A 57,671-nucleotide genomic window follows, 5' to 3' on the forward strand; every position below is an offset into this window, starting at 1 on the left:
ACTGGGACCGCCTCCAGGCGAGCCATCCCGACCACCTGGCCTGCGGCGAGATCGTCACCCGCGCGGTCTACCCGGCCGCCGAGAATCCTTTTGCCTATCCGGAACTCGCGGAGCAGGGGCTGGAAGCGTACAAGGTGCCCTGGCTCTGGTTTTACGGTGCGCCGCGCGGACGGGAAAACACCGCCGTGGACGTCAGCTCCACTGTGGACGTCAAACTTGCCGCCATCCGTGTGCACGCGAGCCAACACCCGGACCTCGAGGGCATGGACGCCTCGGTCCGCCGGTTCCTACAGGAAAACGCCCGCCGCCACGGACTGCCGGCGGGCACCAGCGCCGAAACGTTCCACGCGGTGGGCGTGAACACGCCGGAGACCATCGCCGGGTTCTAGGAACCGTTCGCGGCCACCGCCGGCCGGCTGCAGCCGTGTGCGGCGCTAGGGGCGGACGGCGGTGGCGATCAGCGTGTCGGCATTGAGTTCGAAGTCATCGCCCAGCTCTGCAAGGAATGCCGTGCGGACCCGCTCCACGGCTGCCGGATCCTCGGGCAGCAGCATCCGGTAGCCGCCGCCGAGCACCAGGGCCCAGGCGAGGGACGGACTGAGCTGCACCCGTCCCGGGGTGGGGACCACCGTGGTTTCCGTGAGGCCGAGGGACTCGAGCCAGGACGTGAGCTGCTCCGGTGTCTGAAGCCGCCGCGCGTTGTCTGCTCCCGATGAGGGGAGGGACTCGAGCTCGGGCCGTTCCTGCAGGCAGGCTTTCCACAGCAGCTCCCGGAACGGCTCCCAGGACCCTTCGGCCCACGTGCTGAGGGCGAAGCGGCCGCCGCTGCGAAGCAGGGAGACCAGGTGGGCGGCGCCGGCATCCATATCCGGAAGGAAGAACAGGGAGTACGCGCAGACCACCGCGTCATACGGGGCATCTGTCTGCCACGAGGTGAGATCGGCCTGCGCAAGGTAGACATTGTTCAGTGAGAGCGTGTCTGCCTTGGCCTGGGTCAGGGCCAGCATCTCTGCGCTGAGGTCCACCCCGTCGACCACACCGTCGGGGCCGGTGAACTGCGCAGCCGGAATGGTGGTGGCACCGGTGCCGCAGCCGGCGTCCAGGACCCGGTCGCCGAGCGTGATGTCCGCTGCTGCCACGAGGGCGTTTCCCATGGGATTCCAGAGCGAAGGGGCGAGCCGCTCGAAGTCGGCGGCGCCGTCGTCGAACGCGTTGCCGATGTGGAGTTCTGGCATGGGATGTGTCCTTCGCTAGAGCTGGGCACCGGCGAAACCGTGCTGGCGCCAGGCTTCGTAAACGGCTATGGAGGCGGAATTTGCAAGGTTCAGGGAGCGCAGGGTCGGCAGCATGGGCAGCCGTACCCGGGCGGTGACATGCGGGTCCTTCTTCACCTCGTCCGAAAGCCCGACCGACTCGCGGCCGAACATCAGGACGTCTCCGGCACGATACTCGATATCCGTGTAGGACGTGTCACCGTCCGAGGTGAAGGCGTAGACGCGTTCGGGTTTCAGGGCGTCCCAGGCGTCCTGCAGGTTCGCATGGACATGCAGGACGGCGAGGTCGTGGTAGTCCAGGCCGGCGCGCTTCAGCTTGGAATCCTCCAGGCTGAAGCCCAGGGGCTCGACCAGGTGGAGCTCGGCTCCCGTGATGGCGGCAAGGCGAATGGCGTTTCCGGTGTTGCCGGGGATTTCAGGGGAATGGAAGAGGATACGGAACACAGCTCCATCCTATGCCCGGTGCCGGAGACCCCACGCACCGGTCACCGGGCGGAGGCGTCGATCAACGGCGCCAGCACCGGCAGCTGGACGGTGCTCGGAGAGGGGCCTTCGGCAAAGAACCGGCGCAGCTCCCGCAAGAGGCCGCCCGGGTTGGCGACGTGCAGCGTCGCCGGTGCCGAGCGGCTCAGCCTCGGCGGGTAATCGACGATGGGCTCGAAGGGATTGCCGTTGGGGCTGTTCAGGACGAGCCACCCCGAGACGTTGCATTCCGGAAAACGGGCCTGGAGGGTGCGCACCGCGTCCGCAAGGCGCAGGGTGGAAACGTCCCGGCCGCGGTGCAGGAGATGCTGCCCGTCCCACCGGTAGTTGCCCGGCGAGGCCATCAGCGAACCCAGGACCGCCATCCGGTAGCCGCCGAGCAGCACATGGCCGATCTCGAGGTTGCCGCCGCGGGGTCCCGCATCCGGAATGTGCAGGCCGTTGACCAGGCGTGCGGCCGGGTATTCATCCAGCAGCTCACGTTCCAGCAGGCGGATGGTCCGGTTCTCCGCGTCGAAGCGTGCCGCGGCGTTGGAGCCGATCCGGGCAAGGAACCCCGGGCGGCGCGGTTCGCCGTGGACCTGCTGTCCGGCCAGGGCCAGGGGAATGAGGGGAAGATTCTTCGGGGAAAAGTCCGGGACGAAGGCCGGCGGACGGTTCAGGTCCGCAGCGGCCCCTTCCGGGGCAGGCCGGGGCCCGGAGGCCCGGCGGGCCGCCGAGCCGGAAGTGCTGCCGGGGCTGCCTGCGTTCGTGCCCCGGCCGAGCCGGAGATCGTACTCTGCCCTTTGCCGCGGATCCGAAAGCACCCGGTACGCTTCCGTGACCCGGTGGAAGCTCTCGCTCGTGCCGCCCTGGTCCGGATGGGCGTTCCGGGCCGCCTTCCGGTAGGCGGCTTTGACCTCCGCTGCCGATGCTGAGCGGGTCAGCCCCAGGACGTCGTAGAGCGTCGGGTCTGACGGGCTCAAAGTGGTTCCTCTCGCCGCGGGCGGGCCGTACATCGGTGCCTGTTCCGGCGGAGCCGCCGGGCCAAGTGCGCCAATTCTACCGACCGATCCTTCAGGCCCGCCGTGAGCTGCTTCGGAGGTCCGGACGGTTACCCGTGGTTCCGATAGCCGGCCTCGCTGCCGTTGATAACCCGCAGCGTGTCTGCCCGGCTGTTGTCCAGCACCAGATCCGCCCGCGCCGCCGGATCAGCAGCTGTGAAATAGAGCCGCTGTCCGCCGACATACCGCTTCCGGTGCGCGTTTGTCTCGGCAGGGCCGCACTCCCGGGGCCCCGGCCCGGTGCCGTCCCTGGCTGCCATACGTGCCGCCGCCGTCGCCGCGGAGAACGCACGCCAGATCGTCGGCAAAAGTCGTTTTGCCGGCGCCGTCGACGCCGTCGACCGCCACCAGGAGCCGCGAACCAGGACTCAGGGGGAGTAGAACGGCGGCCAGCCCGGCAAGAAAAGCGCCGCGCGCGAAAGGTTCCCCCGGGCTAAGGCGCGGAGGGAAGGCCCGGTAATCCGCCGGTTGAAGCACCATCGCGGCCATTCTGCCACGACCGCCCGGCGCGGGGAGGCAAACGCTGCGCCGTGAAACGGCACGCTCCGCCGGGAACGTTCGGAAAGTCCCAGCCGCCGGAATCGGCAGCAGGCGCTCCGGCGGCTAGAATTGGCTGGTGCCCGTGTATCTAGATCACGCGGCGACCACGCCGATTTCGGCTTCGGCCCTCGCCGCACTCACCACAGAACTCAGCCGCAGCGGCAATCCGTCGTCCCTGCACGGCTCGGGCCGCCGCGCCCGGATGGTCGTGGAGGACTCCCGGGAAATCCTCGCCGCCGCCGCCGGCTGCCATCCCTCGGAGATTATTTTCACCTCCGGCGGCACGGAAGCCGACAACCTGGCCGTCAAGGGCCTTTTCTGGGCCCGGCGGGATGCCGAGCCGGTGCGTGACCGCATCCTGGTCTCCGGTATTGAACACCATGCCGTGCTGGATGCCGTCGAGTGGCTGGAGAAGCACGAAGGCGCGGTGCCGGTGTGGATCCCGGTGGACCGCGACGGCGTGATTTCCCTCGAAGCCATCCGCCGGGAACTGGAGGCCAACGCTGACAGCACGGCCCTGCTCACCGCGATGTGGGCGAACAACGAGGTCGGCACCGTGCAGGACATCGCAGCCATCACCGCCCTGGCCCACGAATACGGCGTGCCCGTCCATTCGGACGCCGTCCAGGCCTTCGGTGCCCTCCCCGTGGGCTTCCGTGCCGCGGGGCTGGACACCATGGCCATCAGTGCCCACAAGATCGGCGGTCCGGTGGGTGTGGGCGCGCTGGTGGTAGGCCGTTCGGTCAAGCTCACGCCCGTGCAGCACGGCGGTGGGCAGGAACGGGACATCCGCTCCGGCACCCTGGACACCGCCGGAATCGCAGCCTTCGCCGCAGCCGCACAGGATGCAGCCGAGCACCTGCAGGACGAATCCGAACGCCTGCGCACGCTCCGGGACTACCTCATCACCGGCGTCGAGCGCGCCATTCCGGATGCCGTCCTGCGGGGCGCGCGGGACGACGACGGCGCCGGGCGCCGGCTGCCGGGCAACGCCCACTTCACCTTCCCCGGCTGTGAAGGGGACTCCCTGCTTTTCCTCCTGGATTTGGCGGGAGTGGAGTCCTCCACCGGCTCTGCCTGCACCGCCGGCGTGCCGCGCCCCTCGCACGTGCTCCTGGCGATGGGACTGACCGAAACGGAGGCGCGCGGAGCGCAGCGGTTCAGCCTCGGGCATACAACCACCGCCGAAGACGTTGACACTTTGTTGCAGGCCCTTCCCGAAGCATATGAGCGGGCGAAGAAAGCCGGCATGGCCGGACACGTAAGCAGCATCCAGACAGCAGGAACAGGTTTTACTTCATGAAGGTTTTGGCAGCAATGAGTGGCGGAGTGGACTCCGCCGTGGCCGCGGCACGGGCAGTGGAGGCAGGGCACGACGTCGTCGGCGTCCACCTTGCGCTGTCCCGGATGCCGGGCACCCTGCGTACCGGCAGCCGCGGCTGCTGCACCATCGAAGATTCCCGTGACGCGTGGCGCGCCTGCGACATCCTGGGCATTCCGTACTACGTCTGGGACTTCTCCGAGCGGTTCAAGGAAGACGTGGTGGACGACTTCGTCGCTGAGTACGCCGCCGGCCGCACCCCCAACCCCTGCATGCGCTGCAACGAGCGGATCAAGTTCGCCGCCCTGCTGGAAAAGGCGCTGGCGCTGGGCTTCGACGCCGTCTGCACCGGCCACTACGCCAAGGTCCTCACCAACGCCGAGGGCAACCCGGAGCTGCACCGCGCGGCGGACTGGGCGAAAGACCAGTCCTACGTGCTGGGCGTGCTCACGGAGGAGCAGCTGCGGCACTGCATGTTCCCGCTGGCCGAAACCCCGTCCAAGGCCGAGGTCCGCGCCGAAGCCGAACGCCGCGGGCTGTCCGTGGCCAACAAGCCCGACAGCCACGACATCTGCTTCATTCCCGACGGCGACACCCGCGGCTGGCTCGAAGAGCGCATCAACATGACCGAGGGCGACATCGTGGACGAGACGGGGGAGAAGCTGGGCACCCATCCCGGTGCCAACGCGTTCACCGTGGGCCAGCGCCGCGGCCTGAAGCTCGGCACGCCCGCCGCGGACGGCAAGCCCCGCTTCGTCCTGGAGATCCGACCCAAGGAAAACAAGGTCGTGGTCGGCCCCGAGCAGCTGCTGAACATCGACCAGATGCGCGGCATCAAGATTTCCTGGGCCGGACGCCCGATCCCCGAGATCGCCGCCCGGACCCGGTTCGACTGCATGGTCCAGGTGCGGGCACACGGCGACCCCGTGGCCGCCACCGGCTGGATGGAAGAAGCGGCGGACGAATCGACCGGTGAATCCCGCGAAGAGCTTGTGGTCCGGCTGGTTGAGCCCCTGCGCGGAGTCGCCCCCGGCCAGTCCATGGTGCTCTACCAGGGCACCCGTGTACTGGGCCAGGCAACCATCGACTCGGCACGATCCCTGGAGTGGAACCCGGCAGCCGTTTCGTAGCTTTCGCTGCAGTTTCCCGGCACCGGACCAGCCGTCAGGCAGAAGCCGGGCGTAACCTGCTCCTGGCCGGGAGCCGCTCCACCTAAACTGGACCAATGAGCCAGACAGGACCAATGAGCGAATCACCGGACCAAGAGTTCAATCCGCGGGCAAGTTCCCTCTCCGGGAAGGTCGCCGAGGACGTCATGGAAGAGCTGCTAGCCGTGCGCAGCAGCATCGACAACATTGACGCCACCCTTGTGTACCTGCTTGCCGAGCGCTTCAAGGCCACCCAGCGCGTGGGCCACCTGAAGGCGGAACACCACTTGCCGGCGGCCGACCCCGGACGGGAAGTTGCGCAGATTGCACGCCTGCGCCGGCTTGCCGCTGACGCCCACCTGGACCCGGCCTTCGCCGAGAAGTTCCTGAACTTCATCATCAGCGAAGTGATCCGCCACCACCAGGCGATCTCCCAGACCCGCAACGGCGGAACAGATGCCCCTTCGGCCTGAGGACGGGCGCCGCGAGTCGGCGCCTGCGGAACAGCCCGTCCGCCCCGAAGCCCGCAACGGCGTGGTCACGGCGACGGCGCCGGGCAGCTGGCCGGGGACCGACCCGGTCGAATCGACCCGGGTGGTCCGGGGCGAGCTCGGGGACCCGCACCTGCCCTTCCTGGTGGAACTGCCGCAGCGCGGGCCCGGTGCGGACGCGATAGGCCGGAGCGCTGCACTGCTCGTGGACCTTTTCGTGGATATCCAGCCGCACGGCTGGCGTTTGGTGGAGCGCCCGGGCAAGGACCACCGCCGCGCGGCCTCCCTGCTGACCCAGGACCTGAACGCACTCGCCGACGTCGTCGGAGTCGAGGAACGCACGGGGGAGGCGTTGAAAATCTCCATGCGTGGCCCGCTCTCCCTCGCCGCGAACCTGTACCTGCATAACGGCGAGCGGGCGTTGTCCGACGCCGGCGCCCGCCGGGACATTCTCCAGTCCTTCACCGCCGGCGTGGGGGACTACGTGGCCCGCGCGTCGTCGTCGGCACCGGGTGCACGGATCACCGTGCAGGTGGACGAGCCCGACGCCGCCGCCGTCCTGGCCGGGGGCATCCCCACCGCCAGCGGCTACCGCACGCTGCGGTCCGTTCCGTCCGCCGAGGTGTCCGGTGCCTGGCAGCAGGTCCGCGAGGCGGTCGAGGCCGTGGGTGCGGACGTAGTCTTCACCCTGCCCCGGGCCGGGGGAGCGGGCCCGCTGCGGCCCGGCACGCAGTCACCGTTTGAGCTCGCGGTCGGCGCCGGCGCCCACGGTGCAGCACTCGTTGCCGACGGGCTGGATGCCCGCGACTGGGAAGGCATTGCCGAAGCCGTTGAAGGCGGACGGCGGATCTGGCTGGGCATCCTTCCGGTTCCTGCCGACCCGTCGGCGCTGCCCCAGGTCACCGAGCTGGTGGACCGGGTGCTGCGGCCCTGGCGGAAACTGGGACTCGCGGTTCAGGACCTGCCGGCGCTTCGGCTGACACCTGCCGCAGGGCTCGCCGATCTGTCCCCCGAGGCGGCGAGGAAGGTCCTGGCCCGCCTCACGCAGACGGCGTCTGCACTGGACCAGGTGGTGGCCGAGGGATAAACCCCTCGGGCAACAGGGTCCACGGCGGCTCAGGTCCGGCGCTCCCAGCGTGCCGGTTCGACGTCGGCAGGCAGGACACCGTCCCACTCCCGGTAGGCGTAGGTGAACGCGCCGTCATACTCGAAAACCGTGCCGACCTGCCGCTGGACGACTTTGGTGCGGATCCGGAACCGGTCCTGCCCGTCGTCCCACCACTGTTCCACCTGCGCGTCGGCACCGGCGACCTCCGGCAGTGGCAGCCGCAGCGGACCGAGGAACAACCGGCTTCCCGGGGAGTTCATGTGCAGGTGGCCGTCGTCCGAAACCCGCAGCTGCAGGTCCGTGGCCAGGTTGCGGCGGCGGCCCAGATAATCCGTCAGGACCCCGGGACCGGTCAGCACCGTGGTGTCCTCGAAGGTCCGCTGCCGGCCCGGAAAATCAAACCGGCGCACCGCCGTCAGCGCCGGCCGGCCACATGGGTCCCGGTGCGGATAGTTGCGGATGGTGAAGGGGACCGACGTTCCGTAGTCCGGGAAGAACGCGTTGGACACCGGAACCAGCGGCAGCAGCGGGCGCAGCCATGGCCGGGGACAGCCGGCCCGGAGGAAGATGCCGGTGCCTTCCCCGAACCGTCCGGAGTCCGGGCCGAGGCTGAAATACTGCTGCAGTTCCGGCTGGAGGCGGAGTAACTCCCGCCCCAGTACCTGCCGGTAGACGGAGTCCACTGCTACAGCCTTCCGGTGGCCTTGAGCCGCAGGTACATGTCTGCCAGTTTCGGGGCCAGCTCCTGCGGCGGCTCGTCCACCACTTCGGCGCCCATTGACCGCAGCTGTGCACTGACCGCTGCCCGGTCCAGGAGGGCCCGCTCGGCGGCAGCGGCACGGAAGACCGCCGGGGTTGTTCCTCCGCCGCTGCGCAGCTCGTCCAGGCCCGGGTCCCGTACGGAGGCAACCACCACTACATGCTTTTGGAGCAGCCGCGGCAGGACCTGCACCAATCCCTCTTCCACTGCTCCGGAATCCAGGGCGGAGATGATGACCACCAGGGAGCGGTGCGAGGTGACGGCGTGCACCGCCCCGGGCAGCAGCGAGAAGTCGGCTTCGATCAGCTCCGGTTCCAGCGGAGCCGCGGCCGTGACCAGCCGGCTGAGCAGGTTCTCCCGGCCGCCGGAGTCAACCCGTGCCCGGATCCGCCGGTCGAAGGCCAGGAAATCCACCCGGTCTCCGCCGCTGCGGGCAAGCACCGCCAGGAGGAGGGTGGCTTCGATCCCGGTGTCCAGGCGGGGTTCGTCCTGGATCCGGGCGGCGGATGTCCGGGAGGTATCCAGGGCAATGACCACCCGGCGGTCGCGCTCCGGCCGCCACGTCCGGACCACGGTGTCCTGCCGTCTGGCGGTGGCCCGCCAGTCGATGGAACGGACATCGTCTCCGCGGACGTATTCACGCAGGGAATCGAACTCGGTTCCGGCACCGCGGAGCTGCACCGACGTGTTCCCGTCCAGCTCCCTCAACCTGCGCAGCTTGGACGGCAGATGGCGTTTGGAATGGAACGGAGGCAGCACCCGGATTTCCCCCGGCACGGCATGCGTCCGTTGGCGTGCCGCAAGCCCCAGGGGTCCGTAACTGCGCACCGCCGCATGTCCGCTTTTCAGGATGCCGCGCCGTGCCGGTTCCAGCACCACGTGAATGGTGCGGGCCTCCCCGGGCGGGACGGTCAGGTGCTGCTGCGGATTCCGGGCACCGGCGGAAGGCTGCCACCCGTCGCGGACCACGGCCTGCAGCCGGCGGCCTGCGTCATTGCGGATAACCAGGGTTCCCGCTGCGGTTTCGCCCAGCCGTATGTTCTCCGGCAGGCGGCGCTCCACCCGCAGCCGCCGCGGAGAGGCAGCCAAAACCAGGTCCAGGGCCGCGGCAGCTGCGATGAACCCCAGCCACAGCAGGATCGACACCGTGCCGGGATACAGGACCACGGCCACGGAACCCAGGAGCGCCAGCAGGACCAAGCGGCCCGAGACAGCCATCAGCGCTACCGGGGGACCGGCACAGTGGCGAGAATGCTTCCCAGCACATCGTCCACGTTGACGCCGTCCATCTGCGCCTCGGGGCGCAGTGCCACCCGGTGCCGCAGGGCGGGGAGGGTCAGCGCCTTGACATCGTCGGGGGTAACGAAGGCACGTCCCGAGAGCCAGGCCCAGGCCCGGGCAGTATTCAGGAGGGCGGTGGCACCGCGGGGTGAGACTCCCAGCTGGAACGACGGCGCCGCACGCGTCGCGCGCACCAGGTCCACGATGTAGGCGAGGACCTCGGGGGCAACGGCCACCCGGGCCACGGCTTCGCGCGCCAGCTCCAGGTCCTGGGCAGAGGCCACGGCACTGACGCCGGCTGCGGCGAGGTTCCGGGGATCAAAGCCGCTGCTGTGCCGGCGGATCACTTCGATTTCGTCCTCCCGGCCGGGAAGGTCAAGGGTCATTTTCAGCAGGAAGCGGTCCAACTGTGCCTCGGGGAGCGGGTAGGTGCCTTCGTACTCCACCGGGTTCTGCGTCGCCGCGACAATGAACGGTTCGGGCAGGGGGCGCGTGACGCCGTCCACGGTCACCTGCCGTTCTTCCATGGCTTCGAGCAGCGACGCCTGGGTCTTGGGCGGGGTGCGGTTGATTTCGTCCGCGAGCATGATGTTGGTGAACACCGGCCCCTCCCGGAACGAGAACTCGGAGGACCTGTTGTCATAGATCAGGGAACCGGTGACATCGCCGGGCATGAGGTCCGGCGTGAACTGGACACGCTTGGTGTCAAGATCCAACGCCGCGGACAGGCTCCGGACGAGCAGCGTCTTAGCCACGCCGGGCACGCCTTCCAGCAGTACGTGTCCCCTGGCCAGCAGGGCAATGATCAACCCGGTCACGGCCGCATCCTGCCCCACGACGGCCTTCGCCACTTCCCGGCGCACCTGGGCAAGGGCTGCACGGACGGGGTCATCTTCCGGCGGAAGCGGGGGCGCCGGCGCGGTGCCGTTGCCGGCACCGGGGGTCGCGGGTGCATAGGGCTCGTACTGCTGGCTCATGATGAAGTGGCCTCTTCCTCTAGGTCTTTCACGTCCTGTGCCCAGCGCACGAGCTCCGCGCCGGTCCCGGGCAGTCGGTGGTTGAGCAGGTAATCGGTTGCGGGATAACTTCGTCCGGAGGCGCTCGCCGCCGCGCGGGTGACGTCGTCGGAACCGGCTCCCGGCCCCAGGCGCAGGTGCGCCGCCAGCCGGGTCATGGCCGCGGCCCGCAGGGTCGCCGCTGCATGGCCGACAGCCTGGCTGTCCTGGTACAGGCGGGCCCTGCCCTCGGCGGTTTCCGCGGCGTGGACGATCACGGGCAGGGGCTCCTCGACCAGCGGACCCAGTCTGCGGCCGCGCCAGAACGCGGCCAGGGCTGCGACCAGCAGGAGCCAGAAGAGCAGCGGATTCACCCACGGCGGCAACAGTGCGAAAGGATCGGCGGGGGCTTCGGACGGGGGAATGTCGAGGGGACCGGCCTGGTACCACACCAGTGTTTCGTCCACGCCGAGGGTGCGAAGGGCCAGCGCTGCGTTGCCCTCGAGGGCAAGGTTTTCGTTGGAGAGCAGACCGGTGCTGCCCAGCACCACTGCGGACCCGTCCCGGGTGGCCGCGTACGAACCTGCTGCATCGGCACCCTCGCTGCCGGGGGCGGGGAAGCAGGTCACCGGACCCCGGTAGGTCTTCCCGCCGGCCTCGATGGTGCCGGCGGCCTCCGCGTCGGCGTTGCTGCACCCGGCCTCGATCCGGTGGCGGGCGGGTTCCTCGGGGAGGACCCCGGCGGAGAGGATCTGCGAGGCAAAGTCGGTCAGCTGATCCAGGGAGGGTTCCACCAGCACCACCCTGCCGGCGGCGCCGGCCAGGTCCTGCCGTTGTTCTCCGGTGAGGAACCCGGCCGGGTCACGGAACAGCAGGGTGGCGCCGGGGTGCTCCTCCAGAGCCGCCTGCGCCTCGGCCAGCTGCTCGTGGTACTGCACGTCCACGCCGCGGTCCCGCAGGATTTCGGCGGTGGCCATGGCACCGTCCGGGGCGGGATTGGCGGGCGAAAGCGCGCCCTTGTCCTGGTCCGTGCGTCCCCAGGCCGAAGCAAGGGCCACCGCGCACAGGAGTACGAGAAGCAGGAGCAGCACCCGGTGCCGGCGAAGCCACCCCGTCACCCGGCTGCGGGACGCCGGGGCACGCAGTTCGTCCCCGTCCGTCCCGTTCGCTCCTTCGCGGGTTCTTTCCTTTGCCCCGACAGGCACGGTCATCTCGGCACCGCCAGCAGGGTCTCGTCTGGTTCGGACGTCGACGGGAGGGCTGCTTCCAGCGCGGCGTCAAGGCTCTGCGCGCGCCGGTAATCGGCTTCCTCGGCAATCCCCTTGCCGTAGAGCACTTCGTCGAAGACCCGCCGGAGGTCCATGATCTCCGGACGGTGTGCCGGGAAGGCCGCAGCAAGGCGGGCGGCGGCTTCGGCTGCGGTCCGGGCGGGACGGGGCTCAAAGATGACGCGTTCCTCGGCCGAACGGACCATGGCCCGGAAACTCTCCGCCACGGCGTCGTTCCAGCGCCGCCCGGCGGCGGCCCGTTCCGCGCGTGCACGGTGGTCGGAAGCCTGTTCGACGACGTCCGCCAGGAAAACCTGGCTCCGCTTCTTCGCTGAGGCATTGAGCCGGGGCCGGATGATGAGAACGGCAACTGCGAGGAGGACGACGGCGGCGAGGACCAGTATCAGGACTCCTGGCCCGGCGCCGAGGCCGTCCGCGTTCTCGAGCAGATCGTTCAGCCAGGCGCTCACGCGTTCCCAGAGACGGTCAAGCAGTCCGGGTTTCGCGTCTTCATAGACCCGCTTCGCCAGTTCGTCCCGGGCCCATTCCCGTGCCTGGTCTGCGTCCGGTTCCACAGGGGCATCCATGGACTGCACGCCTACTGCGTGCCTGCAGCAGGGCCGTACGGCCCGTATGCCGGCGGCATGGCTTTCCGGCCGGGCAGGAAGCCCGGATCGGAGGCCTGCGGGTTCTCCTGCTCCTTCATCAGGGCCAGATCGAAACCTTCGCGGCGGATCCGGAGATCGATATACAGCAGCGCAGTGACGGCACTCTGGAAGGCGACGGCGACGGCCGCCAGCAGCAGCGACACTGCGAAGAGCAGGATCACGCTGACCACGGTGAAGGCGGCGTTGTCCACCAGGGTCAGCATGCTGATGCCGAAGGTGAGCGGGATGGAAAGGATCTGCGTCAGGAAGTTGACGATCAGGCTGGTGAGCGCCAGGATCCCGAAGGTCCGCCACCAGTTCCGTCCCGTCAGCTGCCAGGACCGCCTGACGGCGGCGAAAACACCGATTCGTTCCAGCACCAGCGCGGCCGGCGCCAGGGACAGCTTCACCGAGACCCAGGCGGCGGCGGCGATCACGGCAAACAGGGCCGGGATCACGACGATAAGTCCCAGGCCGCCGAAGGAGTCGATAATCAGGTACCCGAGCAGGAAAAGGACCGTGATGCCCACGGCGGCACCGGCGAGCATCAGCAGTGCAAGGCCCGCCAACGGAGCGAGGGTGCCTCGGGCCAGCTGCCAGACCTGGCCGAAGCCGGTTTTGAGGTTCAGGGTGGACCGCACCACGGGCAGCACCAGCAGGCCCTGCACAAGCAGGACCCCGGCCAGGGACAGCCCACCCAGAGTCGAAACGGATCCTGCCACCACTCCGACCAGCGAGCCGGTGACTTCTCCGCTGAAGGCATCGCTCTGCAGCCAGCCGTCAATCGAGGCGACCAGGCCGGCACCCAGCGCGATCAGCAGCAGGGTCATCACGGCCTGGACGACAAACGCATTGCCGAAGGCAGCAAGCGCATTCCGGCGGCATGCCTGGAAAGCGCCGTCCATGATTTCGCCCAGTCCCAGAGGTCGCAGCGGAATGATGCCCGGCTTGGGCGGCGGTGTGTAGCCCTGCCCGGGGAAGCCGCCGCCCGGAGAAGGATTCGGCTGGCCCCAGCCGGTTCCCTGCCCCGCGGAGTGCTGTCCCCAGGGGTTGCCCTGCGCGGCCCAGGGGTTGGCAGGCGGGGGCGGTGCCCCGGGCGCGGGCGGGGCGGAATGCTGCCCTCCCCATTGGGCGGCGGGCAGCGGCGTTCCGGGCGCGGGCGGACCCGCGCCGTCGTCCCGGCCGGTGAGTTCCCGGTCCCTGTGTTCTTCCTCGCTCATCTTCACCCGTTTCCCCCGCAGGCACTAGCGTTCGTTACCTCGACTATAGTGACGGTCCGCGCAAACGCCACCCGGCGAGCCGTGGCGGCATCTGAGTCCCTTAGGATGATAGTGATTAACTTAGGCGGCATTGGTACGCCGTGGGGGAGCGGCAGCCGCCAGGTCTGCTGCGGCACGCGCGCAACGGCGGGTGTGGAAACAGGCAGCGGAACAGGGAGCTATGAAGGCACGCATACTGGTCGTAGACGACGACGAAGCACTCGCCGAGATGATTGGCATCGTGCTGCGTAACGACGGGTTTGACCCCGTGTTCTGTGCTGACGGTTCCTCCGCGCTCGAAGTCTTCCGCAGCAGCAAGCCGGACCTCGTCCTGCTTGACCTGATGCTCCCCGGCATCGACGGCATTGAAGTGTGCCGGCAGATCCGCGGCGAGTCCGACACCCCCATTGTGATGCTCACCGCCAAGTCGGATACCTCCGACGTCGTGCGCGGTCTGGAATCCGGCGCGGACGACTACGTACCCAAGCCCTTCAAGCCCGCAGAACTGGTGGCGCGGGTCCGTGCGAGGCTGCGGCCGGGCGACCAGAAGTCGCCGGAGACCCTCCGGATCGGCGAAGTATCCATCGACGTTGCAGGCCACTCCGTGGCGCGGGGCGGGGACAGCATTTCGCTGACGCCGCTGGAATTCGACCTCCTTGTAGCCCTTGCCCGCAAGCCTTGGCAGGTTTTCACCCGCGAGATGCTGCTGGAGCAGGTCTGGGGATACCGCCACGCCGCGGACACGCGGCTGGTAAATGTGCATGTGCAGAGGCTCCGCTCCAAGATTGAACGAGACCCCGAGGCACCCGAGATTGTACTGACGGTGCGCGGTGTCGGATACAAAGCCGGCCAGAGTTAAGGTGCCGGGATTCCTGGCCGGGATGGCCGGGAACCCGAAGGTATCCTCGTCGCTGCAGGCCCTGGTGCGCCTGCGCGACGCTTTGCGGCGTGCCACTTTCCACCGCATAGCCCGCCAGTGGCGGCGGTCCCTGCAGTTCAAGACGGTTGTTTCGACCCTGCTCCTTGTGGCCTTGGCCGGCGCCGGTATCGGTGCTTTCCTTTCGCACCAGATTGCCGGTTCGCTGTATGAAGAGCGGCTGGCCCAGTTCCGGACCGAAGCGACGGCGGGTCTGTCCAACGTCAAGGACAACTTCCGGAACACCGCCGCCAGTGACCGGGAAAGTACCGACCGGCTGGTCATGGACACCCTTCCGCTCCTGGAAGGACAGGGAGCGGACGCGCAGCGCACATATCTGCTCACCCCGCTGCCCACGGAAGAACCCCTGTACATCACGTCCTCCGTAAACAGCGGCAACATCACGGCAAACGGCATCCCGGTGGCCCTCAGCGATGCCGTTATCGCCAGTGAAGCCTCGGAGTCTGAAACGGATTACGTGTTCTGGTCTCCGCTCGAACTCGCCAACGGTGAACCGGGCATCGCGTTTGGAACCAAGGTGACGCTGCCCCCGGACAGCTCCGAATATGCCCTCTACCTGATCTACGACCTGCAGTCGATGCAGGAAACCCTCGACGATATCCACCGCACGCTCTGGATTGCCGGTTTCCTCCTCCTCGCCATCAGCGGCACCATCGCATGGATCGTGGCCAAGGCCGGCCTGGGCGCAGTCAGCGACGCGGCGTCCGTGTCGGAGAAGCTGGCCGCCGGCGAACTGCAGGAACGCATGGAAGTCAAGGGTGAGGACGAAGTGGCGCGGCTTGCCGCCTCGTTCAACCACATGGCGGGTACCCTGCAGGACCAGATCACGCAGCTGGCAACCCTTTCACGGATGCAGCAGGTCTTTGTCTCCGACGTTTCCCACGAGCTTCGGACGCCGCTTACCACGGTGCGGATGGCCGCGGAAGTGCTGTACGACGCGCGGGACACCTTCGATCCGATGTACCGGCGCTCCACCGAACTGCTCTACCACCAGGTGGAGCGGTTCCAGGCGCTCCTGGCCGACCTCCTGGAAATCTCCCGGTTCGACGCCGGTGCGGCGGCCCTCGACCTGGAACCCACCGATGTTTTCCATATTGTCCGCGACGTGATCGACGCGACCGAACCGCTCGCCAACAACTGCGGGTCCGAGGTGGTTGTGGTGTCGAAGGAATCCAGCTGCGTAGTGGACGCTGATCCGCGCCGGATCGAACGGATCCTGCGTAACCTGTTGGTGAATGCGCTGGAACACGGTGAAGGGGAACCCATCGAAATTGCCATCGCCGCCTCCGAGGACGCCGTAGGCATAGCGGTCCGCGACCACGGTATCGGAATGACGGAGGAGGCCGCCGGCCACGTCTTCGACCGGTTCTGGAGGGCGGATCCGGCGCGGGCGCGGACCACGGGCGGCAGCGGACTGGGCCTGTCGATCGCCACCGAAGACACGCGCCTTCACAGTGGATGGCTCGAAGCCTGGGGCGAGCCGGGCAACGGCTCGTGCTTCCGCCTGACGCTTCCGCGCCGCCACGGTGTGCCGTTTGAGACATCTCCGGTGCCGCTGTCACCCCGCGACGGCGGCAGCGTGCCCCGTGCGATTGCCGCTGCGGCACCGGTCGGGGGAGAGGAACCTGATGCCTAGAGGGAACATGCTGTCCGGGCCACGGCAGGGACTCCGGCGGACGCTGGTTGTGCTGCTCGGCGCTGTCCTTGTCCTGAGCGGGTGCTCATCGATACCCACTGTCGGGCCGGTCGGCACGGCTTCGGCTGAACAGAACGGCGAGACCGGGGAAGACGCGGTGTTTTCCCCGGAAGGTCCGGCCGAGGATGCTTCGCCGCAGGACATCATCCGCGGCTTCATGGACGCGGGCAAGGGGGCGGCGGATGACTACAGCGTGGCCCGGCAGTTCCTGGCCCCGGAGCTGGCGAATACCTGGTCGCCAACGGAACGGGTAACCATTTACCGGTCCTCACGCATTGTGGCCATGCCGGAACCGGACCAGTTCCAGATCCAGCTGGAAGTCCATGGAAGCGTGGATTCCCGGGGGATCCGGACCGATGCTCCGGACGGCAGCACCGAAACATTCCCCGTGCAGCTCGTACAGGTAGAGGGACAGTGGAGGCTTTCCGCCGTCCCTGACGGAATCATCGTGTCCCTGGCGAGTTTCCCCGCGCTCTTCATTGCCCACAACCTGTACTTCTATTCGGGTGACTACCAGTACTGGGTGCCGGATACCCGTTGGTTCATTCAGCGGGCCGGCATTGCGGCCAATATCGTCAAGGAACTCCTCGTCGGCCCCGCCCCGTACCTGCAGGGCGCCGTCGTGAGCGCTTTTCCCGCCGGAACCGCGCTGGCCCGGGACGCCGTGCCTGTCGCCTCCGGGGAGGCTGTCGTGGATTTCGCTGCCGAGTCGCTGCGGGATTCAAGCGACCTGAACCGTCAGCAGATGGTGAAGCAGCTTGAACAGAACCTCCGCGGCCTGAACAACGTGACGTCCGTCAGCATGACGGTGGACCAGCGGGACGTGGATCTCGGCAAGGGCAGCGGAGAGCTGCAGTCCGCCGTGGAGGACCCTTCAGCCGGTGCCACCCAGATTGTGGTCGACCAGGGCGAACTGGCGTACTACGCCGACGGACCCGAACCCATCGGGAATGTTCCTTCGGTCGCGGAGTACGGCCCCCGGGACCCGGCCATGTCTGCGGACGGATCGGTGATTGCGTTCCTGGACAGCGAGGCGGACACCCTGCTGGTCACGGGGGACGGGCAGGACGTCAGGGTGGCGGCCGACGGCGGAAAGTTCACCCCGCCAAGCGTGGATCCACTGCGGTGGGTCTGGACCGCCAGGCCTTCGGGCACCGGTTCACAGGTCGTTGCCGTACCGCCCGGAGGGGACCGTAGCTCTGCCGCGGTGCTCACGGCACCTTGGCTGGACGGGTTGACGGTGACCGAGCTGCGGATTTCCCGTGACGGCACCCGGGCGCTCGTCGTGGTGAACGGAAGCGGAGGCAGCGAGGTGAGGATCGCCGGCGTCGTCCGGTCGCCTGAAGGTGCACCGATGTCACTCACGGTACCGATGACCCTCCAGGTTCCTTCCAAGGCCGGGGCAGTGAACCGCGCGAAGTGGGCTTCTGAAGATACGGTGGTTGCCGTGCAGGCAGGGGCGGAGGAAGCAGCCCCGGTAATCCTGGGCACCGCCCGTGAATCCGAGCTCTTGTCCCCGAAGGAGGGCATTGCGGGACTGAGCGCCGGAAACGGCGTGGAGGACATCTTTATCCAGACGGACGAAGGCATCTTCAACAAAGTCGGGAGCAGCTGGTCCCTGCGGACCGAGGGAACACGGGACCCGGCGTTCCCGGGCTGATGCCGGAGGTCCTCCTTTCCTCCACAGGGTGATCCGCAGCCGTTCCAGCAGCCAACGGCCCCGCCGGAAGGCCCGCGGCCGACCGCCCGGGTCCACTATGGGCGGATGGACAGGCCACTCGCCCAGCTGGACCGGCTGGTGTATTCCCGTACCGGACAACGGATCGCGGCGGCGGCGGCCGGGCTGGCCGCTGTGCTGGCCCCGGTCTTGTGCGTGGGGTGCGGAGCCCCGGATCATTCGCTGTGCGCCGCATGTGCTGCACGGATCCGCCGCAGCACGCTGCATCCGTACTCCGCACAGGAGGGGGCGGGTGCGCTTCCTGCCGCGGAGCCGGTGTTGCTCCTGCCGGCAGGGAACCCGGCAGTATCGCCCCGGGGGCAGGCTCCGCCCGGTCCGGAAGCCGCCGCCACGGAGACCGAATCCTTTAGTCCGCTCCCGGTGACGGCCGCCGGAGCATATGCAGGGGTGCTTGCGCGTGCGCTGCTGGCCTTCAAGAACCGGGGCCACACCGATCTGGCCGCCGTCCTGGCTCCGGTGCTGGCCGGTGCCGTGCAGGCGGCGGTGCTTCAGGCACGGGTCAGGGGCGGGGTCCACTTCCTGGTCCTGGTTCCCGTTCCGGGCACCGGAGCCTCTCGCCGGAAACGCGGCTATGTGCCGTTGGTCCTGCTGCTGAAGTGGATCCGGCGACGGCGGCTGCTGCCTGCCGGCTGCACGGTGCGGCCGCTGGTCTCGGCAAAAGCACACGGTCCGGAGGCGCTCCTGCGGCGGCTGGGGTCCGGGGCACGGCTCCCGGGGCCGCAGAAGGGCCTCGGCCGCCGTGCCCGGCGGAACGTACAAGGCACCATGACGGCTGGCCCGCCCGGGGGACTTGCCGGGGTCCACTGCCTGGTCCTGGACGACGTGCTGACCACGGGAGCCACCATCGCGGAGGCCGTGCGGGCACTGCGCGCGGCCGGGGCGGAGGTCCTCGGCGCGGCCGTCATTGCAGCAACACCAGCACCGTCACGTAACACTGGCCCCGCAATCGCTGCCGTTCCGGGGGCGCTTCGTGCAGGTGCCGTAAACGGAATCGCGGGACGTGAATAAAGCCCGGCGGTGATCTAACGTGTTGAGTATGGATAGCTTCAAGTAGCGGGGCTATCCTGCGGCAACGGCCGCGAAGGAAACTGGCAGCGGCCGTTGTTGTGTCACCGAAATCTATTGGAGGGCACCATGGAATTCATGATCAGCGGACGTAACGTTGCAGTGTCAGACCGGTTCCGCGAGTACGCCGAAGAGAAGATCGGCAAAGTGGAGGCGCTCGGCGACAAGGTCCAGCGGGTGGAGGCCAGGGTCACGAAGCAGGGTAACGTCCGGGACGCAGACAGCGCCCTCACCGTGGAAATCACGGTCACCGGACGCGGCCCCGTGGTCCGTGCAGAGGCAACATCCTCGGACAAGTTCGCGGCGTTCGACCTCGCGTACGGGAAGCTGCTGGAACGGCTGCGTCGGGCCAGTGACAGGCGCAAGGTGCACCACGGCCGCCACGCACCCACGCCCGTCCGGGTTGCCACTGCTGATCTTGGTCCCGTGAGTACCTCCGAGCCGCTCTACGCACAGGTGGCAGCCGCGGCCGAAGAACAGGACAACGATGCCGAGGACGCGGCAGCAGAGGAAGCCACGGGCGAGTGCCCCGTAGTGATCCGGCGCAAGGTTTTCCCGGGTGCCCCCATGAGCCTTGACGACGCCGTGGACAATATGGAGCTGGTCGGCCACGACTTCTACCTCTTTGTGGATTCCGCCACCGGTGCGCCCTCGGTGGTGTACCGCCGCCGCGGCTGGACTTACGGAGTCATCACCCTGGACTCCAAGTGCGCCGAAGGCGCAGAAGATCCACGGGAGGAAATCCGCGGTTACCGGGTGGCGGAAAGCCCCGCGGACGGCCGCGCCACCGCCTGAGCACACAGCGTCCGGCCCCTAGGATAAGGGGATGACAACTCGGCTCTCGCTCCGCCAGGCCCGCCGTACGGCGCTGGCGGCTCAGGGACTGGCCCGGGTACGGCCCGCCGGCCTTGTTAACGCAAGGCAGGTGGGCCGTACCTTTGAGCGGCTCGCCCTGCTGCAGATTGACTCCGTCAACGTCCTTGCCCGCAGTCATTACCTGCCGCTGTTCTCCCGGTTGGGGCCCTACGACCGGGCACACCTGGAGCGGCTGGGGACCCGGCGGCCGCGCCGCATGGTCGAATACTGGGCGCACGAGGCAAGTTTCATCCGCCCGGAATTGTTCGCCGATCTGCGTGCCGTCCAGCGGCGCACCTGGATGACTGCCGACTCCCTGCCGCCGGCGGTTGCCGGGGACCTTCGGCAACGCATCCTCGAACTCCTGGAGGCCGCCGGCAAACCCCTGACCTCGCGCCAGGTCATCGAGCACCTGGGCCACAGCACGGTACGGGACACCTCGCACTGGGGCTGGAACTGGAATGCCGGTAAGCGGGTGCTGGAGGATCTGTTCGCCTCCGGGCACATCGCTTCCGCCGGGCGCACGCAGCAGTTCGAGCGGCTGTACGCACCTACCCCGGCGGTCCATCCCGCAGGGGCCGCAGCCCTGGAACCATCAGATCCCGGGCAGGCCGTGCTGCGTCTGACCGAGGTTGCAGCGCGGGCCCACGGCATCGCGACGGTCCGCGGACTGGCCGACTATTTCCGCCTGCAGCAGCGCGAGACGGCCGCCGCCGCCGAGGTACTTGCCGCAAAGGGCATCCTCGAACGGGTCGATGTGGCCGGCTGGATCCAGCCGGCCTATCTGCATGCGGAAGCCACGGTGCCGAGGTCCGTGTCCGGCCAGGCGCTGCTGAGCCCGTTCGATTCCCTCATCTTCGAGCGGCGGCGGCTCGAAGAGCTGTTCAACTTCCATTACCGCATCGAAATCTATACGCCGCCGGCGGCCCGCAGGTTCGGCTACTACGTGCTGCCCTTCCTGCTGGGAGAGGAACTGGTGGCCAGGGTGGACCTCAAAGCGGACCGCGCCGCGGGTATGCTCCTTGTGCAGGCCGCCTTTGCGGAACCGGAAGCACCGCCGCAGACGGCGCGCCAACTCGCCGCGGAGCTGCGGCTCATGGCACAGTGGCTGGGGCTCGGACAGATAATGGTGAAGCCTGCGGGGGACCTGGCTCCCGCCCTGAAGCTGGCAGTATGCAGGGAATAAAGGTTAGTGGGGAACCACGGACCTTCACCGTACGTCTCTCACGTAGACTGAGGACGCCAGATTTCGGCAACTAGATTGGGAGCAAATCAGTGGCATCACTACTCGAACGAGTTCTTCGTACCGGCGACAAGAAGACGCTGAAGACACTGCGTAACTACGCCGACGCGATCAACGTGCTCGAGGATGAGTTCAAGGGCATGACCGATGCCGAGCTCAGGGGTGAAACGGATCGCCTCAAGGAGCGTTACAACGGCGGTGAGTCCCTGGATGACCTCCTTCCCGAAGCGTTTGCCGCTGTCCGTGAGGCTGCCGGACGTACGCTCGGCATGCGGCACTTCGACGTCCAGCTGATGGGCGGCGCCGCCCTGCACCTGGGCAACATTGCCGAAATGAAAACCGGTGAAGGCAAGACCCTGGTGGCAACCGCCCCGGCCTACCTGAATGCGCTGACCGGCCGCGGCGTCCATATCGTGACCGTCAATGACTACCTGGCGGAATATCAGTCGGACCTGATGGGGCGTGTTTTCCGCTTCCTCGGGATGACCAGCGGCTGCATCCTTTCCAACCAGGACCCCGCGACCCGGCGCGAGCAGTACGCCGCCGATATCACCTACGGAACGAACAACGAGTTCGGTTTCGACTACCTCCGCGACAACATGGCCTGGAGCGCGGCCGAGCTGGTGCAGCGCGGCCACCACTTTGCCATTGTCGACGAAGTGGACTCCATCCTCATTGACGAGGCCCGTACTCCGCTGATTATTTCCGGTGCCGCGAGCGGCGACGTGAACCGGTGGTACACCGAGTTCTCCAAGGTGGTCCAGCGGCTGACGCTGGACACCGACTATGAGGTGGACGAGAAGAAGCGGACCGTCGGCATCCTCGAGCCGGGCATCGAGAAGGTCGAGGACTACCTCGGCATCTCCAACCTCTACGAGGCGGCAAACACCCCCCTGATCGGCTTCCTGAACAACGCGATCAAGGCCAAGGAACTGTTCAAGCGGGACAAGGACTACGTGGTCCTGAACGGCGAAGTCATGATCGTTGACGAGCACACGGGCCGCATCCTGGCCGGACGCCGGTACAACGAGGGCATGCACCAGGCGATCGAGGCGAAGGAAGGGGTGGTCATCAAGGCCGAGAACCAGACCCTCGCCACGGTGACCCTGCAGAATTACTTCCGCCTCTACGAAAAGCTCGCGGGAATGACCGGCACGGCGGAAACCGAGGCCGCGGAGTTCATGAGCACCTACAAGCTCGGCGTGGTGCCCATCCCGACAAACAAGCCCATGGCCCGCATTGACCAGTCCGACCTGATCTACAAGAACGAAGTGGCGAAGTTCGACGCCGTGGTGAAGGACATTGCCGAGCGGCACGCTTCCGGCCAGCCCGTGCTCGTGGGCACCACGAGCGTGGAAAAGAGCGAGTACCTTTCCAAGCAGCTTGCCAAGGCCGGCATCCGGCACGAGGTGCTGAACGCGAAGAACCACGCACGTGAAGCCGCTATTGTTGCCCAGGCCGGCCGCAAGGGGGCCGTCACGGTGGCGACGAACATGGCAGGCCGCGGCACTGACATCATGCTCGGCGGAAACGCCGAGTTCAACGCTATTGCCGAACTTGAGCGGCGGGGGCTGGACCCGAACGAAAATCCCGAGGATTACGAAGCAGCCTGGCCGGACGCCCTCGAAAAGGCGCGCCAGGCCGTCGCCGCCGAGCAGCAGGAAGTGGTCGAACTCGGCGGACTCTACGTACTGGGCACCGAGCGCCACGAATCCCGACGCATCGATAACCAGCTCCGCGGGCGGTCCGGACGCCAGGGTGACCCGGGCGAATCGCGGTTCTACCTCTCGCTGACCGATGACCTGATGCGTCTGTTCAATTCCGGTGCCGCCGAACGGATCATGAACAGCTCGTCCATGCCTGACGACGTCGCGCTGGAATCCAAGCTGGTGTCGAAGGCGATCCAGAACGCACAGGGCCAGGTCGAAGGACGCAACGCCGAACAGCGCAAGAACGTCCTGAAATACGACGATGTCCTGAACCGCCAGCGTGAAGCCATTTACGGAGACCGCCGCCGGATCCTGGAAGGCGACGACCTGCAGGAGAAGATCAGCTTCTTCCTGGAGGATGTGGTCACTGCGGTTCTCAACGAAGCGACAGCGGAGGGCCATGGCGACGACTGGGATCTCGAGCAGCTGTGGACCAACCTCAAGACGCTGTACCCGATCAGCCTGACCATCGACGAGGTGGTGGAGGAAGCGGGCGGCCGGTCCAAACTCTCCCGCGAGTTCCTGCACAACGAAATCCTGTCCGACGCGAAACTGGCCTACCAGGCCCGCGAGGAAGCCCTTGGTTCGGCGACCATGCGGGAGCTGGAGCGCCGCGTCGTGCTCTCGGTCATCGGGCGCAAGTGGCAGGAACACCTTTACGAGATGGACTACCTCAAGGAAGGCATCGGGCTGCGGGCCATGGCCCAGCGCGATCCCCTGGTGGAGTACCAGCGCGAAGGATTCGTCATGTTCCAGACAATGATGGAGTCCATCCGCGAGGAAAGCGTCGGATACCTCTTCAATGCCGACGTGCAGGTCAGCGAACCGGCGGCCCCGGCAGCAACCGGACTCTCCGGCGTCAAGGACGCCCGCGGCATCGTCGGCACCCCGGTCATCAAGGCAGCAGGGCTGGAAGCCCCGAGGCAGCCGGCCAGCCTGCAGTTCACCGCCCCGGACAGCCAGGGCGGAGTGGAAACCAGGGTGGAACGCACGGCTTCCCGCGGCACCACAGCGGGTCCGTCCGCTCCCGCCGCAGGAAAGGCTTCCCAGGCCGGCAAGAAGCCGCCGGCCAAGAAGGCCAAACGACGCAAGTAACCGGATAAGCCCGGCCGAACCGGCCGGGCCTATCCGATCTCCAGGGCGGTAACTTTCCAGAGCCCGCGCCGCAGCTGCACCCTCAGTGCGACGGCGCGGGCTCTTTCGTGTTCCAGGGCCACGACCGTGGCCTCGTAGATCCCCTCCGCAACCGGGCAGAGCCGGCAGGAACGGATGCGTACACCCCTGTGCAGCAGCTGCGGATCAGGTGCCGTTCCGGACCGCGCACGGGGGTCCTGCTGCCGCCCGCGGACGAGGTTGGCACGCATCTGCAGCCGTTCATAGTTCTCCGGGTCCAGCCAGCGGGCCATCTGCTGCAGCGGACGGACACCGCCCAGCACTTCAAGTGCCGCAAGCGCCACCGATTGGCAGATGGCTTTCACCCGGGCGTCGTCCTCCGGCGCCGACGTCCAGTTGGCAGCTTCGGGACCCGGAGACGGATCCGCTGTGCGGCTGTGCCGCTCCCGCGGGGCAGCCGGAACGGGAGCGGGAAGCACCTCGCTGGAGGGTGCCAGATAGACCGCGATGGGCGCTGCGGTTCCGTCAGCGGGGTCGCCCGGCGGCGCAGGCGGGGCATCGGGAGCGGGGAGGAATATCACGCTGGTCATGGTGCATCCTTTCCAATCGCGGATGTGCTGTGTTCCGGTGCTGCAGGCGGCGTGCTGACGGGGAGGGGCCGCTGCGTTCACGGGGGTGGAACCGCCAGGACCTGGCCCGGATGAATCAGGCCCGGGTCCGGACCGATCACATCCCTGTTCAGTTCGTACCAGCGGGGCCATTGCGCGGCGGTCTCTGCATCCGTGGCCTGCGGCCCGAGGCGGGATGCGGCCAGCGACCAGAGCGTGTCTCCCGCCGCAACCACAACCTCCCGTTCATCGCTTCGCGGAACACCGGTCAGCAGGCTGCCGTCAGCAGGCGGAGGTGCAGGACGCCACAGGGGAGAAACATCTTCTCCGGGCCCCTGGTGCTCCGGAGGATCGGCAGCCGCGGACCCCGCCTGTCCGCCGGTCGGCAGGGCGGCTGCCATGGCTCCAAGTGCGGACCCCGCAGGAGCGGGCCCCGCTCCGGGGCCGGGCGTACCGGCCTCCGACGTCCGTGAGACGACCGCGGCGGATGCAGCTGCCCCGGGTACGGCTCCCAGCGTGCCCCCGGCAACCAGGGAAAGTCCCAGCGCAGCCGATGCCAGCCGGCGAAGCGGCCCGGGCGCCAGGGCCAGCATCCGCCTGGCTCCGGCCCGGAAGCCGAAACGGTGGAGAATGCAGCCTGTCAGTGCGCAGGCGAATCCCGCAACCCACCACGCGGTCAGCAGGACGCCTGCAGCAGCAGCGGCCAGCCCTGCCACCTGTGCCAGCGAGGCCTGGGAAAACACCGCCCCGGACAGCGGGTCGGGGGACAGCAGCGTCGCACCGGCGGCTTCTGCCGCCGGCAGCATCAGCGTCCCGCACCACAGCAGGATCAGGCCGACGGCCGCTATGAGCACCGTGGCGAGTGCATCTGCCGCCAGCCCGCGGGACGTGTCTCCGGTCATGGCATTCTCCGAGAAGTAGGCATTGAATCTGTCATTTAGGTCCGTTTGGTGGACCTTGGCATCGATTGATGCCCTTAGGTGGGTTTCCGTGTCTTTGGTGCTGGATAGCCCATCTGGTGCCCGTGTCTACACTTCGCCTCGGTCAGTGTCCAGAGTGGTCGGCGGCCTACGTGGACGCTAGCCTTGGGCGATGCGATGGGACGCCCTGTTCAGGGACATGGAGGCACAGCTTGCCGCAGCTGCCGGGGCGGCAGCGGACAGCGAGATTTCCGACCGCGTGCGGACGGAACTGCAGGGGATCAGCCTTCAGGACAGGCTGCGCAGCCAGAGCGGCCGGCAGCTCGCGTTCGATCTCGGTAAGGCAGGGATGGCGCGGGGAATCCTGCGGCACGTAGGAGAGGGATGGGTGGCGCTGGAACAGGACCGGGGTGCAGCCTTGGCAGTGTTGTCCCACGTGGTTGCCATCCGGGGCATGGATCGTTTCGCGAGCCGGCCGGCGGGAAAAGTGCGGTTGGGAGTGGCATCTGCGCTGCGCAGCATCGCCAGGGACCGCAGCGCCGTCGTTGTCCACTCCGTGGGAGCAGGGGGTTCCCTGTCCGGTACCATCGACCGGGTAGGCAGCGACTTCCTGGAGCTCGCGGTCGTACCGTCCGACCAGCCCCGGCGCAACATAAACGTCACGGGGGTCTATGTCCTGCCGACGGAGTCGGTGGCTGCCGTGTTTTCGGATCGTAACGGCTGGGAGTGACCCGGTCCTGCGCCTGCAGGCAGCCGGAGTTCCCGGTTTAGTTTCCGGCGTTTTCCTCCATCGGTATGCCCTGCCGTACGGCGGCAGCCGATTTCCGGTAGGCGCGCGAAATGTAATCTTCAAGCTGCTGCGATTCGACCCGCCACTGGCCCCTGCCTCCGATCTGGATGGCTGGAAGTTCGCCGCTGCGAACAAGGGCGTACGTCTGCGAGGAGGATATGTTCAGCACCTCGGCGACATCGGCCAGCGTCAGGAATCTCTTATCGCCCACGCCACTCACCTTTCGCACCGCACTCCAGCGGTTTGCACCCGTTGTATACCAGCAGCACCAGTGTGACACCAGCAGGATCGGGCCGGCGGTTATCCACAGATTCCACTTTCCCCGGAAACCACCGTTTGCTTCCCCCGGCGGTTCCTCCACAATGGCCCCAGCCAGTTCCCCGGTGCGGGGCAACTGGGAACAGAAACGGGGGAGCATGAGCCTGCACCTAACTGACCGCGCAACGGGTGGAGAACCGCCGGCGGCACGGCTGCGCAAACCGTCGTGGCGGGATCCGAGGCTTCTGCTGGGAATCCTGCTGGTACTTGGCTCCGTTGCCGGGGTGGTCACCCTGGTAAGCAGCGCCGACCGGACCACTGAGGTGTATGCGGTAAACCGCGACGTTCCTCCGGGGACGCCCCTCCGTGCCGAAGACCTGCTGGCGGCGCCGGTCCGGCTGGGCAATGCCGAGAACCTGTACCTCCCGGTCGCCGGCGGCCTGCCGGAGAACGCCGTCGCGGGCGCGGCACTGCGCAAAGGCGAACTGGTGGCCCGGTCCTCGCTGGTCGAGCCCGACGCGCTGGACCGCAAACCGGTGGGACTGCGGGTGGAGGACCCGTTGCCTGCCAGCACCGACGCCGGATCACGCGTTGATATTTGGGCGGCCATGCCCAACGCACGGAATGGCTTTGACGAGCCGAAACAGCTGATCGAAGCCGCGGAAATCTCGGAGCTGGCCGTCACCGAGTCCGCGCTGGGAGCCAGCCGCAGCACAGAGCTGCTGGTCCTGGTGGACGATGCCGATCTGCCGCTGCTGCTGACAGCCTTGTCCAACCAGGCCAAGATCACCGTGGTCCACAATCCCTCGCCGGGGTCGTGAACATCCCCGTCGCTACCGTCGGAGCCGCCACCGCCGGAGTCCTCGATGGGTTGGAGCGGCTGCAGGGACCCGTCACCGTGGTGCGGAGGTGCACCGAACTCACTGAGCTGGTAGCTGTCTCGCAAAGCGGCATCGTGCGCGCCGCCGTCGTCGTCGACGAGGCGGAGAACCTCACCGCAGCACTGGCGGAACGGCTGGCGGCGGCGGGGGTTGCGCTCGTGGCGCTCGCCGACGATGCCGTGCTACGGCAGCGGCTTGAAACCCTTCGGATCGTGCATGCTCCCAGCGGCGTGGATCCGGGGACGCTCGCCGGCCTCATCTCCACAGCGGTACAGGAGCTGGACCTGCCCGCGGGCGGCACGCGGACGGCAAACAGCAGCAGTCTCGCGGACCCGGCCGCGGCCTTCGGTGCAGGGGCAGCAGTCCCCGGGACGGAAGATACTGCGGAACCGGACGCCCGCAGGGGAACGGTCACCGCAGTGTGGGGCCCGGCCGGCGCCCCGGGCAGGACCACGCTGGCGGTCAACCTGGCCGCCGAGGCAGCTGCCGCCGGGGCAGGAGTGCTCCTTATCGACGCCGATACCTACGGTTCGAGCGTGGCTGTCAGCCTCGGCCTGCTCGATGAATCCGCCGGGCTGGCCCAGGCGTGCCGCCTCGCCGACCAGGGGTTGCTCGACGACGCCGCGCTGCACCGCATCTCGGCCGGCGTCTCCCTTCGGGGGCACCGGTTGTCGGTCCTGACCGGTATCACCCGCGCGGACCGGTGGGTGGAGCTGCGTCCGGCAGCATTGTCGGGCGTCCTCACTGCGGCACGACGGATCGCCGACCTGATCGTCGTCGACTGTGGATTCTCCCTCGAGACGGACGAGGAACTGAGCTTCGACACCATCGCCCCGCGGCGCAACGCGTCCACCCTCGCGGTCCTTGAATCCGCTGACGCGGTCTACGCCGTGGGGGCGGCGGACTCCGTCGGAGTACCCCGCCTGGTCCGCGCGCTCTCGGAGCTGGCGGGGGCGGTTCCCGGGCTTCAGCCGCGCGTCGTGCTGAACAAGGTGCGGGCCTCCTCCGTGGGACGGCAGCCGGAAAGCCAACTGCGCGGAGCCTGGGAAAGATTCGGTCCGGGAGGGGAGATCAGCGCCTTCCTGCCGGCGGACTATGACGCTGCGGACGCCTCCCTGCTCTCGGGGACGGCGCTGCTGGAAACGGCGCCGGCCTCCGCCCTGCGGATTTCCATAGCCGAGTTGGCGGGGGTGCCGGTCCAGGGACGGGGCCGCGGCACACGCCGTACGGGGGCAAAGTGACCTTTGGCGCATTCGCGGCTAGGCTCAGTAGGAACAGGCTGCAACGGCGCAGTCGGACGTAAGTACTATCGGAGGCGTATTACATGTCGTCAGGATCCCGCGTAGCGGATCTTTTCAGTTCGGACACTTCCCTGGATGAATTCATCGGGAACTACTACGAGCACCTGGCGCGTGAAGATGCCCAGGCCTATGCGCCGTCGGTCCTGAGGGAGCGGGCGCAAAAGCACATGGAGCTGGCGCTGGACCGCGCCGAAGGCACCGCCGCCGTGGATGTGGTGGACCAAGGCGATACCAGCGTCATCCTGATCGTCACTGACGACATGCCGTTCCTCGTGGACTCCGTTACCGCGGAGGTGGTGCGCAGCAACAATGCGATCCGGCTGGTCGTGCACCCCATTTTCCTCGCCACCCGCGACCCCCGGACGGGTGAGCTGCAGCAGGTCCAGCGTGTTCCCGCCGCTGCCGGCGTCTCCAGCGGCGACACCGCAGCCCTTCCCAACCTGGCCGACCTCCTGGGCGGGAACGGCGGCACCACCAAGGTGGAGTCCTGGATCGCCGTCGAGGTTGCCCGGATTGCCGACGGGGACAAGCGGTCCGAACTGGTGGAGCGCCTGCGGAAAGTCCTGGGCGATGTCCGGATCGCGGTAGCGGACTGGCCCGCGATGCGGACGAAGGTACACGAGATCGCCCGTTCCCTGGAGACCGTTCCGGGCGCCAGGGACATTCCCGACCTGCAGCAGGCCCGTGAACTGCTGACCTGGCTGGACAACGGCAACTTCACGTTCCTGGGCTACCGCGAATACGACCTCATCACCGAGGACGGGGAAGATGCGCTCCGCCCCACCGAAGGCAGCGGCCTGGGCCTGCTGCAGCTGCACTCCACCCGCAGGGTCCAGCGCCTCACCGGTGCAGGCCGCGCCAAGGCCCGCGAAAAGCGCGCGCTCGTCATTACCAAGGCCAACTCCCGGTCCACCGTGCACCGGCCTGCCTACCTCGACTACCTCGGCGTCAAGCGATTCGACGAACAGGGCAACGTCAACGGCGAACGCCGCTTCATCGGGCTCTTCGCCACCGGCGCCTACACCGGCTCCGTCCGCAGCATCCCGATTGTCCGGGACAAGGTCCGCGATGTCATGCGCAGCTGCGGCTTCCCTGCCGATTCGCACTCGGGCAAGGACCTGCTGTCCATCCTGGAAACCTATCCGCGGGACGAGCTCTTCCAGATCGATCCCTCCACGCTGCTGGATACCTCGCTGGCTATCCTTCGCCTCCAGGAACGGCGGCGGACACGGCTGTTCCTCCGGCCCGATATCTACGGCCGGTTCATGTCCGCCATCGTCTTCCTGCCGCGTGACCGCTACACGACGCCGGTCCGGCTGCGGATCCAGGACGAGCTCCGGGCCACCTTCAACGCGGAGTCCATCGACTTCGAAGCCCGGATGACGGAATCCGCCCTGGCCAGGCTCTTCTTCCGGATCCGGCTTCCCCGGGGTGCGGAAATTACGGATGTCGACGCCGCCGCGCTCGAGGACCGCCTCGTGCAGGCCACGCGCTCGTGGAGCGAAGGCATTGACGAGGTGGTCCGGACGAAGTTCTCCGGTCCGGAGGCCGAGAGGCTGTCGGCCCTGTGGGCCGACGCCTTCCCTGCCGCGTACCGCGTGGCCTACGAAGTCGAGGATGCCCTGGAGGACATTGCCCGCTTCGAAGCCCGGCTGGCCCGTCCGGACACAGCACCGGAACTGTTCGTCTATGTCCCGGCAGGAACCGACGGCGGCGGGCCCGAAGACGCCCGGCTGAAGCTCTACCTCACCGAGCCGAAATCGCTGACCCAGATCCTGCCCTTCCTGCACAACCTCGGCCTGGAAGTGCTCGACGAACGTCCCTTCGAGATCCGGCGGGGCGACGGCACCGGGTTCTACCTGTACGACCTGGGCCTGGTGTACCCGGCGGGCGTCGATCCGCTGCAGACCGGCTCCCTGCTGGCCGCCGCCTTCGGTGCAGGGCTGTCCGGAACCGCCGAGTCCGACGCCTTCGACCGGTTGATCCTGCAGCAGGGAATGCAGTGGCGCCAGGTGGTCATCCTGCGGGCGTATGCCAAGTACATGCGCCAGGTCGGTACGGCCAACTCCTACGGCTTCGTCGCCGGCACACTGCTGTCCAACCCGGACGTGGCCCACGCGCTGATCGGACTCTTCGAAGGGCGTTTCGACCCGGACCTGACCGAGGAGGAGCGCCGGGCCGCCGTCGAGCGGGCAGGCTCCGCGCTGGAAGCCGGCCTCGAGAAGGTGCCGACGCTTGACGCCGACCGCGTCCTGCGGACCTTTGCCACCCTGGTCAACGCCACGCTGCGCACGAATTTCTACCAGGACAAGCCCTACGTCAGTTTCAAGCTGAACACCGGTGCGATCGACGGTGCCCCGTTCCCGCGCCCGAAATACGAAATCTGGGTCTATTCCCCGCGGGTGGAGGGCGTGCACCTGCGCTTCGGCGAGGTCGCGCGCGGCGGACTGCGCTGGTCCGACCGCCGGGAGGACTTCCGTACCGAAATCCTTGGCCTGGTGAAGGCACAGACGGTCAAGAACGCCGTCATCGTGCCCACCGGCGCCAAGGGCGGGTTCTACGCCAAGAAGCTGCCCGACCCGGCCGTGGACCGCGGCGCCTGGATGGAAGAAGGAAAGAACAGCTACCGCACTTTCATCCGGGGACTGCTGGACCTGACCGACAACCTGGTGGTGAAGGAAACGGGCGAGGAAGTAGTTCCGCCCCAACGCGTGGTCCGCCATGACGGCGACGACAGCTACCTTGTGGTCGCTGCGGACAAGGGCACGGCGTCCTTCTCCGACATCGCGAACTCCATTTCCGCCGAGTACGGCTTCTGGCTCGGGGACGCCTTCGCCTCCGGCGGGTCCGTCGGCTATGACCACAAGGCCATGGGCATCACCGCCCGGGGCGCTTGGGAATCGGTCAAGCGGCACTTCAGCGAACTGGGCATCGATACCCAGAGCCAGGACTTCACCGTTGTGGGCGTCGGCGACATGAGCGGCGACGTGTTCGGCAACGGCATGCTGCTGTCCGAGCACATCAAACTGGTGGCGGCCTTCGACCACCGGCACATTTTCCTCGATCCGAACCCCGACGCCGCACGGTCCCACGCCGAACGGCGGCGCCTGTTCGAGCTTCCGCGCTCCTCGTGGGCTGACTACGACGAGTCCCTGATCAGCACCGGCGGCGGGATCTTCCCGCGCCAGTCCAAGAGCATTCCGCTCTCGGCGGAGGTCCGCGAGGTGCTGGGCCTGCCGGCATCGGCCACCAAGATGAGTCCGCCGGAGCTGTTGAAGGCCATCCTGACGGCCCCCGTGGACCTGCTCTACAACGGCGGCATCGGCACCTACGTGAAATCCTCGGCCGAGACCTCGGCGGACGTCGGCGACAAAGCCAATGACGCGATCCGCGTGGACGGCCGGGACCTGCGGGTGAAGGTCGTCGGTGAAGGCGGCAACCTGGGCATGACCCAGCGCGGCCGCATTGAAGCTGCCCGTGCCGGTGTCATCCTCAACACTGACGCGATCGACAATTCCGCCGGTGTGGACTGCTCCGACCACGAAGTGAACATCAAGATCTTCGTGGACCGGATGGTGGCGGCCGGACGCCTGGACCCGGCGGAGCGCGCCGAGTTCCTGCACTCGATGACCGACCAGGTCGGCCACCTGGTCCTGCAGGACAACATTGACCAGAACATGCTGCTGCTCAATGACCGCCAGCGGGTACTCGAAGCCAGCCCCAGCTTCGAGCGGCTGATGGACTGGCTTGAGGAACATGCGGACCTGGACCGCGGACTCGAGGCGCTGCCCACCAACGAGGAGCTGCACGCACGGATTGCTGCAGGGGAGGGGCTCACCTCGCCTGAACTTGCTGTGCTGGCTGCGTACGCAAAGATCGAGCTCACGAAGGCGCTGACGCGCTCGAACCTCGCCGACGACCCGTACTTTGCCGGGACCCTGCGGCGGTACTTCCCGAAGCAGATTGTCGAGCGTTTCGGCGACCAGCTGGATACCCATCCGCTGCGCCGCGAGATTATCTCCACCGTGGTCGCCAACGACATGATCAATATCGGCGGCATCACCTTCGCCTTCCGGGTGATTGAAGAGACTTCCGCCACCGAGGCGGAAGCGGCCCGCGCCTTCACCGCCCTGCGGGAGATCTACGGCATCGACAAGGTCCTCGCCGAACTGGGCGCGCTGCCCGCGGACTTCCCCGCGGAGACCTGGTCCATGATGCATTTGGACCTGCGCCGGCTGCTGGACCGCGCGGTGCGCTGGTTCGTCAACCATGTGGGACGGGGAACGACGATCAGCGAGGACATCGAGGCGTTCAAGCCCATCCTGACGCCGCTGCTCTCCGATCTGACGCGTTTCCTGCGCGGGGCGGACGCGGAACGGGTTCAGGCCATGGAACAGAAGGCCCGCGAGCTGGATATTCCGAAGGAGCTCGGCAAGTACTGGGCCGAACAGTTCGAATCCTTCGGGCTGCTCGACGTCGCAATGGCCAGCCGTGCGAGCGGCGAACCGGCAGCCGAAGTGGCGGGCGTCTACTACGCCGTCTATGACCAGTACGGGATCGACGACCTGCTGAACCGGATCACCAAGCTTCCCCGCGAGGACCGGTGGCAGTCACTGGCGCGCGCCGCACTGCGCGACGACCTGTATTCGACCGTGGCGGACATGACCGTGGCTGCCCTGGAGGCAACGCCTGACCGGGCCGGTACGGATCCGGCGGAGCGCCTGCACGCATGGGAGCAGGAGAATGCCGACCACCTGCAACGTGCCTCCAAGATGTTCACCGAAGTGAACCAGCTTGAGCAGGACGACATGGCGTCCCTGTCGGTGGCGCTTCGCCTGCTTCGTTCCATCGTCCGCCGCTGATCCGGAGCACCCGTGGCAATTTTTACCGACCCGATCAAGGACCACGCGGACTTCGGTCCCGGCGACGCCGAATGGCTGCACCTCCTGGTGGGCGACTGGCAGCTGGTTGCCGACCTTGCCTTCGCCGACCTGGCGCTGTGGTTCCCCGTGCCCGACGGCGGCTACGTGGCGCTGGCCCATGCCCGGCCCTCGACGTCGCACACGGTGTTCCACAGCGACTTCGTCGGTGAACGCATCCGCGCTGACCTGCACCCCCTGGTTGATGCCGCCTGGCACAGCCAGCACATAGAACGGTCGAGTGAAACCAGCTGGACCGCGGAAACAGCCATGCGGGTGGAAGCCATCCCGTTTGTCCGCAACGGCAGGACCCTGGCCGTGGTGACTTCGCACATGGACCTGTCCAGCTCACGCATGCCCTCGCGCCTGGAACTGACCTACCGGCAGTGTGCGTATGATCTGCTGCGCATGGGGACGCTGGGCCTGTGGCCCGACTTCGCCACGCCTACCGGTTCGCGCCGCGGTGCGCCGCGGGTGGGGGACGGGCTGATCCGGCTCGATGCCGAAGGAATCGTGCAGTATGCCAGCCCCAACGGTGTCTCCGCTTTCCGCCGCCTGGGCGATATGGAAACACTGGAGGGGCGTTCACTGGCGGAGATCACCACGGCGCTGCTCAAAGACCGCCGGATGGTCGATGAAACACTGCCGCTGGTGGTTACGGGGCGGATGCCGTGGCGGACGGAAATTGAATCCCGCGGCGTCAGCCTGTCCCTGCGGGCCATTCCGCTCCGGGACGAAAAGGAGCGTTTCGGTGCGCTGGTGCTCTGCCGTGACGTCTCCGAACTCCGCCGCCGGGAGATGGAACTGGTCTCCAAGGACGCCACCATCCGCGAGATCCACCACCGGGTGAAGAACAACCTCCAGACCGTTGCGGCGCTGCTGCGGATGCAGTCACGGCGGATGGAGAGCGAAGAAGGCAAACTGGGCCTGGCCCAGGCCATGCGGCGGGTCTCCACTATTGCCCTGGTGCACGAAACCCTGTCCCAGGGCCTGACCCAGAACGTGGACTTTGACGAGCTGATCGACCGCCAGTTCCGGCTCTCAGCCGAGGTTGCCTCACCCACGCAGGAGGTCAGGACCCGCCGCGAGGGCAGCTTCGGCGAACTACCCAGCGACCTGGCCACCCCGCTGGCCCTGGTCATCAATGAACTGGTGACTAACGCCGTGGAGCACGGGCTGGCGGGACGGCGCGGCACGGTCGGGCTGGCGGCGCGGCGCCACGGCGAAAGGGGCCGGGAAGAACGGCTCACGGTGACGGTGTCCGACGACGGCGTGGGCCTGCCGCCGGGGCCGCGGCGGGAGGGACTCGGTCTGCAGATCGTCCGGACCCTTGTCCAAAGCGAACTCGACGGCACTATTGAATGGTCAGCCGGAGAAGAAGGCGGCACGGAAGTGCGGATCGAAATGGGTTTGGACACCGAATACCGCCGCTCCTGATGCCCCCGGGCAGCACGGAAAGCGGGACGGCAAAGGGCCGCTGCCAATGGCAGCGGCCCTTTAATATCCGGCACCAGAGCCGGTAAGTCCTGCTTAGGAGGCGCGGCGGGCGCGGGCTGCGCGGCGCTTCAACGCACGGCGCTCATCTTCGCTCATGCCGCCCCAGACGCCGGCGTCCTGGCCGGTCTCGATGGCCCACTGCAGGCAGGTGTCGATGACCGGGCAGCGCCGGCAGACACTCTTGGCTTCTTCGATCTGCAGAAGAGCCGGGCCGGTATTGCCCACGGGAAAGAAAAGCTCCGGATCTTTATCCAGGCAAGCTGCGCGGCTCCGCCAATCCATGTTGATCACTATCTCCTCTGAAAAGTTGACTCCTACGTGTTTGTGAAAACATTCACGAGCAACTACAAACTAAAGGGGCCGGTTTCGGCCCCTGATTTCCCTCCTACTAGCGTGGCACGTATGCCAGAAGCAGACAAGGGTTTGCGTGCGGGAATATTGCCCCGGAGCTGAGGGATGCATCACACTTGCCGCCTGCGGAAGGCCTTCCTGCGGCCCGGGGCAGGACCGGTCCGCTGCAGGGGAAAGGGAATGCAACGTCGTTCCAAGGCCCTCCGTCCAGAGCCGTCCGGTATCCTGCCAGTGTGTCAACACCCCAGGAACCCCGCTCCGCATCGCGTGCCCCCGCCGTCCTCGTCGTCTCCGCCGTCCTCGTCCTTGAAGCCCTTTGCCTCCTTGGCTTCGCAGCCTGGTACGGCTACCAACTGGCGACTTCGGCACCGTTGTCCATGGGAGGGGTCATCTTCACGCTGGTATTCGCCGTGGCCCTGGCAGTGTGGCTGCTGGCGGTGGGGCACTTCTTCTTCCGGGGCTATCGCTGGACGCGCTCGGCGGCGTTGGTCTGGCAGCTCTTCGTGATCATTCTTGCCGTTCCGACCCTGCAGGCAGGACTGGTCCTGCCGGGCCTCGGGCTGCTTTTGCCGGCAGCAGCCGTTCTGCTGCTGCTGTTCACGAAGCCCGTCCTTGACCACACCAGCAGGCTCACGGACAGCGGCAAGACCTTCTAGGTGCCGTACTCCCGGGACGAGCGGGTCCGGGAGCCACGGCCGGCAGCAGCCGGTCAGGACGCGGGAGCGTAAGCGGCCTGCGCCTCCACCACCTCCATTCCGTCAATGAGGTAGCACCGGCCGGGCGGGTACCGGAGCCCGGGCTCGATCCTGATGCCAAAAATATCTCCGTCCGTCGCAGCCGCGGGTCGAAGCAGCGCTCCGTGCGGAGCCGAACGGACCTGCAGGGCCAGGGGAATCCGTGACGACATCGAATGCCCGGGTGCGGCGGCCAGGACGATCCTGGCCCCGCATGCCTGCAGCTGGGCCAGTTTTGAGTGGACGGATGCCGGGAAGGAATCTGCGTCATCCACCAGGACCAGGAAGCCGCTGGCCTCTTCCTTCCGCTGTTCCATAGTCGACAGGGCCTGTTCCGCATCCGCCGTCCTCGACAACAGGCAGCATTCCAAGGATGCATCGGCGGAGCGATGGAGCTGGCGCAGGAAGGATGTCCGGCCCGAACCCCGCGGCCCTGCCACCAGGAAGACGCAGCCCGCCGGCAGGTGGACCGCGGCGGTCCCCAGCTCGTCGCCGCAGACCCCCACGGCCAGCAGGTCTGCAGACTGAGACGGCGCCAGCACCTCCGGGGGAACAAACGCAGGGAGGCTTTCAATGCGGTGCGGCCGCGGGTTTCCCCGGGGCAGCGGGCGCAGCCGTCCGGGATCGGGTGACGGCCCGGGAACGAGCAACTGGGCCGTGAGGCCCTCTGCGGTCGCGCACCGTCCCTGCACCAGAGCCCGTTGCCTGACCCGGTCCATGGGCGGCAGCCGGGGCCAGGCCAGCAGCGTCTCGGCGCTGGCATCCGTCGGAAAAAACATGCGGTTGGGGACGAGGGGAAAGAAACGGGCATTGAGCACGTCGCGGTCGCCCGTGAGGACAACGCAGATATCGGCCCGCTCACCGTCCCGGATGAGGTCGGCGAGGTCCTCTTCGCCGGACTGGCCGCGGCTGGACCGGAAGGCCGCGCACCAGCGCGCCCAGCCGGTAATGATGAGCGTTGTTCCAGCTGCGGGGTCATCGGCTCCCGGGATGTCCCCGCCGGCTGCGTGCACTCCTTCGGCCACGGGCTCTGCCGTCGTTAGGCGCCGGAGGAGCTCGGCAGCGAGGTACGCGAGGACACGTCCGGCACGCCGGGTGTCCTGCGGACCGACATAGGCGCCGGTCTGCTCCGCGGCAGCGAGCCAGGCGAGGCTGCCGTCGGCGTCCAGGACATAGAGATGCCTGCCGGGCAGTCCGGCGAGGTGTTCCGCGGCGATGAGGCTGAGGGAATCAGGCGCCCCGGACCTGGGGGCGCCCAGCAGTGCCAGATGCGAGTCCCTGGCTGGGGACCACACCAGGGTCTGCCGGCGCTGTTTTTCCGGCTCGTCCAGCAGGCCCAGCGCCAGTCCTGCCGCCGGTTCCGGCCGGTCCGCGCCGGCAAGGGCCAGAAGGTCCGTTGTCAGGACAGGGGGGAGCGGCGGCTGCACGGGATTGAACGGAACCGGAAAGCCGCCTAGGCCCGCAGCACTGCGGATCGCTCCAACGATGCGAGGGAGGGCCTGCGGGTCGGCGGATACCTCGGCGGCGGAGTCCGACCAGGGGGAGCGGAAGTATTCCTGCAGGTCCTTCAGCGGGTTTTCGTCCGTGCCGCTGCGCAGGGAGGTGGACAGGCTTTGGAAGGCGAACGGGGTCCGTCCGCCTCGGCTCAGGATCGCCCGTCCCGGAACATCCGGCGGAATTCCCGCTGCCGAGTCGGCATTGATCACGTCGCGCGACTCGGCGGCGGACTGCACCCGCAGGGCAATGCTGGTGGCGAGGTTCGCCCGGATGTCGGTGGTGATGGCTCCCTGCGGCCGCTGCGTCGCCAGGAGGAGGTGCAGCCCCAGGGAGCGCCCGATGGCCGCAATCCGGAGCAGTTCGGGCAGGGCCGTCGGGACTGCCTCGGCCAGCATCCGGAACTCGTCAACGACGATCAGCAGCCGGGGGAGTCCCGGCTGGTGCGTGCGATTGTAGGCGGAGAGGTTGTCCGTTTCCGCGCGTGCCAGGAGTTTCTCCCTCCGTCGGACTTCCGCCCGCAGGGACACCAGTGCCCGCGTCACGTTCTCGGCGGAGAAATCGGTCAGGAGCCCCACCGCATGCGGAAGGGCGGCAAGGGGGCCAAGACCGGATCCTCCCTTGAAATCGATGAGCAGGACGGTGATGCGCGTAGGCGGGTGCAGCGCCGCCAGCGACACCACGAACGAGCGCAGGAATTCGGATTTGCCTGCGCCGGTGGTGCCGGCTGCCAGGAAATGGGGACCGTCCCTATCCAGGTCCAGGGTGACGGGACCGGACGGCGCAAGTCCCACGACGGCCTCGGCGTCGTTCCTTTCGGAGGTCCACCCCTGCAGGAGCTGCTCGGGCGCTGCGGCGTGGAACCCATCAAAAGCGGCTGCCCGGCGAAGCTTCCCCGGCCCTCCGGCCGTCGGCGGTTCCGGGTGGAGGGTCCGCCGGGATGAAAGCGCGCGGCTCAGGCGCGCGAAGGTCCGGGGCCGGACCAGATCCGGCACGAAAGCCAGGGTGCCGGCGCCGGAGGTCATGGTTCCGCGTCCGGCCAGGAGGGTGACGGTCACGGCCGCGGGTGGACCTCCGCACCGCACGATGCTGACACGGCCGGAATCGGGCAGGGCCTGCAGCAGGGCTCCGGCGTGCTCGGCCCAGGAGGGGTGGACGAAGAGCACGAACAGGGCCGGTCCGTCTGCGGCTTCCGTATCGGCCAGCAGGGTATGAATCCGCGCAGCGGCGGGCCTTACGGCCAGGGGAGAAGCTTCAGGCAAGGCAGCCAGGGAAACCCCGGGCAGGAACCGGGCGTCCGGTTCCAGTTCCGCGGGTGTTCCCGCGCACACGATGTGCAGGCCCTCCGCCCCGGAGGCCTGCAGGAGGATGGTCCTGCCCGCGGCGGCAAGGTCCGGCCCGGGGCCTTCCAGTCGGATATCCCGATCCTCTCCCAGAGCGAGGACCACCGGTGCCTCCGGAATGTCCGGCGGCACGAACCGCTGCTGCACCGGGACTGCCACCAGGTTGGCCGGCTGGCTGCCTGCCCCAATCCGGACGGGGCGGACAGCAGCGGAACCGCCCGCGCCGCCCGGAGGGTAGCCCAGCTCGGCAGCCAGCGCCGTTTCTCCGGGATCGGGTGCCGCAAGCCGGCGGCGCCTGCCGTCCTGGCGTGCTGCCTCAGCCACATCAGCGGCATGCTCCCGGCGCCGGCGCCGGGAGCTGCCGGCCGCGAGCAGCGCCATTACTGCGGAAACAGCGCTGAAAGCCAGGAACATCCACATGCCCGTGGCCAGCGCCAGCACGACCCCGAGGATCAGCGGAAGCAAAGCCCCGACTAAGAGAAGCCCCGTTTTCTGCCCCGGCTCGGAGAACCGGACGGGAAGCGGTTCCAGGGGGTAGTCCGGCGGGGACGCCGGCTCCGGTGCCGTTCCCGGGGTGCACAGCCGGCAGTAGCTGTAGCCGAGCCGGATGGTCGAACCGGTGTCCACCACCGCACTGCGGATTCGGCGGCCGTCCACCCAGGTACCGTTGGCCGATCCCAGGTCCCGGATCGTCACGGATTCGGACCCGACGGTGAGCCGGGCATGAAGCCGGGAGAGTGCGGGGTCGGCAATGCCGAGCATCGGACCGGTGTCTGCTTCGTCCGTAAGCATCCGTCCGATGGTGTAGGTGCCCCGCTGGAGGGAAGTGACGGTTCCGGCATCCGGTCCCGAGCAGACCGCCAGGAGCAGGGGAGCAGCACGAAGATGGGGTTCGGCGGCGGGGGGACCGTCCGCCGCCGCGGGGGAACAGACAATTACGGCGCCGTTGACCAGCGGGGGGACGCCGGGCGCCAGCTCCTGGACCCTGGTTCCCTGGACCGTGTAAAGCGCCGGTCCGTAGCGCTCCGAAAGCAGGGCGGCGATGGTGCTTCCGGTCAGCGAACTGGTGATCTTCATCACCAGCTCGGTTCCCGTCGCCTGCTCGAAGGTGTCCGGAAGGCGCCATCCCGGCGCAGCGGCAAGGCTCACATGAAGCAGCAATATTCCTCCAGAATCCCGCCCGGTACGTCCGGTTTCGGGTGCGGGGGCCAGCCTAGGCGTGCTACTGCTGCTCCGGAGTCCCGGGTTCCCGAACGGGTACTGCCGCTCTTGGCCAGGCGCCCTGTGGAGGGATAGTCAAGCTGCCGCCCGTAGAATGCAAGGGAATTTTTGTCCAGAAAGGCACGTGTGACTTCTTCGATTTCTGCTCTTCAGCCCACCGAGGAGCGGCGTCCCCCAGCCGGCAGGGCAGCCAAGGCCGGCTACCGGCCCGAGGTGCAGGGTCTCCGGGCGCTCGCAGTGCTCATGGTGGCCTGTTACCACATCTGGTTCGACAGGGTCTCCGGCGGCGTCGACATCTTCCTGCTGATTTCAGCGTTCCTGCTGTCACTGTCCTTTATCCGCAAGGTCGAGGGCGGCCGTCCGCTGAACCTTGGACAGTACTGGATCCATGTGTTCAAGCGGCTGCTTCCGGCGGTGGCCGTAGTCCTGGTGGGCGTCCTGGTGGCGACGGCGCTGTTCGTGCCGGCGATCCGGTGGGGAGAGATTCTTTCGCAGGCCTGGTCCTCGCTCTTCTACTTCCAGAACTGGGCACTGGCAGAAAATTCGGTGGACTACTACGCCACCGACCAAAGCGTGGCCAGCCCCCTCCAGCACTTCTGGTCATTGTCCGTACAGGGGCAGGTCTTCATTCTGTGGCCACTGCTGTTTGCGCTGGCAGCGGGCATCGCCCGGGCCGGCCGGCTGCGCTTCCGGAGTGTTGTCCTCGGCGTCTTCGGAACCGTGTTCGTAGCTTCGCTGGCCTTTTCGGTATACGAGACCTACACCAGCCAGACGTATGCCTACTTCGATACGCGTGCCCGCCTGTGGGAATTCGCCTTCGGCACGCTGCTCGTGCTGGCGCTGCCCTACATCCGGCTCCCCAGGCCCCTCAGGATTGCGGCCGGCTGGGTTGGCCTGGCAGCGATGCTCTCCGTCGGGTTCATCCTCAACGTGCAGGGGCAGTTCCCGGGATACGTCGCGCTGTGGCCGCTGCTGGCCGCCACGCTCGTCATCGTGGCGGGGCAGACGGGGAGCGCTTTCGGCGCTGACCGGTTCCTGTCCTGGAAGCCGCTGATCCGGTTGGGGGACATGTCGTATGCCCTGTATCTGTGGCACTGGCCCGTCCTGGTTATTTATCTGATCTGGCGTGGCAGGGAAGAAGTTGGACCTGTCGGCGGCACCGCCATCCTCGCCCTGTCCCTGGTGCTGGCGTACCTGACGACGACGCTGGTGGAGAAGCCCCTTCGATCCATGGCCTGGGCCGATCGGAGCAAGGCCCGTGCGGCGGTCGTCATCGCAGTCTGCTTCGCGCTGGTGGCGGTCCCGGTGGCCGGATGGCAGGGGAGCCTGAAGCTGGAAGCAGACAAGCTGGCAGCTGAGGCGGAACGCAACAACCCCGGGGCGGCCGTGCTGCTCCCCGGCTATACCGACGAGTCCGACCCGGACGCGCCGGTCCTTCCGTTGCCTGAACGGGCTGCCGACGAATTCGCCGATGTGCCCGACGGCTGCTCCGACCAGGGCACCCTCGAGGTGGTGTGTGATTTGGTGCAGGCCGACGACGACGCCTTCACCGTGACCATTGTGGGCAGTTCCCACGCCCAGACCTGGATCAGCGCCGTGACTCCCATTGCGGAGGAGCGGGGATGGAATCTGTCGAGCAGGGTGAAGGGATGGTGCCCTTTGACGTTTGAGGACTACGCCTCTCCGGAGTGCCTGGAGTTCAACCGCACGTCGATGGACCAGATGTTGGCGGACCCGCCTGACCTCGTGGTGACGACCGGCAGCCGCACGGTTTTGGACGGGCAGGAGCACGTGGATCCCACCTGGACCTCCGCGGTTGCACAGCTGCTCGATGCCGGCATTGCCGTGGCGGCCATCAGGGATACCCCGCGCATGCCCCAGGACGTGCCCACCTGCATGACGGAGAACCCCGGGGACACCGATCTCTGCGGCATCGACTCGGCCAGGATCTATGATGGGATGAACCCAGGCGAAGCAGCGCTGTCGCGTCAGGGACTTATCCACATTGATCTGACGGAATACTTCTGCCCGGAGGGCTTCTGCCCGCCCGTCATCGGCAATGTGTTGATGTATATCGATACCAACCACCCCACCAAGACCTTCATTGACAGTCTGCAGCCGCTTTTCGCCGAGCGGCTGGACGAGGGGTTGAGGTTAAACGGAATCGAAGCGGCTGCTGGTTAAAGTGGCTGTGCTGGAATAGTTCGGTAAACTTGGCCGTCGGGTGGCTACGGGTCTTCTCGCCCCCACCAATTCAAACAGGAGTAATTTGTGAACGTTGACCTCGTCGTCGTCGGAGCGGGCTTCTTCGGCCTGACCCTGGCCGAGCGCGCTGCTAAGGAACTGGACCTGAAGGTCGCAGTCATCGACCGCCGCCACCACATCGGCGGCAACGCCTATAGCGAGAACGATGCGCAGACCGGTATCGAAGTCCACCGTTACGGTGCCCACCTGTTCCACACCTCCAACGAGCGGGTCTGGGAATACGTTAACCGCTTCACCGGCTTCACGAATTACGTGCACAAGGTGTACACCAGCCACAAGGGCGAGGTGTACCCGATGCCGATCAACCTCGGCACGATCAACCAGTTCTTCCGTTCTTCCATGGGCCCGGCGGAAGCCAAGGCGCTCATTCAGGAACAGGCCGGCGAACTGGCCGGGACCAACCCCGCCAACCTGAACGACAAGGGCATCCAGCTCATCGGCCGCCCGCTGTACGAAGCCTTCATCAAGTACTACACCGGCAAGCAGTGGCAGACCGATCCCAAGGACCTGCCGGCGGAGATCATCAGCCGGCTGCCCGTGCGCTACACGTATGACAACCGGTACTTCAACGACAAGTACGAGGGGCTGCCGGTGGACGGCTACACTGCCTGGATTGAACGGATGGCCGACCATCCCAATATCCAGGTCCACCTCAAGACCGATTTCTTCGATGAGGGCCACGAGTTCTCCCGCGCAAACACCCTGGGCCAGGTTCCGGTCATTTACACGGGCCCCGTGGACCGTTACTTCGACTACGCCGAGGGTGACCTGTCCTGGCGCACCATCGACCTCGAGGAAGAAGTCCTCCCGATCGAGGATTTCCAGGGCACCTCGGTCATGAACTACCCGGACGAGGACGTCCCCTACACCCGGATCCACGAGTTCCGCCACTTCCACCCCGAGCGCGACTACACCAAGGACGCGACGATCATCATGCGCGAGTTCTCCCGCTTCGCGGAGAAGGGCGACGAGCCGTACTACCCGGTCAACACCGCGGAGGACCGGGCGAAACTGCTGGCCTACCGCGACCTGGCCAAGGGTGAAAAGGACGTGCTCTTCGGCGGACGCCTCGGCACCTACAAGTACCTGGACATGCACATGGCCATCGGCTCCGCATTGTCGATGTATGACAATAAGATCAAGCCGCACTTTACCGGTGGCGCAAAGCTTGAAAGCGGAGGAGTAGACGCGTGAGCAACGCAATCGTAGAACGCACACCCAAGGCCGAAGAGCCGCAGGAGGCCTGGTCGTCCCTGCAGCGGGTCATCCTCCCCTCCCTCGACCAGCTGGACACGATCCCGCTGTACATGGACACGGGAAGCGCAACAGGCGTACAGCTGTCCACCATGAACGGCGACGCCCGGGCGGACACCGCCACGCAGACTTCCGCGCCGGGAAAGGAAGCCCACGCCGAAGACTTCCTGTCACGCCGGTCCACGTCCGTCCGTCCGGGCGAGCGGGTGTCCTTCGGAACATACTTCAACGCTTTCCCGGCCAGCTACTGGCGCCGGTGGACGAACCTTGAGACTGTGCGCCTCAGCGTCCGCACCACCGGAATCGGAGCGGTCAGCGTCTATAAGTCCAACGCCCGCGGATCGCTGCAGCACGTGCAGACCCAGCGCGTGGACTCGCCGAGTACCAGCACCTTCGAACTGAGCCTGAAGCCCTTTGGAGACGGCGGCTGGTACTGGTTCGACCTGGTGGCCGGTTCCGAACCGCTGATCCTCGAAGAGGCGGAATGGCAGGCGCCGGGTGAGCCGGTTGCCCCGGGAGCGGTGACGCTCGAGATCACCACCCTGAACAAGACCTCCTTCTGCATCAACAACCTCCGCATCCTCGGTGAGCACCCCGAAGCACTGGAAATGGTCAAGGAGGTCCTGATCGTCGACCAGGGCACCGAGAAGGTTGCCGAGGCGGAAGGTTTCGCCGAGGTGGAGGCAATGCTCGGCGGCAAGCTGCGCATCATCAACCAGGCGAACCTGGGCGGGTCCGGCGGTTTCGCACGCGGCATGTACGAAGCGGTGGAGAGCGGCAGCGACTACGTCCTGCTCCTTGACGACGACGTCGTGATGGAACCCGAGAGCATCTCGCGCCTCGTGACCTTCGCGGACCGGTGCAAGACCCCCACCATCGTGGGCGGACACATGTTCGACCTGTACAACCGCACCGTTCTGCACACCTTCGGCGAAACGGTGAACCCGTACCGTTTCCAGCCCGACCAGCCGCACGAACAGATGACCCTTGGCCACGACTTTGTGCGCTCGAACCTGCGCCACACACCCTGGCTGCACCGCCGCGTGGATGTGGATTACAACGGCTGGTGGATGTGCCTGATCCCGACCCAGGTGATCCGGGACATCGGTCTTTCGCTGCCGGTCTTCATCAAGTGGGACGACGCCGAATACGGGCTGCGTGCAAAGAGCGCAGGCTACCCCACGGTGTCCATGCCCGGCTCCGCCGTCTGGCACGTCTCCTGGATCGACAAGGACGACCTCGTCGGCTGGCAGGCATACTTCCACACCCGCAACCGCATGATCGCCGCCCTGATCCACAGCCCGTATGAACACGGCGGCCGCGTGGTCCGGGAGACCGGCTACATTGACCTCAAGCACCTGATCTCCATGCAGTACTTCACTGCCCAGGGCCGCGTCATGGCACTGCGGGACCTGCTCAAGGGTCCGGATCACCTGCACGGGATCCTGCCGACCAAGCTGCCCGAGATCCGTTCCATGGCGAAGAACTTCAGCGACTCCCAGTTCCAGCCGGACCCGGAAGCCTTCCCGGCCCCGGTCATGCACAAGCCTCCGCGGCGCGGGCAGGGCTTCTCCGCTCCCTCCTACGCGTCCCTTATTCCCTGGGCCGCCAAGACGGTGGTCAAGCAGCTGACCAAGAAGGTTCCGGCGACCAGCCTCGAGCACCCGCAGGCCTACGTTGCGCACCAGGACAATAAGTGGTGGCGGATGTCCCAGTACGACAGTGCCGTGGTGTCCAACGCCGAAGGCACGGGTGCCTCCTGGTACAAGCGGGATCCGAAGCAGCTGCGGGTCCTGCTGGCCGAAGCAGTGCGGCTCAACGCGGAAATCCTGAAAAACTGGCAGAAGCTCAGCGACCAGTACCGCGAAGCGCTTCCGGAGATTACTTCCTTCGACGCATGGAAGAAAACCTTCGCCGAGCATTCGGAAGAGAGTAAATAAGCTTGTCCACCGGTGCACTCGAAACCCCGGGGCGCGGGGCGGGACTGGCGGATATCCTCCGGTCCCGCTTCCTGCTCAAGCTGCTCGTCTCCAAAGAGCTGAAGGTCCGTTACCGCGGCTCGATCCTGGGACTGCTCTGGTCCTATGTGAAGCCCGGCGTCCAGTTCATTGTCTTCTACATCGCGCTGGGCGTCTTCCTCGGACTGGAGCAGGGTCCACGTAACCCCGACGGTTTGCCGAACTACGCCATCTATCTCTTCTCCGGCATCGTTCTCATCAACTTCTTCACCGAAGCCCTGGGGAACGCATCACGCTCCATCGTGGGCAACGGGGGATTGATCAAGAAGATCTACCTTCCCCGGCAGCTCTTCCCCGTCGCTTCGGTGTGGGTCAGCGGCGTGCACTTCGTGCCGCAGCTGGTGATCCTGATTGCGGCGTGCCTGTTCAACGGCTGGAACCCGTCCCTCCTGCAGCTGGCGTCCGCGGTGGCAGGGTTCATCATCGTGGCCTTGCTGGCCACGGGGCTCGGGCTGCTCTTCGGCGCGGTCAATGTCTACTTCCGTGACGCGGAGAACCTGGTGGACATGCTCTTGATGATCGCCACCTGGGCTTCGCCCGTGCTGTACTCATGGATGATGGTGCGGGAAGAGCTGGGGGAGACGTTCTTCAACCTCTACCAGCTGAATCCGATTACGGTCGGGGTCGAAGCGTTCCACTTCGCCTTCTGGCTGCCGACCACCGACGGCGCAGAGGCGATTCCGCCGCATCTGCTGTCCATGTGGATACCCATCGCCCTGGCTATCTCGGCAGCGGTCCTGCTGCTCGGCCAGCTCGTCTTCCGTCGCCTTGAGGGCCGTTTCGCGCAGGAGCTGTGAACCGTGGCAAACGCCATTGAAGTACGCAATGTAAACAAGCAGTTCGTCCTGCGGCACACCCGCTCCATGAAGGAAGCCTTTGTCTGGCTGGTCAAGGGCCGGAAGGGCGACCTCTCCGAGAAGTTCCATGCGCTCAAGGACGTGTCCCTCGACGTCGAGCAGGGAGAGTCAGTGGCCCTGCTGGGACTGAACGGTTCCGGAAAGTCCACCCTGCTCAAGCACATTTCCGGGGTCATGCGGCCCGATACCGGAACCGTGGGAACCCGCGGCCGGGTGGCCGGGCTGATTGAGGTCGGCGCCGGATTCCACCACGACCTGAGCGGCCGGGACAATGTCTACCTAAACGGGGCTATCCTCGGCATGACCGAGCAGGAAATCGACGAGAAATTCGACTCCATCGTCGAATTCTCCGAGATCGGCCAGTTCATCGACACCGAGGTGAAGTTCTACTCCTCGGGGATGTATCTTCGGCTGGCGTTTTCCGTAGCCGTCCACACCGACCCCGAAGTCTTCCTGGTGGATGAGATCCTGGCGGTCGGAGACGAACCGTTCCAGAAAAAGTGCATCGACAAAATCAAGGAACTGGCCGGCGAAGGCAAGACCCTCGTCGTCGTCAGCCATGACCTGGACCTGGTCTCGCGGGTCTGCCGGCGCGGCGTCCTGCTCGAACACGGCCAGGTCGTGATGGACGGGCCGGTGGACGACGTCGTGGCCCGCCTGCGCTCCTAGCACCCGGAGGGTCCGGCACAAGAGCAGGCAGCACAAAGGGGATCCGCCGAAAACGGCGGATCCCCTTTCGGTTGGGTACAGCAGGTCAGGCGGCCCCGGGTTCGTAGGGATCCTTGCCCGCCGACGTCCGCGTTGCGTCGGGCGTCGAACCCTCGGGAGCGGACGCGCCGTCGAGCATGCTGTCGTAGCCCACGAGGTAGAGGGGGCGTCGGAGGGTGCCGGCGAAGATGCGGCCGATGTATTCGCCGAGGATGCCCAGACAGAACAGCTGGATGGCGCCGATGCCGCCTACCACCAGCACGGTGGAGGCCCAGCCGGGCACCGTCTGTCCCGTGAAGACGCCGACGACGACGAAGATGCCCACCAGCACACACAGCATCGCGCTCAGGACGCCGAGCCAGGTGGCAAAGCGGAGCGGGCCGCCCGAGAAGGTGACGATGCTCTCCGTGGTCAGCAGGATCATTTTCCCCAGGGGGTATTTGGACGTTCCGGCTGCCCGCTTGTCCCGTTCGTAATAGACATTGGTGCTGGGGAAGCCGAACCACGGAATGATCAACCGGTAGACGCGGCCCTCTTCGGGAAGCTTGTTGATCGCTTCGAGGACCCGCCTGCTCACCAACCGGAAGTCACCCGCGTTGGAGGGGACGTGCGGTCCCGCAACGCGGCGCATGAGCCAGTAGTACATTGCCGCTGTCTGCCGTTTGAAGACAGAGTCCGTGGACCGGTCGCTGCGGACTCCGTACACCACGTCCACGTTCTCCGTGCGGGCCTTCTTGAGCATTTCCTCGATGGCTTCGGGCGGATCCTGAAGATCAGCATCGATGGTCACGACGTAGTCACCCACTGCACCGGTCATGCCGGCCGTGATTGCGGCCTGATGGCCGCTGTTGCGCATCAGGCGGACCAGCCTCAGCTCCGGCCACTGCGCCCGGATCTCCTGTACCAGCCGGGCCGTGGCATCCTTGCTGCCGTCATCGACGGCGACAACTTCGTAAGGGACATCCAGACCGTCCAACACGGGACGTAACCGGGCAACCAACTGATGCAGGACGGCCTCCTCGTTGTACATGGGTACAACTACGGACAGCACTTTATGGCTCAAGACGGGACTCCTAGTAGGCTATGAACACCTAGCGAGCATACCAACCTTCACTGCCATAGCCTGCCTTCCCCAGCCGGGCCCTACAGCTCAATGGGCTAGAATTGCGAAGGCCTTCCTGAGGGCTGCCTCTGAAAGGGCACGTATGCGTAGAACGGACCGCAATTTATGACGACAGTGAGCCAAGGGCGCCAGAGCGGCATGCTCGCCGATCCCGGCGAGGGGCAGGCGCAGGAGGTCCGGCCGCAGGAACGGGGCAGGGAAACACTGCTGTGGGGCTTCATTACCGTCGCCGCCACGTTCATCGGCTCCCTCATCCCGCTGATCCGCACGCCCCGTTTCTACTTCTACGATGACACGCAGGCCGGCGCCTACGGCATTTGGGTGGAGATCGGCGAAAGCCTGCGCCGGGGCGAGTGGTGGCTGTTCAGCGATGAGGCCTGGGCAGCCGGCAATTATGCCGCCGAGGGCCAGTGGGGTCTCTGGAACCCACTGATCATGCTCATCGGCCTGATGTCCACCGTGATTACGGACGGCGTGCTCTTCTCGACCATCCTGAAAATCACGCTGATGCTGGTCCTTGCGCTGGGTACGTTCCAGCTCGCCCGCAGCTACCGCGCAACGCCGCCGTGGGCTGCCGTGGCCGGCGTCGCGGTCACGCTGACCGGCTTCACTACGTACTTCGACGGATCCTCCTGGGTCACCGGCCTGATGGTCTTCGCATTGCTGCCCTGGGCCTGGTGGGGACTGCGCCGGCTGATCACCCAGAGCCGGAATCCTGCGCCCGCCCTGGTCTTCTCCTATCTGCTGATTACCGTGGGCTACGTCCACGGAACCATCATGCTTGTGGTCGTCTTCCTGGCCCTGCTGATCGAAGTCTTTGTCCGCCGCACTCCGGCACGGGCCATCCCGCTCCTCGTCTCCGGCGTCATCCTGGGCCTGGTTGCCCTCACCGTCTACCTGCCGGGCGTCCTCACCGCCGGCGTCACTGCCCGCGCTTCCGAGATCGGAAACAGCGGTTTCCTGGGAACGGACCTGACGGGCCTGGCAAGTTCCGCCGTCGGCAGCGCCCTGCCCCAGGTCAGTGGCTGGTGGGGTGCCTTCGCGCCCGTCCCCGTCCTTTATATCGCCTGGTTCCTGCCGCTGCTGGGCCTTATCAGCGGACGCCGCATCCGGGGCTCCTGGCCGTCCCTGGCCGGACTGGTCACGGTCGGTGTCATTTCCCTCATGCTCACACTGGCGCCGAGCGACCTTGGACCGCTGCGTTTCCCCATCCGCCTCGTGCCGTATGTTTCCCTCACGGCCCTGGTCCTGCTGGCTGTCCTGCTTTCACGTTTCAGGGTCCGCACGCTGACGACGGGACGTATCGCGGCCGTTTCCGTTCTTTACGCCGCGGGACTCTACCTGGCGTGGAGCCAGAACCCGAACACCGGGAGGATCCACGTCGTCCTGGGCGCCGTGGCATTGGTCGGTCTGATCTGCGCGGTCGCGGTGCTGTACGCCCCGCAGAAACAGATCAGGATCTGGGGTGTCCGTGCGGCCGCCCTGGGCATCATTCTCGTATCGCTGGTTACGGCGGTAGGGCAGAAGCATTACTTCCCTGCTTCGCCCCTGCCCGACTTCCAGTTCCCGGATTCCCCCGAAGACTATGCCGAACCCCTTTCCGAGGCCGAAGGCATGACCTTCGTCGTGGGCCAGCCGGATCGGCTCGGACCGGCAATCTGGGACGAAACCCTTGCTTCCAACGCGTGGTACCTGAGCGATAAGCCGACGCATAATCTCTACAGTCCCATCATGTTCGCCGAGTATTCCGAAGACCTCTGCATGACCAGCCACGGCTCAACCTGCCAGAATGCCGCAGACAGCCTCTTCACCGTGGATGAGGAAACCGGTGAGCTCCTGGTGGATCTGCTCTCCATCGATACCGTCCAGATCCTGCGGGATCCGGCGGACACCTCGGGGGAGGCGCTGCGGGCGCGGGTGGTTCCCCAGGGCTGGCATGAAGTGGAGCGCACCGGGGACTTCGTGACCTGGGTTCGTGATGAGCCGCTGGAAAACAACGGCGAAGCTGTGTGGGCAACGCCCGGAACCCGGGTGAGCACGGTGTCGGACTCCAGCCAGGAGCTGGTCCTGCACGTTGATGAAGTGCCCAACGGCGGCGCGGAGGTTGTCATGAGCAGGCTCGCCTGGCCCGGGTACAGTGCGGAGGGGGCGCAGATTGCGGACCCGCTGCGCGGTTACCTGCTGACCGTGGATGTGCCTGCCGGCAGCGAAGGACAGGACATCCGCATCACTTTCGAACCTCCTGCCTGGCCGGTCCTCGTGGTACTGATCTATACCGCCATGGGACTGGGCGTGCTCTGGTCGGTGCTGCACCTGGTGCAGTCGGTCCGTGGTAGGAACCGCTCTGCGGGCCGTAATGAAACCGCGCAGGCGGCGTCGTGACGGGCGAGCAGCAGACACCGTTCCCGGAGGAACCGCGCGGCGTTTTCTCCGGCCCTCCCGGACCGTTGATGCGGCTGCTGAAGACCGAAAAGGTGGCCTTCCTGATTGTGGGCGGCGCCAACACGGTTTTCAGCACGTTGCTCTTCATTGCCCTCGACCTGCTGTTCGGCAGTGAAGTCCCGTCATTCGTAGTACTGGGGACCGCGTGGCTGATCTCCCTGGTGGCCGTGTTCTTCGTCTACCGGAAGCTCGTTTTCCGGGTCTCCGGCCATGTGCTGACGGACCTGGGCCGGTTCGCCCTGGTGAACCTTACGGCGCTGCTGGTGAACATGGTGCTGTTGTTTGTCGCCTCGGACATGCTGGGCGCACCTCGCATCCCGGCCCAGATCGTCATCACCTGTGCCACGGTCTTCATCAACTACTTCGGGCATAAATACTTCTCGTTCAGACGCAAACCACCCCGGGAACCCGTGCAGGGCGCCGGGTCCCAGAAAGAGGACGAAGCATGAGTCCCCGCGTTTCCATAGTCATTCCGGCCTACAACAACGCTGCCTATCTGGCGGCAACACTGGAGTCCGTGACGGCGCAGACCTACCCGGACTTCGAAGTTGTCATAGCCGACCACAGCTCCATTGACGGCACGGGTGCCGTTATTGACTCCTTCGCCGATGACCCGCGGATCAGGGTCCTCAGCCCGACGCCGCACGGCGGCGGTGCCAAAGCCAACTGGAACCGGGTGAGTGAACACGCCCGGGGGGAGTGGATCAAGCTGGTCTGCGGGGACGACCTTATCGCACCCGAGGCGCTGGAGATCCAGATGGCAGCTGCCGAGGCACACCCCAGCGCGGTGATGGTGGCCAGTAAACGCGCAATCGTCGACGCCCACGGCGCGCCCGTTATGGCCTCGCGCGGGCTGGCCGGGCTGGACGGCCTGGTCAGCGGGCGGGACGCCGTCCGTGCGACGGTCCGCAGCGGAACCAACATCTTCGGCGAGCCGGCGGCGGTCCTGCTCAAGCGGGACATCCTGTCCGAGGGGTGGTGGGATGACACCTTCCCTTACATGATTGACGAGACTGCCTATGTGCGGGTTCTGCGCTCCGGGGACCTGGTAGCGGTTCCCCAGACGCTGGCAAGTTTCAGGATCAGCGCCAGCCAGTGGAGTGTCCGGCTTGCCAAGGCGCAGGCGGAACAGGCCGCGGGCCTGCATCAGGCGATCCTTGCCGCCCACCCCGAGGCCGTAGCGCAGGCGGACGTGCGCCGGGGCAATGCCCTCGCACTGGCCAACGCCTACGGCCGCCGGCTTGTCTACCTGGGGCTGCGGCGCCGGATGGGCAAGGAAAACGTCGTAGCCAGCACCACTTAGTCAGACAGCGGGCAGCGACTGCCCGCGGAATGGTTCCATTACCCATGTTGAAGACAACACGCGCCGCCGACCGGGCCGGCGCTGTGCTGCAGCCTGTCCTCCAGTGGCTCCGAACGGGTGACAATGCCCTACGGGCCGCCGTCGTGGCCGCCTACGCCGTGATGGTCCTGATGGGGGCCACGACGTCCTCCATCGGGATGGGGCATCTGCGGCAGGATCCGGAGAATCCGCTCGGCACACAGTTCGGCCTCTCCAGCGGGATCCGCTCGGATGAGTACAACGCCTATTCGCCGATCGCCCTGTCAGTGATGGCCACCGGCGCCGCCCCCACGCTGAGCGGCATGGGTGCACGGGCCGACCTGGTCCACCGCTTTACCTCCGGCGGATTCTTCGAGTCCTTCGTATTCTTCGACTCCGGACTCCTCAAGCTCGCGCAGTTCCTGCCCGACGCGAACGTTTTTGCGGCCCATTGGTGGCTGCCGGTCCTGCTTCTGCTGCTGATGATGCCGAAATGGTTTGAACAGGTGGGCGGCTCCCGGCGGCTCGGATGGCTGGCTGCCGGATTGATCGCCCTTTCGCCCTGCGTCGCATGGTGGTCGATGATGCCGGTGGCCCTGATCGCTTATACCCTTACCGGGTCAAGCCTGATGATTACCGCCTACCACCGCTTCAACCGCGGCCAGCGCCTGACGGCTGCCGTTGCCGGGCTGGTCGGCGGAATACTCATCGCCGGCATGCCTTCCTTCTACACTCCGTGGTCGCTGGTGCTCGGGCTGCCCGTGCTGGCGGCGTCCACCCTGTGGATACTGACCCGCGCCGGCTCCTGGTGGACCCGTATCCGCCCGGTCCTGCTGACCGGACTCACGGCAGCCGTCTTCGGAATCGGGCTTCTGCTGGAAAACTCCGAGGGACTTAACGCCCTGTTCAGCACGGTGTATCCCGGTGCCCGGCGTTCGTCCGCCGAAGCGCAGCCTTTTGGCCTGCTGTTCGGGGCTCCGGCGCTGTCGCCGCTTCAGAACGGTTCCGTGCCCATAGCTGCCAACGCCAGCGAGCTCTCCACGTCCTTCACGGTGGCGTTCGTCTGGATTGCCGTATTGCTGGCGGGCAGCAGGGTCATCCCGTCGCTGCGCCGGGGCATAGCCGCGTGGACTGTCCTCGCGTTCGGACTGGTCTGGCTGGGCTGGTGCCTGGTGGATCTGGGCAACCTGGGCGAGAAGATCCCCCTGCTCAACCTGGTGCCTTCGGTGCGCTCGGCCCAAGTGGTCGGTGTCCTTGGTGTCATCGCGGCGTGCCTTCTGCTGCCGATGCTGGACAGCAGGCGCTGGAAAACCGCCGTCGTTGCGGCGCTGGCCTCCGGTGCCGTCACCGTGTATGCCGCTTCCCAGGTGCAGGCAGAGTACCTCCCGGATATGCGCTTCCTCGTGATTGCGGCAGCCGGTGCCGCCGTGGCACTCGTGGTTCTCCTGGTGACGCGGTACCCCGACCGGAGCTGGCCGGTGGCCCTGGCCGTGGTGCTTGCCGCACTTCCGGTGTACCGGGCCAACCCCCTGGTGATCGGGCTGGCTGACCTGCGGGCCTCGGAGACTGCGCGGATCCTCTACGAGGAGGGCGCTGAAGCGCGTTCCGAGGGCACTGTCTGGGCCTCGAACCTCGGGTCCTTCGATACCGTGGGCCTGGCCAACGGTGTTCCCATGTTGTCCGGACTGCAGCGCTCAGGCCCCGACATGGAAATGTGGCACCGCCTCGATCCGGACAACAAGTTCGAAGAGGCGTGGAACCGGGGCGGAGGGTATGTTCCGTTTAACTGGGCGCCCGGCGAGGAAACGGACATCAGCACCAACGGCTTCGATGTCACGTATGTCCACATCGACCCGTGTGTCCTGGCGGAGGCGATGCCGGAGCTGGGCCACATTGCCTCAACGTCGAAACTCGAGGTGGACTGCCTCCGGGCGGACCGGACCCTGCAATGGTCCGGCACCCCGGTGTACACGTACGAGGTGGTCCGGGACTGACCCGGGACCCCGCTCGACACAGGGATGCCCCCGCCGCAGCAGCGGCGGGGGCATCCCTGTTTTCCTGCCGGCAGTGCGGCTTAGCGGCCTTCGCCGCCGAGGTAGGCGGCCAGGGCATCGCCTGCCTGCCGCGGGATAAACCCGGTGGCCTTGATCTTGTCCAGGTCCAGGACACTGTTCCTCGGGCGGGGAGCCGCACCGGGCATGGAAGCGAAGTATTCCTCGGTGCTCACACCCGTTACCGCTGCGGGATCGGCGCCGGTGAGCCGGTACACCGTGGCGGCGACCTCGGCCCACGACCCTGGTTCGCCGTCGTTCGTGAGGTTGTAGACCCCGTACGGCGCACCGGTGTCCAGCAGGTGCCGGATGCCTGCGGCGATGTCGTCGGCAAACGTGAGGCGCCCGATCTGGTCGTTGACCACGGACGGCGCGACGCCCCTGGCGGCAAGCGAAGCCATGGTGCGGACAAAGTTGTTGCCTTGGCCGATCACCCAGCTGGTACGGATGATGTAGTGCCGGTCCGCGGTGGCGGCAGCGGCATCACCGGCAGCTTTGCTCTGGCCATAGACACCCAGGGGACACACCGGGGCATCCTCGCGGTAGCTATCCGAGGTGCCGTCGAAGACGTAATCCGTGGAGACATGCACCAGGGTGATGCGGTGTTCTGCCGCAACCCGCGCCAGGCGTAACACCGCGGATGCGTTGATGCTCCAGGCATCCCTGCGTCCGTCGGGCGTTTCGGCCTTGTCGACGGCGGTGTAGGCCGCGGCATTGATGATCACGTCGTAGTCCTGCCAGCGGACGGTGTCGTAGGCGGCGGGGTCGGCCAGATCGAAGTCGGTCCGGTCCGCGAATACGGCGTCGCCCCGGTCAGCGAAGCAGGACCGGAGCGCCGTGCCGAGCTGTCCGCCGGCGCCGAGAACGAGCACGCGCTTGGCAGGCATGGGAGTGACGTCGGGAAGGAACGGGTGGGCCTTGTCCTTGGCCGACGTCTCCGCGGAGTCCAGCGGGATCGGCCACGGAATGGCCGCCGACGGGTCGGCCAGGTTCAGGAAGGTGTACTTCTCCTGGGCGTCGGCACTCCAGTGGTCGTTGACGAGGTAGGTGTAGGCGGTCCCGTCTTCAAGGGTCTGGAAGGCGTTGCCCACCCCCCGGGGAATGAAGATCGCCTGCGAGGGGTCCAGGACATGGTGGAACGTCAGGCCGAACGTAGGGCCTTCGCGCAGATCGACCCAGGCGCCGAACACCCGTCCGGTTGCTACGGAAATGTACTTGTCCCAGGGCTCCGCGTGGATGCCGCGGGTGGTGCCGGCGGTCTCATTGAAGGAAATATTGTTCTGGACCGGGCCGAAGTCGGGGAGTCCCAGGGCTGCCATCTTGCTGCGCTGCCAGTTCTCCTTGAACCAGCCGCGGTTGTCCCCGTGCACCGGGAGGTCGAACAGGAGAACGCCGGGAATCGGCGTAGGGTGTGCGGCCAGCTCCTTGGCGAAGATGCCCGGCGTTTCGCCGGCCGGCATCACTGGCCCTGCTCCCGGTAGCGGCTCTCGGTTTCTTCCTTGCGCGGGCGCCACCAGGCCTCGTTGTCCATGTACCACTTGATGGTGTTGTCCAGGCCGGTCTCAAAGGAGGAAAAGCGCGGCTTCCACCCCAGTTCGGTGCGCAGCTTGCTGGAATCGATGGCGTACCGCAGATCGTGGCCCGGCCGGTCGGTCACATGCTCGAAATCGCCGCGGTCCCTTCCCATCCGTTCAAGGATCAGCTCAACGACTTCCTTGTTGGTTTTTTCACCGTCGGCGCCGATCAGGTAGGTTTCCCCGATCCGCCCCCGCTCAAGGATGGTAAGAACGGCGGAGGAGTGGTCATCGGCATGGATCCAGTCACGCACGTTCTCGCCGGCGCCGTACAGCTTCGGCCGGACCCCGTCGATCACGTTGGTGATCTGGCGCGGAATGAACTTCTCCACGTGCTGGTACGGGCCGTAGTTGTTGGAGCAGTTGCTGATGGTTGCCTGGAGGCCGAAGGACCGCACCCATGCCCGGACCAGCAAATCGGAACCGGCCTTCGTGGAGGAATACGGGCTGGACGGGTTGTACGGGGTGCTTTCGGTGAAGCGGGCGGGATCGTCAATGGGCAGATCGCCGTAAACCTCGTCCGTGGAAATATGGTGGAAACGCTTATTGAATTTCCGGGCGGCCTGAATCAGCGTGTACGTACCGATGATATTCGTGTCCAGGAACGGACGGGGATCATGCAGGGAATTGTCGTTGTGCGACTCCGCCGCGTAATGGACCACTGCATCCGAAGCCTCGGTAAGCTGCTCCACAAGGGGCTCATCGGTAATGTCGCCGTGGACGAATTCGAACCGGTCCGAGGGCAGCCCGGCCAGGGAATCAAGGTTTCCGGCGTAGGTAAGCTTGTCGATAACCGTTATATGAGCGTCTGTTTCGGCGAGTGCATAATGGACAAAATTTGATCCGATGAACCCGGCGCCGCCGGTGACAAGTATCCGCTTCATAGTCCCCAAGGTTACCGGATTTGCCCCCTGTCTCCGTCACCGGCGAAGATAGCCCTATGCGCGGAATCATACTTGCCGGCGGGACCGGATCCAGGCTTCACCCCATCACTCTCGGGATCAGTAAGCAGTTGGTGCCGGTCTACGACAAGCCGATGATCTACTACCCGTTGTCCACCCTGATCCTGGCCGGCATCCGCGACATCCTGATCATCACGACTCCGCACGACCATGAGCAGTTCCAGCGCCTGCTCGGCGACGGCTCCCAGTTCGGGGTCAACCTCACGTACGCCCGGCAGCCGGAACCGGATGGACTGGCGCAGGCCTTCATCATCGGTGCCGAGCACATCGGCGACGACAGCGTTGCCCTGGTGCTGGGTGACAACATTTTCTACGGCCAGGGGATGGGCACGCAGCTGCGGCGGTTCGCCGACGTCGACGGCGGGGCGATCTTCGGTTACTGGGTCTCGGATCCGCGCGCGTACGGCGTTGTCGAGTTTGATGCCGACGGCCGGGCCGTGTCCCTGGAAGAGAAACCGCTGCAGCCCAAGAGCAGCTACGCAGTCCCGGGGCTCTACTTTTACGGCAATGACGTTGTCGACATTGCCAAGGAGCTGAAGCCGTCTCCGCGCGGCGAACTGGAGATCACCGACATTAACCGGGTGTACCTTGACCAGCGGCGCCTGCACGTGGAGGTCCTGCCGCGGGGCACCGCGTGGCTGGATACCGGAACCTTCGATTCGCTCAATGACGCGTCGAACTTCGTCCGGACCGTCGAAAGCCGCCAGGGCTTGAAGATCGGAGCACCGGAGGAGACGGCCTGGCGAATGGGCTTCCTGTCCGACGACGGGCTCCGCGTCCGCGCCGAGAAGCTGGTCAAGAGCGG

Annotated in this window: 46 protein-coding genes (2 of these 46 only partly in view); 28 read left to right on the forward strand and 18 right to left on the reverse strand. The window is 66.6% G+C overall.

What is annotated here, in order from left to right:
- Nucleotides 1-389, forward strand: partial view of a PIG-L deacetylase family protein gene (locus AC5RT8_RS13405; protein ID WP_494096192.1) — the 3' portion only. 355 nt of this gene lie to the left of the window's left edge; 389 of the gene's 744 nt are visible here — the last part of the coding sequence; its start codon lies beyond the left edge, outside the window; the stop codon is at nt 387-389.
- Nucleotides 390-434: 45 nt separating this feature from the next.
- Here the strand turns inward: AC5RT8_RS13405 and AC5RT8_RS13410 are convergent, their stop codons facing one another.
- From AC5RT8_RS13410 to AC5RT8_RS13425, 4 genes are all read right to left on the reverse strand, one after another.
- On the reverse strand, nt 435-1,235 hold the full coding sequence (locus AC5RT8_RS13410; RefSeq protein ID WP_494096193.1) for a class I SAM-dependent methyltransferase: 801 nt from the start codon (nt 1,233-1,235) through the stop codon (nt 435-437).
- A 15-nt stretch (nt 1,236-1,250) separates the two neighbouring features.
- The gene (locus tag AC5RT8_RS13415) at nt 1,251-1,718 is read right to left on the reverse strand and encodes a tRNA (cytidine(34)-2'-O)-methyltransferase (protein WP_494096194.1); all 468 of its coding nucleotides are present in this window, start codon (nt 1,716-1,718) and stop codon (nt 1,251-1,253) included.
- A 41-nt stretch (nt 1,719-1,759) separates the two neighbouring features.
- Nucleotides 1,760-2,722, reverse strand: coding sequence for a J domain-containing protein (locus AC5RT8_RS13420; protein WP_494096195.1), 963 nt, complete (start codon nt 2,720-2,722; stop codon nt 1,760-1,762).
- A gap of 128 nt (nt 2,723-2,850) precedes the next feature.
- Nucleotides 2,851-3,060 (reverse strand): hypothetical protein, encoded by a 210-nt coding sequence (locus AC5RT8_RS13425; protein ID WP_494096196.1) that lies wholly within the window; start codon nt 3,058-3,060, stop codon nt 2,851-2,853.
- A gap of 356 nt (nt 3,061-3,416) precedes the next feature.
- Between AC5RT8_RS13425 and AC5RT8_RS13430 the strand changes: the two genes are divergently transcribed.
- The 4 genes from AC5RT8_RS13430 to AC5RT8_RS13445 all read left to right on the forward strand — a co-directional run bounded on the left by AC5RT8_RS13430 (nt 3,417) and on the right by AC5RT8_RS13445 (nt 7,387).
- Nucleotides 3,417-4,643, forward strand: coding sequence for a cysteine desulfurase family protein (locus AC5RT8_RS13430; RefSeq protein ID WP_494096197.1), 1,227 nt, complete (start codon nt 3,417-3,419; stop codon nt 4,641-4,643).
- Complete coding sequence (gene mnmA / locus AC5RT8_RS13435) at nt 4,640-5,791, forward strand: tRNA 2-thiouridine(34) synthase MnmA (protein WP_494096198.1); 1,152 nt, start codon at nt 4,640-4,642, stop codon at nt 5,789-5,791. Before AC5RT8_RS13430 ends, mnmA begins: the two co-directional genes overlap by 4 nt.
- A gap of 113 nt (nt 5,792-5,904) precedes the next feature.
- Nucleotides 5,905-6,282: a chorismate mutase gene (locus AC5RT8_RS13440; RefSeq protein WP_494096199.1), complete on the forward strand. Its 378-nt coding sequence runs from the start codon at nt 5,905-5,907 to the stop codon at nt 6,280-6,282.
- Complete coding sequence (locus tag AC5RT8_RS13445; protein ID WP_494096200.1) at nt 6,266-7,387, forward strand: uroporphyrinogen decarboxylase/cobalamine-independent methonine synthase family protein; 1,122 nt, start codon at nt 6,266-6,268, stop codon at nt 7,385-7,387. The genes AC5RT8_RS13440 and AC5RT8_RS13445 overlap by 17 nt, the downstream gene beginning before the upstream one ends.
- Before the next feature lie 29 nt (nt 7,388-7,416).
- Here the strand turns inward: AC5RT8_RS13445 and AC5RT8_RS13450 are convergent, their stop codons facing one another.
- From AC5RT8_RS13450 to AC5RT8_RS13475, 6 genes are read right to left on the reverse strand one after another with little or no spacing between them, the layout of a single operon-like run.
- Entirely contained in the window at nt 7,417-8,091 is a 675-nt protein-coding gene (locus AC5RT8_RS13450; RefSeq protein ID WP_494096201.1) for a DUF4166 domain-containing protein, read from the reverse strand.
- Nucleotides 8,092-8,093: 2 nt separating this feature from the next.
- Nucleotides 8,094-9,386 carry a DUF58 domain-containing protein gene (locus AC5RT8_RS13455; protein WP_494096202.1) on the reverse strand — a complete coding sequence of 431 codons (1,293 nt, stop codon included), beginning with the start codon at nt 9,384-9,386 and terminating at the stop codon, nt 8,094-8,096.
- 5 nt (nt 9,387-9,391) lie between these two features.
- Nucleotides 9,392-10,426, reverse strand: a complete 1,035-nt coding sequence (locus AC5RT8_RS13460) for an AAA family ATPase (protein ID WP_494096203.1) — start codon at nt 10,424-10,426, stop codon at nt 9,392-9,394.
- Nucleotides 10,423-11,655 carry a DUF4350 domain-containing protein gene (locus AC5RT8_RS13465; RefSeq protein ID WP_494096204.1) on the reverse strand — a complete coding sequence of 411 codons (1,233 nt, stop codon included), beginning with the start codon at nt 11,653-11,655 and terminating at the stop codon, nt 10,423-10,425. Before AC5RT8_RS13465 ends, AC5RT8_RS13460 begins: the two co-directional genes overlap by 4 nt.
- The gene (locus AC5RT8_RS13470; protein ID WP_494096205.1) at nt 11,652-12,299 is read right to left on the reverse strand and encodes a DUF4129 domain-containing protein; all 648 of its coding nucleotides are present in this window, start codon (nt 12,297-12,299) and stop codon (nt 11,652-11,654) included. The genes AC5RT8_RS13465 and AC5RT8_RS13470 overlap by 4 nt, the downstream gene beginning before the upstream one ends.
- Before the next feature lie 11 nt (nt 12,300-12,310).
- Nucleotides 12,311-13,579: a DUF7847 domain-containing protein gene (locus AC5RT8_RS13475; RefSeq protein WP_494096206.1), complete on the reverse strand. Its 1,269-nt coding sequence runs from the start codon at nt 13,577-13,579 to the stop codon at nt 12,311-12,313.
- A 220-nt stretch (nt 13,580-13,799) separates the two neighbouring features.
- Between AC5RT8_RS13475 and mtrA the strand changes: the two genes are divergently transcribed.
- The 7 genes from mtrA (at nt 13,800) to secA (ending at nt 23,956) form a co-directional block, all read left to right on the forward strand.
- Nucleotides 13,800-14,477, forward strand: coding sequence for an MtrAB system response regulator MtrA (gene mtrA, locus AC5RT8_RS13480; protein WP_494096207.1), 678 nt, complete (start codon nt 13,800-13,802; stop codon nt 14,475-14,477).
- Nucleotide 14,478: 1 nt separating this feature from the next.
- Nucleotides 14,479-16,191, forward strand: coding sequence for an MtrAB system histidine kinase MtrB (gene mtrB / locus AC5RT8_RS13485; RefSeq protein WP_494096208.1), 1,713 nt, complete (start codon nt 14,479-14,481; stop codon nt 16,189-16,191).
- Nucleotides 16,184-17,911 (forward strand): LpqB family beta-propeller domain-containing protein, encoded by a 1,728-nt coding sequence (locus AC5RT8_RS13490; protein ID WP_494096209.1) that lies wholly within the window; start codon nt 16,184-16,186, stop codon nt 17,909-17,911. Before mtrB ends, AC5RT8_RS13490 begins: the two co-directional genes overlap by 8 nt.
- Nucleotides 17,912-18,016: 105 nt before the next feature.
- On the forward strand, nt 18,017-18,997 hold the full coding sequence (locus tag AC5RT8_RS13495) for a ComF family protein (RefSeq protein WP_494096210.1): 981 nt from the start codon (nt 18,017-18,019) through the stop codon (nt 18,995-18,997).
- A gap of 126 nt (nt 18,998-19,123) precedes the next feature.
- Nucleotides 19,124-19,849 (forward strand): ribosome hibernation-promoting factor, HPF/YfiA family, encoded by a 726-nt coding sequence (hpf, locus tag AC5RT8_RS13500; RefSeq protein ID WP_494096211.1) that lies wholly within the window; start codon nt 19,124-19,126, stop codon nt 19,847-19,849.
- A gap of 31 nt (nt 19,850-19,880) precedes the next feature.
- Nucleotides 19,881-21,095: a winged helix-turn-helix domain-containing protein gene (locus AC5RT8_RS13505; RefSeq protein ID WP_494096212.1), complete on the forward strand. Its 1,215-nt coding sequence runs from the start codon at nt 19,881-19,883 to the stop codon at nt 21,093-21,095.
- A gap of 89 nt (nt 21,096-21,184) precedes the next feature.
- Nucleotides 21,185-23,956 carry a preprotein translocase subunit SecA gene (gene secA, locus AC5RT8_RS13510; protein WP_494096213.1) on the forward strand — a complete coding sequence of 924 codons (2,772 nt, stop codon included), beginning with the start codon at nt 21,185-21,187 and terminating at the stop codon, nt 23,954-23,956.
- A gap of 29 nt (nt 23,957-23,985) precedes the next feature.
- Here secA and AC5RT8_RS13515 read toward each other — a convergent pair whose 3' ends face one another.
- Together AC5RT8_RS13515 and AC5RT8_RS13520 are read right to left on the reverse strand one after the other, a co-directional pair.
- Nucleotides 23,986-24,564: an Rv3235 family protein gene (locus tag AC5RT8_RS13515; protein WP_494096214.1), complete on the reverse strand. Its 579-nt coding sequence runs from the start codon at nt 24,562-24,564 to the stop codon at nt 23,986-23,988.
- 77 nt (nt 24,565-24,641) lie between these two features.
- The gene (locus tag AC5RT8_RS13520) at nt 24,642-25,484 is read right to left on the reverse strand and encodes a LysM peptidoglycan-binding domain-containing protein (protein WP_494096215.1); all 843 of its coding nucleotides are present in this window, start codon (nt 25,482-25,484) and stop codon (nt 24,642-24,644) included.
- A 190-nt stretch (nt 25,485-25,674) separates the two neighbouring features.
- Here AC5RT8_RS13520 and AC5RT8_RS13525 point away from each other — a divergent pair, with 190 nt between their 5' ends.
- Nucleotides 25,675-26,232: a hypothetical protein gene (locus tag AC5RT8_RS13525; RefSeq protein WP_494096216.1), complete on the forward strand. Its 558-nt coding sequence runs from the start codon at nt 25,675-25,677 to the stop codon at nt 26,230-26,232.
- A gap of 37 nt (nt 26,233-26,269) precedes the next feature.
- Here AC5RT8_RS13525 and AC5RT8_RS13530 read toward each other — a convergent pair whose 3' ends face one another.
- Nucleotides 26,270-26,503 (reverse strand): helix-turn-helix domain-containing protein, encoded by a 234-nt coding sequence (locus tag AC5RT8_RS13530; RefSeq protein WP_494096217.1) that lies wholly within the window; start codon nt 26,501-26,503, stop codon nt 26,270-26,272.
- 205 nt (nt 26,504-26,708) lie between these two features.
- Here AC5RT8_RS13530 and AC5RT8_RS13535 point away from each other — a divergent pair, with 205 nt between their 5' ends.
- The 4 genes from AC5RT8_RS13535 to AC5RT8_RS13550 all read left to right on the forward strand — a co-directional run bounded on the left by AC5RT8_RS13535 (nt 26,709) and on the right by AC5RT8_RS13550 (nt 35,088).
- Complete coding sequence (locus tag AC5RT8_RS13535; RefSeq protein WP_494096218.1) at nt 26,709-27,371, forward strand: hypothetical protein; 663 nt, start codon at nt 26,709-26,711, stop codon at nt 27,369-27,371.
- A complete protein-coding gene (locus tag AC5RT8_RS13540; RefSeq protein ID WP_494096219.1) occupies nt 27,368-28,672 on the forward strand; it encodes a CpaE/TadZ family protein in 1,305 nt (434 codons plus the stop codon). The genes AC5RT8_RS13535 and AC5RT8_RS13540 overlap by 4 nt, the downstream gene beginning before the upstream one ends.
- A gap of 83 nt (nt 28,673-28,755) precedes the next feature.
- A complete protein-coding gene (locus AC5RT8_RS13545; RefSeq protein ID WP_494096220.1) occupies nt 28,756-33,594 on the forward strand; it encodes an NAD-glutamate dehydrogenase in 4,839 nt (1,612 codons plus the stop codon).
- Between the two features lie 12 nt (nt 33,595-33,606).
- Complete coding sequence (locus AC5RT8_RS13550) at nt 33,607-35,088, forward strand: sensor histidine kinase (protein WP_494096221.1); 1,482 nt, start codon at nt 33,607-33,609, stop codon at nt 35,086-35,088.
- Between the two features lie 93 nt (nt 35,089-35,181).
- On the opposite strand, the gene AC5RT8_RS13555 is transcribed toward AC5RT8_RS13550, so the two are convergent.
- Nucleotides 35,182-35,430, reverse strand: a complete 249-nt coding sequence (locus AC5RT8_RS13555; RefSeq protein WP_055239553.1) for a WhiB family transcriptional regulator — start codon at nt 35,428-35,430, stop codon at nt 35,182-35,184.
- A 302-nt stretch (nt 35,431-35,732) separates the two neighbouring features.
- Here AC5RT8_RS13555 and AC5RT8_RS13560 point away from each other — a divergent pair, with 302 nt between their 5' ends.
- On the forward strand, nt 35,733-36,155 hold the full coding sequence (locus tag AC5RT8_RS13560) for a hypothetical protein (RefSeq protein WP_494096222.1): 423 nt from the start codon (nt 35,733-35,735) through the stop codon (nt 36,153-36,155).
- A gap of 53 nt (nt 36,156-36,208) precedes the next feature.
- On the opposite strand, the gene AC5RT8_RS13565 is transcribed toward AC5RT8_RS13560, so the two are convergent.
- Complete coding sequence (locus AC5RT8_RS13565; RefSeq protein WP_494096223.1) at nt 36,209-40,219, reverse strand: FtsK/SpoIIIE domain-containing protein; 4,011 nt, start codon at nt 40,217-40,219, stop codon at nt 36,209-36,211.
- 198 nt (nt 40,220-40,417) lie between these two features.
- On the opposite strand from AC5RT8_RS13565, the gene AC5RT8_RS13570 reads away from it, so the two are divergent.
- The 5 genes from AC5RT8_RS13570 to AC5RT8_RS13590 all read left to right on the forward strand — a co-directional run bounded on the left by AC5RT8_RS13570 (nt 40,418) and on the right by AC5RT8_RS13590 (nt 47,354).
- A complete protein-coding gene (locus AC5RT8_RS13570; RefSeq protein WP_494096224.1) occupies nt 40,418-42,475 on the forward strand; it encodes an acyltransferase family protein in 2,058 nt (685 codons plus the stop codon).
- Between the two features lie 87 nt (nt 42,476-42,562).
- Nucleotides 42,563-43,750, forward strand: coding sequence for a UDP-galactopyranose mutase (gene glf, locus AC5RT8_RS13575; protein ID WP_494096225.1), 1,188 nt, complete (start codon nt 42,563-42,565; stop codon nt 43,748-43,750).
- 113 nt (nt 43,751-43,863) lie between these two features.
- Nucleotides 43,864-45,750, forward strand: coding sequence for a glycosyltransferase (locus AC5RT8_RS13580; RefSeq protein WP_494096416.1), 1,887 nt, complete (start codon nt 43,864-43,866; stop codon nt 45,748-45,750).
- A gap of 2 nt (nt 45,751-45,752) precedes the next feature.
- A complete protein-coding gene (locus AC5RT8_RS13585) occupies nt 45,753-46,625 on the forward strand; it encodes an ABC transporter permease (RefSeq protein ID WP_494096226.1) in 873 nt (290 codons plus the stop codon).
- 3 nt (nt 46,626-46,628) lie between these two features.
- Nucleotides 46,629-47,354, forward strand: coding sequence for an ABC transporter ATP-binding protein (locus AC5RT8_RS13590; protein WP_494096227.1), 726 nt, complete (start codon nt 46,629-46,631; stop codon nt 47,352-47,354).
- 85 nt (nt 47,355-47,439) lie between these two features.
- Here AC5RT8_RS13590 and AC5RT8_RS13595 read toward each other — a convergent pair whose 3' ends face one another.
- Entirely contained in the window at nt 47,440-48,456 is a 1,017-nt protein-coding gene (locus tag AC5RT8_RS13595; RefSeq protein ID WP_494096228.1) for a glycosyltransferase family 2 protein, read from the reverse strand.
- Between the two features lie 165 nt (nt 48,457-48,621).
- Between AC5RT8_RS13595 and AC5RT8_RS13600 the strand changes: the two genes are divergently transcribed.
- Genes AC5RT8_RS13600 through AC5RT8_RS13615 form a run of 4 tightly spaced genes read left to right on the forward strand, consistent with a single transcriptional unit; the run spans nt 48,622 to nt 54,273 of the window.
- The gene (locus AC5RT8_RS13600; protein ID WP_494096229.1) at nt 48,622-50,898 is read left to right on the forward strand and encodes a glycosyltransferase family protein; all 2,277 of its coding nucleotides are present in this window, start codon (nt 48,622-48,624) and stop codon (nt 50,896-50,898) included.
- Complete coding sequence (locus AC5RT8_RS13605; protein WP_494096230.1) at nt 50,895-51,407, forward strand: GtrA family protein; 513 nt, start codon at nt 50,895-50,897, stop codon at nt 51,405-51,407. The genes AC5RT8_RS13600 and AC5RT8_RS13605 overlap by 4 nt, the downstream gene beginning before the upstream one ends.
- Nucleotides 51,404-52,261, forward strand: coding sequence for a glycosyltransferase family 2 protein (locus AC5RT8_RS13610; protein WP_494096231.1), 858 nt, complete (start codon nt 51,404-51,406; stop codon nt 52,259-52,261). The genes AC5RT8_RS13605 and AC5RT8_RS13610 overlap by 4 nt, the downstream gene beginning before the upstream one ends.
- A gap of 44 nt (nt 52,262-52,305) precedes the next feature.
- Nucleotides 52,306-54,273, forward strand: coding sequence for a DUF7657 domain-containing protein (locus AC5RT8_RS13615; protein WP_494096232.1), 1,968 nt, complete (start codon nt 52,306-52,308; stop codon nt 54,271-54,273).
- Nucleotides 54,274-54,353: 80 nt separating this feature from the next.
- On the opposite strand, the gene rfbD is transcribed toward AC5RT8_RS13615, so the two are convergent.
- A complete protein-coding gene (rfbD, locus tag AC5RT8_RS13620; RefSeq protein WP_494096233.1) occupies nt 54,354-55,790 on the reverse strand; it encodes a dTDP-4-dehydrorhamnose reductase in 1,437 nt (478 codons plus the stop codon).
- Nucleotides 55,790-56,788, reverse strand: a complete 999-nt coding sequence (rfbB, locus tag AC5RT8_RS13625; protein ID WP_494096234.1) for a dTDP-glucose 4,6-dehydratase — start codon at nt 56,786-56,788, stop codon at nt 55,790-55,792. The genes rfbD and rfbB overlap by 1 nt, the downstream gene beginning before the upstream one ends.
- 56 nt (nt 56,789-56,844) lie before the next feature.
- Between rfbB and rfbA the strand changes: the two genes are divergently transcribed.
- On the forward strand, nt 56,845-57,671 hold the 5' portion of the coding sequence (gene rfbA, locus AC5RT8_RS13630; RefSeq protein WP_494096235.1) for a glucose-1-phosphate thymidylyltransferase RfbA. 43 nt of this gene lie beyond the right edge of the window; 827 of the gene's 870 nt are visible here — the first part of the coding sequence; its start codon is at nt 56,845-56,847; its stop codon lies beyond the right edge, outside the window.

The organism is Arthrobacter sp. Ms25 (assembly GCF_059090365.1).

What these genes read in the sequence shown, in the direction of transcription:
- AC5RT8_RS13410 (WP_494096193.1), bottom strand. Translation starts at nt 1,235, where the DNA reads ATGCCAGAACTCCACATCGGCAACGCGTTCGACGACGGCGCCGCCGAC.
- AC5RT8_RS13425 (WP_494096196.1), bottom strand. Translation starts at nt 3,060, where the DNA reads ATGGCAGCCAGGGACGGCACCGGGCCGGGGCCCCGGGAGTGCGGCCCT.
- mnmA (WP_494096198.1), top strand. Translation starts at nt 4,640, where the DNA reads ATGAAGGTTTTGGCAGCAATGAGTGGCGGAGTGGACTCCGCCGTGGCC.
- AC5RT8_RS13440 (WP_494096199.1), top strand. Translation starts at nt 5,905, where the DNA reads ATGAGCGAATCACCGGACCAAGAGTTCAATCCGCGGGCAAGTTCCCTC.
- AC5RT8_RS13445 (WP_494096200.1), top strand. Translation starts at nt 6,266, where the DNA reads ATGCCCCTTCGGCCTGAGGACGGGCGCCGCGAGTCGGCGCCTGCGGAA.
- AC5RT8_RS13455 (WP_494096202.1), bottom strand. Translation starts at nt 9,386, where the DNA reads ATGGCTGTCTCGGGCCGCTTGGTCCTGCTGGCGCTCCTGGGTTCCGTG.
- AC5RT8_RS13460 (WP_494096203.1), bottom strand. Translation starts at nt 10,426, where the DNA reads ATGAGCCAGCAGTACGAGCCCTATGCACCCGCGACCCCCGGTGCCGGC.
- AC5RT8_RS13465 (WP_494096204.1), bottom strand. Translation starts at nt 11,655, where the DNA reads ATGACCGTGCCTGTCGGGGCAAAGGAAAGAACCCGCGAAGGAGCGAAC.
- AC5RT8_RS13470 (WP_494096205.1), bottom strand. Translation starts at nt 12,299, where the DNA reads ATGGATGCCCCTGTGGAACCGGACGCAGACCAGGCACGGGAATGGGCC.
- AC5RT8_RS13475 (WP_494096206.1), bottom strand. Translation starts at nt 13,579, where the DNA reads ATGAGCGAGGAAGAACACAGGGACCGGGAACTCACCGGCCGGGACGAC.
- mtrA (WP_494096207.1), top strand. Translation starts at nt 13,800, where the DNA reads ATGAAGGCACGCATACTGGTCGTAGACGACGACGAAGCACTCGCCGAG.
- AC5RT8_RS13490 (WP_494096209.1), top strand. Translation starts at nt 16,184, where the DNA reads ATGCCTAGAGGGAACATGCTGTCCGGGCCACGGCAGGGACTCCGGCGG.
- AC5RT8_RS13495 (WP_494096210.1), top strand. Translation starts at nt 18,017, where the DNA reads ATGGACAGGCCACTCGCCCAGCTGGACCGGCTGGTGTATTCCCGTACC.
- hpf (WP_494096211.1), top strand. Translation starts at nt 19,124, where the DNA reads ATGGAATTCATGATCAGCGGACGTAACGTTGCAGTGTCAGACCGGTTC.
- AC5RT8_RS13505 (WP_494096212.1), top strand. Translation starts at nt 19,881, where the DNA reads ATGACAACTCGGCTCTCGCTCCGCCAGGCCCGCCGTACGGCGCTGGCG.
- AC5RT8_RS13515 (WP_494096214.1), bottom strand. Translation starts at nt 24,564, where the DNA reads ATGACCAGCGTGATATTCCTCCCCGCTCCCGATGCCCCGCCTGCGCCG.
- AC5RT8_RS13520 (WP_494096215.1), bottom strand. Translation starts at nt 25,484, where the DNA reads ATGACCGGAGACACGTCCCGCGGGCTGGCGGCAGATGCACTCGCCACG.
- AC5RT8_RS13525 (WP_494096216.1), top strand. Translation starts at nt 25,675, where the DNA reads ATGCGATGGGACGCCCTGTTCAGGGACATGGAGGCACAGCTTGCCGCA.
- AC5RT8_RS13535 (WP_494096218.1), top strand. Translation starts at nt 26,709, where the DNA reads ATGAGCCTGCACCTAACTGACCGCGCAACGGGTGGAGAACCGCCGGCG.
- AC5RT8_RS13545 (WP_494096220.1), top strand. Translation starts at nt 28,756, where the DNA reads ATGTCGTCAGGATCCCGCGTAGCGGATCTTTTCAGTTCGGACACTTCC.
- AC5RT8_RS13555 (WP_055239553.1), bottom strand. Translation starts at nt 35,430, where the DNA reads ATGGATTGGCGGAGCCGCGCAGCTTGCCTGGATAAAGATCCGGAGCTT.
- AC5RT8_RS13580 (WP_494096416.1), top strand. Translation starts at nt 43,864, where the DNA reads ATGGACACGGGAAGCGCAACAGGCGTACAGCTGTCCACCATGAACGGC.
- AC5RT8_RS13600 (WP_494096229.1), top strand. Translation starts at nt 48,622, where the DNA reads ATGACGACAGTGAGCCAAGGGCGCCAGAGCGGCATGCTCGCCGATCCC.
- AC5RT8_RS13610 (WP_494096231.1), top strand. Translation starts at nt 51,404, where the DNA reads ATGAGTCCCCGCGTTTCCATAGTCATTCCGGCCTACAACAACGCTGCC.
- AC5RT8_RS13615 (WP_494096232.1), top strand. Translation starts at nt 52,306, where the DNA reads ATGTTGAAGACAACACGCGCCGCCGACCGGGCCGGCGCTGTGCTGCAG.
- rfbD (WP_494096233.1), bottom strand. Translation starts at nt 55,790, where the DNA reads ATGCCGGCCGGCGAAACGCCGGGCATCTTCGCCAAGGAGCTGGCCGCA.
- rfbB (WP_494096234.1), bottom strand. Translation starts at nt 56,788, where the DNA reads ATGAAGCGGATACTTGTCACCGGCGGCGCCGGGTTCATCGGATCAAAT.